Genomic DNA, 57,197 nt, shown 5'->3' with positions numbered 1-57,197 from the left:
CCCGGACATGCAACGCGTCACGATCCGGATCGGCATAGACCGCCACACTGGCGATCCCCGCGTCCCGGCACGCACGAGCGACACGGACAGCGATTTCGCCACGATTGGCGATAAGCACCTTGCGCACAACAACTCCTCGGCGCGGGCGGATCGGCCGGCCCGCTGGCGGCAGCACTGGATTCGGAGGGATGGGGGGATGGGGGATCAGGGGGGCGGGCGGGGGCTAGGTACGGGGGCGCAGCGGCAGGTGCATGTCGACCCTGGTGCCGTCGACGGGCGAGCTCTCGATCGCCAGCTTTCCGCCGATGTCCTCGATTCGCTGGGTCATCGACGCGATGCCCCGGGCCGGGCGGCCCGCGCCGGTGCCGGTGGTCACGCGCTCCGGGTCGAAGCCCCGGCCGTCGTCCTCGACGGCCGCGTGGACCCACCAGCGGGTGGTGCGGACGGAGACGGCGACGCGGCTCGCCCCGGCGTGCTCGAACGTATTGCGCAGGGCCTCGCGGACGGCCAGGAACAGCGCCCGGCGGTGGGCGGTGGCGACGAGGTTCTCATTGCCGGTGATCTTGACGGTGACGTCGAGGCCGGGCGGCGCGGCCTCCGCCGCGAACCCCTCGATGGCCTCGCCGAGCGGCGGCAGCTCGGTCGCCGTGACCAACTCGCCGAGCATGTCCCGCAGGTGGTCCTCCGCCTCGTGGAGGAAGACCTGGGCGGCGGCGAGCCGGCCCGGGTCGTCCACGCCGGGGCCGCACTCGATGAGGAGGCGGCGGGCGGTGGCGAGGGCGCCGCCGATGTGGTCGTGGAGGTCACGGGCGACCCGGCGGCGCTCCTGCCAGCGGCAATCCGTGTGCTCGTCGGGGGCGGCCGTGGGATCGGCGCTGGTGGAGTCCTCGATTCCGGAGGACGGGGGCCGGGACATGGGCTGGGGCGGGGACGCGGGCGTCGGCTGGGGCGTACGGACGCGTGGTGCGCTCCCCTTGCCGCGCGCCGCGCTGCCGCTCGTGGCGCGCGCGGCGCGTTCGGCGGCGGCCGGGGGCGAGGGGCGCCGGTTCCGTGGCGGGGCGGTCGCACGGGCCCGGGCCAGGCCCTCGTTGAGCGCCCGGGTGAAGTCCCGTCCGATGACCGATTCCCAGGCCTCGGGTTCCGTTCCCGTCGTCGCCGGTTCCGTCCCGGTCGTCGCGCCCGCCTCCGCTCCCCCTGTGATGACAGAGGTATCCATCACAACTCCTCGTACCTCGCGGGACGTCCGAGCCCCTCGGGGAACTCCCCCCTCGGGACTCCTCCCAGTTCGAGAAGCTAACCGGAGGGGTCCTACTGAGTGTTCACCGACGGGTAATCACGCGGGTAATCACCAGAGTCGCGGCCCGGGCGGTACGGGTCGGCTGACGGCCGTACGGGCGGTACGGGCGTCAGGCGGTGACCGCCTCGTGGGCGCGGCCGTCCGGCAGCGGCGTGTGGGGCGGTCCCGTGCGGAGCCCGGCGCGCAGGTCGCGTACGACGAGGGCGTCGAGGAGGAGGTCCCACATCCCCGTCAGCCTGGCGGTGAGGCGCTCGGGGTCCATGCCCCGGCAGGCGTCCGCCTCGGCGCCGGACAGCACGGCGGTGACCAGCCCCTCGGCGGAGTCGGCGGAGACGTCGGCGCGGATCACCCGCTGGCCGGCGCGGGCGTCGCGCAGCAGCCGCAGCCCGGTGCGGACGCACACCGCGTGGAAGTCGACGATCGCGGACCCGTCCCGGCCGCGCTCCCGGCCGATCCGCAGGCTGGCCCGGACGATGGGCTCCTCGCAGATCCAGCGGGCCAGGATGTGGGTGACGTCGATCAGGGCCTGCATGGGCGAGCAGTGGGTCAGCAGGTGGTCGACGGTCTCCTCGAGCATCGCGCAGCCGGCCCGCTGGACCGCTTCCGCCAGGTCGGTCTTGGAGGAGAAGTGGAAATAGAGCGCGCCCGTGGTGACCTCGGCGCACCGGCTGATGTCGCTCAGCTTGGCGTCCGCGTATCCGCGTGCGTCGATCTGCTCGGCGGCGGCTTCGAGCAATCTCCTGCGGGTCCGCCCGGATCTCTCCTGCATCGCCGATCAGCTCTCCTCCGGTCGATCCCCGGCCGGTTGCCTTCCATACACGCCGTGGATGCTCTGCGGGCCCACAGAATATGCCCTCATGGCCCTTGCGGAGTGCTTCGATATGCGGCAACCAGGGGTTCTCGTGCGCGTCTCGTGCCAGCCTCGAGCGACTCGACGGAAAATGCCCCGGCACGGTCCGCAACGCACGCGAGGAGAAGACGCAGTGGGCAGTGATTGGTTCCGACGCTACGGCCAGGCTCCGCAGGACGGACCGCGCCTCGTCTGCTTCCCGCACGCCGGAGGGGCGGCCAGCGCCTTCGTGCCGCTGTCGCGCACGCTGGGGGCGGCGGTCGACGTGGTGGCCGTGCAGTACCCGGGGCGGCAGGACCGCCACCAGGAGCCGCCGGTGGACGACATCGCCCGGCTCGCCGACCGGCTGGCGGAGGAGATGAGCGCGCTGGACGACCAGCGTCCGTTCGCCTTCTTCGGGCACAGCATGGGCGCCGTGCTCGCCTACGAGACGGCGCGCCGGCTGGAGCAGCGGTCGGCCCCCGGGCCGGAGCGGCTGTTCCTCTCCGGGCGCGGGGCGCCGGCGGCGGCGCCCAGCCCCCACGACCAGGTGCGTACGGACGCGCACGTCCTCGCCGCGATCCGGCGGCTCGGCGGGACGACGGGCGGGGTCTTCCAGGACCCGGACCTGCTGGCCATGGTGATGCCGGCGCTGCGGGCCGACTACCGGGCCATCGGGACGTACGCGTGGACGCCGGGGGCGCCGCTGAACGTGCCCTTCACCGTGCTGATCGGGGACAACGACCCGGTCGTGACGGTCGAGGAGGCCTCGGACTGGCGCGGCTTCTCGGCGGCGCGGACGGACCTCCGGGTGTTCTCCGGCGGCCACTTCTACCTCGACCACCACACGCGTGAGGTGGCGGATCTCGTGGCCGAGGCGCTGGGGGTCGTCACGGTGGTTCCGTAACCGGGCCGATGACCTGCCGAACTCCCCGGCTATTGCCGGGGAGTTCGAAGTCCGGATAAAGAACGACCGATGACCGCGCCGCCGTATGGTCTGGCGCCATGAACGCTCAATCCCCTGGATCCACTGAATCCCCTGGACTCGAACTCGCCGAGCCTTTTCTCCTTGAGTGGCTCGCCTCCGTCGGACTCGACGTCGAGTACGTCCGTGCCGAGGGAAACACCCTCTACTACCGGGACGCGGACGGCCGGGAAGTCCCCGTGGTCGACTACGCGGGCGGTTATGGCTCCTTGATGCTGGGGCACAACAACCCCGAGATAATCGCCCTCGCCAAATCGCTGCTCGACGGCGGGGTCCCGGTGCACGCGCAGTTCTCGCGGCACCCTTACGCCAATCAGGTGGCCGCCGCGCTCAACACCATTCTCCAGCGGGAACTCGGCACGACCGACGCCTATTCGGCGATCTTCGCCAATACGGGCGCCGAGGCCGTCGAGGCCGCGATCAAGCACGCGGAGCTCGACCGCAGGATGCGGATGGACGAGCTGGCCGCTCCCATCGCCGAGCACCTGGAGGCCGCGCGGGCGGCGCTCCTGGGTGGCGAGGCGTCGCTGTCCGGCGAGGCGCTGGGCGCGCTCGGGTTCAGCGCGACCGAGCGGGTGGACCTGGCGGCGTTCGAGGACCTGGCCGCGGAGATCGTCCGCCGGAACGAGGCGGTCCGGCAGCGGCCGCCGGTCTTCCTGTCGCTGGAGGGCTCCTTCCACGGCAAGCTGATGGGCAGCGTCCAGCTGACCCACAACGAGGGCTACCGCGCGCCCTTCTCCGCGCTGGCCGCCCAGGCGCGCTTCATCCCCCGGGACCGGCCGGAGGCGATCAAGGAGGCCGTCGAGGCGGAGCGCGCCGAGCTCTTCGACGTCGTGGTCGAGGGCGACACCATCGCGGTCGTGCGGCGCGAGGCGCCGGTGATCTGCGCGTTCGTCCTGGAGCCGATCCAGGGCGAGGGCGGCATCAACGTCATCACGCGCGAGTTCGCGGCGGAGGTCCAGCGGGTCACCGCCGAGATCGACTGCCCGGTCGTCATCGACGAGGTGCAGAGCGGAATGGGGCGCAGCGGCGCGTTCCTCGCGAGCACCCTGGTGGGCCTGCGGGGTGACTACTACGCGCTGGCCAAGAGCCTGGGCGGTGGTGTGGCCAAGTCGTCCGTGATGCTGGTGCGCCGGGACCGCTACCGCAAGGAGTTCGAGCTGGTGCACAGCTCGACCTTCGCGAAGGACGCGTTCTCCTGCTTCGTGGCGCTGAAGGTGCTGGAGCTGATGGAGGCGGAGGACGGGCGCGTCTACCGGCTCGCCGCCGAGCGCGGGCAGGCCCTGCGGACCATGTTCGAGTCCGTGCGGGCGGACTTCCCGGAGATCGTCGCGGACATCCGGGGCGAGGGGCTGATGCTCGGGTTCGAGTTCCAGGACCAGTCGGAGGCGGCGTCCGCGGCGATCCGCGACAACGCGGGGTTCTTCGGGTACGTGGCGGCGGGGTATCTGCTGCGGGAGCACCGGATTCGGACGTTCCCCACGGCCAGTGCGGTGCACACGCTGCGGTTCGAGCCGTCTGTGTACCTCAGCGATGCGGAGATCGCGCAGCTGGAGGCCGGGCTGCGGGATGTCTGCGGGATTCTGCGCGCGCAGGACGGCGAGCGGCTCGTGGGAGCCGGCGCGTAGTCGTCGGGCCCCCGGTCCTCAAACGCCGGACGGGCTGACCTTGTCAGCCCGTCCGGTCGTGTCGCCCTACACCGCCGCCGGCAGGCTCCGCGGTGTGGGGGTGCGGCCGTAGAGGTGGCGGAGGGCTCCTGAGGGGGAGCCCGAGGCCAGGAGTTGGCGCATGTAGCGGCGGCGGTCGTCCGGGGCCTCGCCGGCATGGACGGCCTGTTCCGGCGCGATCATGAACTCCAGGAGGCGGTCGATGGCCGCGTCCGAGAGCGGGTCCAGGCCGAGGGTGCTGGTGTGCCGCTTGCCCGCGCCCCAGTCGGGGCGGTGCTGGAGCAGCTCCGGGCGGGCTGCGGCCACCACCAGCAGCGGTACGGCGCCCGCGGTCTCCACCAGGTCCTCGACGCAGTCCAGCAGGGCGTCGTCCGCCCGGTGGAGGTCGTCGATGATCAGGACCAGGGGGCGTTCGGCGGCGAGTGCCACGACGAAGCGCCGCCAGGCGGCCAGGGACTCGGCCGGGGCGGCGGACTCGTGGCCCGGGATGACGAGCGGGGTGAGCGGGGGCAGCAGGCGGTCGGCCTCGCGCGGGTCGGCCATCACGCGGCGGACGGTCGCGGCGAGGTGGGCGCGGGCCTCCCCGGCGGGCTGTCCGGGCAGGATGCCGCAGGCGGCGGCCAGGATCTCGCTCTGCACCGCGAAGGCGTCGTCCCCCGGGAAGGAGGGGGCGCGGCCCACCAGGAAGCGGGCGGGTTCGGGCTGGTCGGCGAAGGCGCGGGCGAACTCCGTCACGAAGCGGGTCTTGCCGATGCCCGGGTCGCCCAGGACGGTGACCAGGTGGGGCTTGGCCCGGTGCCGGGTGCGGCTCAGGAGGCCGCGCAGCAGGTCGAGTTCGCAGTCGCGGTCGACGATGGGGACGGTGTGCTCGCCGGGGTACTCGCGGCGGATGCCGCGTACCTCCCAGCCGGTGGCCGCGTCGCCGGCCGGGGAGAGGTCGACGGCGGCGTCGGCGGCCTCGCGGGTGTTGGCGCAGACCCGGACCTCGCCGGCGGGCACCCGGTCCAGCAGCGACTGGCCGGTGTGCAGCAGGGTGCCGATGAGGGTGGGCGGGGTGCCGGGGTCGTCGGGGCGGTAGCGGACGATCGCCTCGCCGGTGACGACGGCGGCGCGGACGGCCGGGCGTCTGCCGTGCCGGCCGGTGGCGTACGCGCCCGAGCCGAGGGCGGCGCGGACCGCCAGGCTCGCGTGGACGGCGCGTTCGGCGGCGTCCTTGCGGTCGCCGTCGCCGGAGCAGGCCCCGAACAGGGCGAGGGTTACGGGGCCGATGCTGGCCACGACGGTCCCGCCGAAGTGCTCGGCCTTCTCCTGGACGGTGCCGGCCACGGCCTCCAGGGCGGTGTCGGCGCTCTCGCTCCAGGCGCCGCCCGGGGTGTCATCGGCGAGCTCGGTGGCGATCAGCGCGACGCTGACCTGGGTGCGCTCGGTGACGGTGGCCGCGGTCCGGCGATCGGCGGGCGCCGCGACGGCCGTACGGGCGCGGTGCGCCGCGGTGGCGGGGGCCCGGTCCGGCACGGAGGCCAGCGGTACGCCCCCGTGGACGGGGCGGCGCTGGGCCGGGATCTCGGCGGTCTGCTCGCGGACGGGGCGGCGGCCCAGCTGGTAGGGGGAGGCGCCCGGGGGCCGGCTCGGGGGCAGGGAGAGCGAGGTGTCGTGGGTGAGGATGGCGTGCTGGAGGTCGCGCAGCGAACGGCCGGGCTCCAGGCCGAGGTCCTCCACGAGGGTGGTGCGCACCTTGTCGTAGACGGCGAGGGCGTCGGCCTGCCGGCCGCAGCGGTAGAGGGCGAGCATCAGCTGCCCGCAGGAACGTTCCCGCAGGGACTCGGTGGCGACCATGGTCTCGAGTTCGCCGAGGACGGCCTGGTGGCGTCCGCAGGCGAGCTCGGCCTCGAAGAAGTCCTCCATGGCGTCGAGCCGGGCCTTCTCCACGGCGGCCAGCTCGGGCCAGGCGATGCCGGTCTCCACCAGGTCGGCCAGGGCGGGGCCCTGCCAGAGGGTGAGGGCCTCGCGCAGCAGCGTCGCGGCGTCCTCGGGGGCGCCGGCGGAGAACTTGGCGCGGCCCGCCTCGACCTGGCGCTGGAAGCGGTGGAGGTCGACGTCGTCGGGGTCGACGCGCAGCACATAGCCGGGCGCCTGGGTCAGCAGGGCCGGGGCGCCCGCCCCGCCGTTCTCGGCCGTACCGGCCGAGAGCACTCCGCGCAGCCCCCAGACCGCGTTCTGGAGGATCTTCCGGGCCGAGGTGGGTGCCTCGTCCACGGGCCACAGGGCCCGCAGCAACTGGCTGGTGGCCACGACCCTGTTGGCCTGCAACAGCAGAAACCCGAGCGTGGCGCGCTGTTTGATGCCGCCCAGCGCCACGGGGCGGTCGGCGTCAATGACTTCCAGAGGACCTAGCATTCGAAACCGCATCGCTCACCCAAGATCTTTTTGCATCGTTTTGCAAAGGTTGTCGCCGGTCGATTCAGAAGGCGGCTTGCCGTGGGCCATGCGGCGCGACGTGATGTCACGGAGGGTCGGACTCGGTTCTTCGTACAGTTTTCTGTTCCCGCGCTCGTTCACCCACTGAAGTCGACGGGAACGCTAGTGGCGGCCTCTAGAGGTTCTCTCGAGGTCCGTTCGAAGGCGGTTGTACCGGCTTCACCCGGAGGGTGCCAGCATGCGCAGTTCGTGCTGCTCACCCCAGGCGGCGAGGGGCAGCAGGCTCTCATGGAGGGTCAGGCCGAGCTCGGTGAGCGAGTACTGCACGGCCAGGGGCGGGATGGACAGACAGACCTCGCGGTCGACGACGCCGTCCAGCTCCATCTCGCGCAGCTGCTGGCTGAGCACCTTCTCGCTGACGCCGGGCAGGGCGCGTCTGAGCTCGCCGAAGCGGAGCGGCCGCCGGTGCAGCTCGGCGATGATCAGGGGCTTCCATTTGCCCCCGATGACACCGAGGGCAGCCACCAGACCGCCGGAGAACGACTGACCGGACATGCGCAACTCCCCTACCCCGCCGCGGCCGGACACGAGCACCCCCACGCTACCCCCGCATGCTCTTCACTCAGCGAACAGACCATACCGCATAATCGGTATGTTTTACCGGATGGCGACGGCCCCTGCCCCGGAGGGGGAACCGGGGGCAGGGGCCGCGCTGGGGAGCGCCGGTTTCGGGGTGTCCGTCCGGGCGCTTAGGCGACCAGGCCGCTCTTGGCCACGGGGCGGTCGATGGCCATCAGCCAGCGGCCGTCCTCGACCTTGACCAGGACGTCGGTGCAGTTGCCCTCCAGGCGGAAGGGCTTGCCCTCGGCGTCGACGGTGTCGATCGCGTACTCGACGCCGATCAGGGCCACGTCGCCGGCCACGTAGGAGTGGGTGACCTTGGCCTCCAGCTTGGGCTTGTTGGCCAGGAAGTCCTTGAAGAACTTCAGGCGGGCCTCGCCGGTGAGGGACTCGCCGGAGAAGTTGGAGATGGAGTCCTCGCGGTAGAGGCTGTCGAAGTACTCGCCGTTACCGGAGTTGAAGACCTGGAGGAAGATCTCGTTCTGGGTCCAGGTGTCGTCGGTGAGGTCGGGGTTCTCGGGGTCGAAGGGCACGGTGAACGTCGTCATGGCGGGTTACGTCCTCTTTCTCATGTGTTCCGGGCACCCGGGCACGGGTGCCCCCGGGGGAGGGTCCGGCGAAGGCCGCCGGACGAGGGGTGTCACATCTCGCCGTTGGCCAGCTGGGCGGCGCGCATGCCCGACTCGATGGCACCGTCGAGGAAGCCGGTCCAGCCCTCCGCGATGTCGCCGCTCGCGAAGGTGATCCGGCTCGTGAGCTGGTTCAGGACGTCGGGGTAGAGCGAGGTCAGCTGGCCGGGCTTGCGGAAGGCCCAGCCGCCGCGCGAGAACTCCTCGGCGCCCCAGTTCTGCGCCCGCACCCCGATGATGTCCAGGTCCACACCGAGCTTGCGCACGGCGTCCTTGACCTGGGCGACGTTCGTCGCGTCCAGCTTGGGGTCGACGCTGAAGCCGACGTACAGCTGGCCCTCGGCGGTCTTCTTGTAGGGGATGAACATCGGGATGGGCGAACCGCCCTCGGCCGCCTGGCCGTAGACCCGGCCCTGGCCGTTGCGGGCGTGGATCCAGATCTTCACGGAGTTCTTCACCGCGATGCCCTGGGAGGCGGCGGCCGTGTGGGCGGCGGGGAGACCGGGGGTGAACTTGATGGTGTGCCAGACGTTGACCGGCACGGCCACCACGACGCCCTTGGCGGAGTAGGTCTTTCCGGCCCGGGTCGTGACGTGGACCCGGCCGCCCGACTCGGCGACGGAGGCCACCGGGGCGTTGAACACGACGGTCGGCTTCGACTCGTTGATCATCGCCGTGAGCATCCCGACGGTGCCGGTCTTCATCCGGTACCGCTGGGTGTCGCTCCAGCCCTGGTTGGTCCAGCCGGCCAGGGACCACCACTGGGCCAGCATCGTCAGAGCGCCGTCGGTGCTGGCGCCACCCGAGTAGATCGCGGTCTGGCCGTTGATCAGCATCTCGTCGGCGGGCGACAGCTTCAGCTCATTGAGCCGGTCGCGCAGCGACATCCTGTCGAGCTTCTGGAGCAGGTCCGCGCGGTACAGCGGCTGGAAGGGGCGCTCGAAGTACTGCCGGGAGCCCTCGAAGAACTTGTCGAAGAGGGCGCCCATCGCCGCGCCGCCCGCTTCGGGGGTGAACGCCTTGGGGCCGTTCGGGGTGGGCAGGAACATGCGGTCCAGCGGCTCGTCCTCCTCAAGGGCGAGGTTGTACCGCTTGAGCTCCCTGGAGATGTTCGGCTGCGTCGGCTCCACCCAGGTGCCACCGACCTCCACCAGCTGACCGCCGAACGTGTCGGTCCAGGTGCGGCCGCCGACCCGGCTCCGCGCCTCCAGGATCGTCACCTTCTTGCCCCGGGCGCGCAGTTCGCGCGCCGCCGTGACACCGGCGAAGCCCGCGCCGATGACGATGAAGTCCCGCGCGGTGTCCTCGGTCTCCTCCTCCGCGGCGTACGCGGGCGCGGCCAGGGCGCTCGCGGCCGAGGCGGCCAGGGCGGTCGCGCCCGCGGCCTTGAGGACCGTACGTCGCGAGGGACGGCGGCCGGAGCGGAAGGCGGCGTCGCCGGCCGCCGCGCCGGCGAATCTGTCGGTGTTCACGGAAAACGTTCCCCCTAGGGCGCGGAGCGCCGGTGACGCTGACTCGAAGCCGGCTCGAAGCCGGCCCGGACCTGATGCGGAAAGCGCGCTGACGCGCACGACCGCCGGAGCGGATGCCCCCACGACGGGCGGACTCACGGCCGGGACGGCCGCGAGCCGCCGACGGACGGCCTTACTCGGCCTGGCCGTACGGGTCGTCGATGGCGTAGCGCCAGTTGCCGTCCGCGCCCAGGCGCAGCACGTCGACGCCGATGCCCTTGAGCTGCTCGGGCTTGCCGTCCTCGTCGACGGTGTCGATGATCCAGTCGACGATCAGCAGGGCGGTGTCGCCGGTGACGAAGGAGTGCCGGACCTTGGCCGTCATCTTCGGGCCGAGGGCCAGGAACTCCTTGACGCTGTCCTTGCGGGCCTGGCCGGTCAGCGGCTTGCCCGGCTCCCAGACGGCGACGGCCTCGTCCGTGTAGAAGGCGTTGACGGCGTCCGCGTCGCCTCGGTTGAAGGCCTCGACATAGAGGTCGGTGTGCTTTTCGACTTCATTGGTGAGCTGCGTCATGGCGTGACTGCTCCCGCTTTCTATGGGGTATGTACCGGAATCCAAGCGGACCCTAGCCCGGCGTTCCCAACCCCTCGCTCACCGCAGGGTAATGCGCCGCTCACACCTTTCGACGGGGCGTCAATTACCGCTCCGTGACCGGTCGCTGAAGTGCCGTAGGGCGCCAACTGCCTAGGATCGGTGCACGATTCATGTGTTGTACCACGGGGTCCGCCGGCGGAAATTCGAGCAGGTGGCGGGGCCGGGTCACGGCGTTCTCGAAATATTTATGGGCCGTTGAGGAATTCAGCTAGGAAAGGTCTGCCGGTCGCGATGACGAAGAAGCACACCCCCGATGGGGTCACGGCGCTCCGGGACGGATCCGAGGCCATCGCGGTCGTCGGCCTGTCCTGCCGGCTCCCGATGGCGGCGGGCCCGGCGGAGTTCTGGGAGCTGCTGAGCACCGGTACGAGCGCGATCACCGAGGTCCCCGAGGGGCGGTGGGAGTCGGCGCTCTCCGGGACCGGGGACGGGCGCGGCGGGAGCGCGGCCGGCGGGGTCCGCCGGGCCGGGTTCCTGGACCGCGTCGACACCTTCGACGCCGCCTTCTTCGGCATCTCGCCCCGCGAGGCCGCCACCATGGACCCGCAGCAGCGCCTGGTCCTGGAGCTGGCCTGGGAGGCCCTGGAGGACGCCGGGATCGTCCCCGCCGAGCTGGAGGGCAGCCGGACGGCGGTCTTCGTCGGCACGCTGCGCGACGACTACTCCGCCCTGCTCTACCAGCACGGCGAGCAGGCCGTCACCCAGCACACCATGACCGGCGTCAACCGCGGTGTGATCGCCAACCGCGTCTCGTACTACCTGGGTCTGCGCGGCCCCAGCCTGACCGTCGACGCCGCCCAGTCCTCCTCGCTCGTGGCCGTCCACCTGGCCTGCGAGTCGCTGCGCTCCGGCGAGTCCGCGATGGCCATCGCCGCCGGTGTGAACCTCAACGTGCTCGCCGAGAACGCCGTCACCGAGGAGCGCTTCGGCGGCCTCTCCCCCGACGGCGTCACCTACACCTTCGACGCCCGCGCCAACGGCTTCGTGCGCGGCGAGGGCGGCGGTGTCGTCGTCCTCAAGCCGCTCGCCCGGGCGATCGCGGACGGCGACCACGTCTACGGCGTGATCCGCGGCAGCGCCGTCAACAACGACGGCACCACGCCGGGCCTGACCGTCCCCAGCCAGACCGCGCAGGAGCAGGTGCTGCGCGAGGCCTACCAGAAGGCGGGCATCGACCCGCGCGCCGTGCAGTACGTGGAGCTCCACGGCACCGGCACGCCCGTCGGCGACCCCATCGAGGCGGCCGCCCTGGGCGCCGTGCTCGGCACCGCCCGCCAGGGCAAGCCGCTGCTGGTCGGCTCGGCCAAGACCAACGTGGGCCACCTGGAGGGCGCCGCCGGCATCGTCGGCCTGCTCAAGGCCCTGCTCGCGCTCGACCACGAGCGGCTGCCCGCGAGCCTCAACTTCGAGACGCCCAACCCCCGTATCCCCCTCGCCGAGCTGGGCCTGGCCGTCCAGCGCGAGCTGACCGCCTGGCCGCATCCGGACGGCGAACTCGTCGCGGGCGTCTCCTCGTTCGGCATGGGCGGCACCAACGCCCACGTCGTCCTCACCTCCGGCCCGGCCCGCGCCGCCCGCCCCGAGCCGGGCGACGCCCCGGTCGTCACCCCCTGGACGATCTCCGCGCGCGGCCCCGAGGCGCTCTCCGCGCAGGCCGAGCGACTGGCCGCCGCCGTGCGCCGCGACGAGGCCGCGTCCGCCTCCGACATCGGCTGGTCGCTGATCTCCTCCCGGACCGTCTTCGACCACCGCGCCGTCGTCCTCGGCGAGGACCGGGACGCGCTACTCGCGGGCCTGGACGCACTCGCCGCCGGCACCCCCGCGCAGGGCCTGGTCTCCGGCACCGTCCAGCCCGGTCTGCTGGGCGTGGTCTTCACCGGCCAGGGCGCCCAGCGCGCGGGCATGGGCGAGGAGCTGGCCCGGGTCTTCCCGGTCTTCGCCGCCGCCTACGCCGAGGTGTGCGCCGCCCTCGACGAGCGCCTGCCGCGCCCGCTGCGCGAAGTGATCGCGAGCGGCGAGGACCTGGACGAGACCCGCTGGACTCAGCCGGCGCTGTTCGCCGTCGAGGTGGCCCTCTTCCGCCTCGTGGAGTCCTGGGGCGTGCGCCCCGACTACCTGGCGGGCCACTCCATCGGCGAGGTCGCCGCCGCGCACGTCGCGGGCGTGCTCTCGCTGGCCGACGCCGCCGCGCTGATCGCCGCGCGCGGCCGGCTGATGCAGGAACTTCCCTCCGGCGGCGCGATGATCGCCGTCCAGGCCACCGAGGACGAGGTCCTGCCGCTGCTCGCGGGCCGCGAGGACACCGTCGCCGTCGCCGCCGTCAACGGCCCGCGCTCGGTGGTGATCGCCGGTGCCGAGGACGTGGCCGAGGAGATCGCCGCGACCCTGCGCGAGCAGGGCCGCAAGACCAAGCGCCTCACCGTCAGCCACGCCTTCCACTCGCCGCTGATGGCCCCGATGCTGGAGGAGTTCCGCGCGGTCGTCGCGGGCCTGACCTTCCACGAGCCCCGGATCGCCGCCGTCTCCACCGTCACCGGCGAGGTCATCGCCGACGGCCTGTGGACGTCGGCGGACTACTGGGTGGAGCACGTCTCCCGCCCGGTGCGCTTCGCCGACGCCACCCGCGCCCTGGAGGACGCGGGCGTCACCACCTTCCTGGAGCTGGGCCCCGACGGCGTCTGCTCCGCGATGGTCGCCGACTCCCTGCAGGACGCCTCCGTCGCCGCCTCCGTGCCGGCGCTCCGCAAGGGCCGCAGCGAGCCCCAGACCCTGCTGGCCGCCCTCGCCACGCTCTCCGTGCGCGGCACCTCCGTCGACTGGGCCACCGCCTTCGAGGGCTCCGGCGCCATACGGGTGCCCCTGCCCACGTACGCCTTCCAGCGCGAGCGGTACTGGCTCGACGGCGTGGGCCGCTCCGTCGCCGCGCTCGCCACCACCACCGCCGCTCCGGAGCAGACTTCGCGCGCCCCCCGGGGCGAGCTCGGCGCCCGGCTCGCCGGGCTGTCCGAGGCCGAGCGCCGCCGCGCCGTGGCCGAGCTGGTCGGCGCGCACGTCGCCGCCGTCCTGGAGTACGGGCCGGGCCGGCGCGTCGAGTTCCGCTCGCCGTTCAAGGACCTGGGCCTCGACTCCCTGATGTCCGTGGAGCTGCGCACCGCCCTGGCGGAGGCCACCGGGCTGCGGCTGCCCAGCGGTCTGCTCTTCGACCACCCCACCCCCGAGGCCCTGGCCGCCTTCCTGGAGGCCGAGCTCACCGGCGCCGCCGGCGCCGACGACGACCTGGCCGTGGCGGGCGACGACGGCGAGCCCATCGCCATCATCGGCATGGCCTGCCGCTACCCCGGCGGCGTCAGCTCCCCCGAGGACCTGTGGAAGCTCGTCGAGGGCGGCGTGGACGCCGTCTCCGGCTTCCCCGGCGACCGCGGCTGGGACGAGGACCTCTACGACCTCGACCCGGGCGCCAACGGCAAGAGCTCCGTCCGCGAGGGCGGCTTCCTCCACGAGGCCGCCCTCTTCGACGCCGGCTTCTTCGGCATCTCCCCCCGCGAGGCCCTCGCCATGGACCCCCAGCAGCGGCTGCTGCTGGAGACCGCCTGGGAGGCCGTCGAGCGGGCCGGCCTGGACTCCGAGCGCCTCAAGGGCACCCGTACCGGCGTGTTCGTCGGCGCCACCGCACTCGACTACGGCCCGCGCATGCACGACGCGCCCGAGAGCGTCGAGGGCCACCTGCTCACCGGCACCACCTCCAGCGTGATGTCCGGCCGCATCGCCTACCAGCTGGGCCTGGTCGGCCCGGCCGTCACCGTCGACACCGCCTGCTCCTCCTCGCTCGTCGCCCTCCACATGGCCGTGCGCTCGCTGCGCTCGGGCGAGTCGACGCTGGCCATCGCCGGTGGCGCGACCGTGATGTCCTCGCCGGGCATGTTCGTGGAGTTCTCCCGCCAGCGCGGCCTCGCCGCGAACGGCCGCTCCAAGTCCTTCGCCGAGGGCGCCGACGGCACCTCCTGGGCCGAGGGCGTGGGCCTCCTCCTCGTCGAGCGGCTCTCCGACGCCCGCCGGAACGGCCACAAGGTCCTCGCCGTCGTCCGGGGCACCGCCATCAACCAGGACGGCGCCTCCAACGGCCTCACCGCGCCCAACGGGCCGTCCCAGCAGCGCGTCATCCGCCAGGCCCTGGCCGACGCCCGGCTCACCCCCGCCGACGTCGACGCCGTCGAGGCGCACGGCACCGGCACCAAGCTGGGCGACCCCATCGAGGCGGAGGCGCTGCTCGCCACCTACGGGCAGGCCGACCGGTCCGACCGCGAGGCACCGCTGTACCTCGGCTCGCTGAAGTCCAACATCGGCCACGCCCAGGCGGCGGCCGGCGTCGGCGGCCTGATCAAGATGGTGGAGGCCATGCGGCACGGGGTGCTCCCCCGGACCCTCCACGTCGACGAGCCGACCAGCCACGTCGACTGGACCGCCGGGGCCGTGGAGCTGCTGACCGAGCAGCGCGCCTGGCCCGACGCGGGCCGCCCGCGCCGCGCCGCGATCTCCTCCTTCGGCATCAGCGGCACCAACTCCCACGTCATCATCGAGCAGGCCGACGAGGCACCCCAGGCGCTGACCGCCGGCGACCTCGCCGTACGCGCCCCCTGGGTGCTCACCGCCCGCGACGAGGCCGCCCTGCGCGAGCAGGCCGGCCGGCTGCGCGAACTGGTGACCGACACCGGCGCCCACCCCGCCGACGTCGGCTTCTCGCTGGCCACCACCCGTACCGCCTTCGAGCGGCGGGCCGTGGTGACCGGCCGGACGAGCGAGGAGTTCCTCGCCGGGCTCGGCGCGCTCGCCCAGGGCGTGGACGCCGGGAACGTGGTGACCGGCAGCGCCGCCCGCGCGGGCCGCACCGCGTTCCTCTTCACCGGACAGGGCGCCCAGCGCACCGGCATGGGACGCGAACTCCATGCCGGCCAGCCGGTGTTCGCCGCCGCCTTCGACGCGGTCGTCGCCGAGCTGGACAAGCACCTGGAGCGGCCACTGAAGGAGCTCGTCCTCGCGGAAGAGGGCAGCGAGGACGCCGCCCTGCTGCACGAGACCCGCTACACCCAGCCCGCCCTCTTCGCGATCGAGGTCGCGCTGTTCCGGCTGCTGGAGCACCACGGGCTCACCCCCGACCTCCTCGCCGGGCACTCCATCGGCGAACTCGCCGCCGCCCACGCGGCCGGGGTGCTCTCCCTGGAGGACGCCGCCGAACTGGTCGCCGCGCGCGGCCGGCTGATGCAGTCCGCCCGCTCCGGCGGCGCGATGATCGCCATCCAGGCCACCGAGGACGAGGTGCTGCCGCTGCTGGCGGGCCACGAGGACGCCGTGTCCGTCGCCGCCGTCAACGGCCCCGACGCCGTGGTGATCTCCGGTGACGAGACCGTCGCCGAGGCCATCGCCGCGCGGCTGCGCGAGCAGGGCCGCAAGACCCACCGGCTCACCGTCAGCCACGCCTTCCACTCGCCGCACATGGACGACGTGCTGGAGGAGTTCCGGGCCGTGGCCGCCGGGCTCACCTTCCACGAGCCCGTCCTGCCCATCGTCTCCACCGTCACCGGCCGCCCGGCCGAGCCGGGCGAGCTCGCCACGCCCGACTACTGGGTGAACCAGATCCGGCAGGCCGTCCGCTTCGCCGACGCCGTACGGGCGCTGGAGGAGCAGGGCGCCACGGTGTTCGTCGAGCTCGGCCCCGACGCCGTCCTGACGGCGCTGGCACGCAACTCCCTCTCCGGGGAGAGCGCGACGGCCGTCGCGCTGCTGCGCAAGGGCCGCCCCGAGGCGGAGACTCTCATCGCCGGGCTCGCCCAGGCGCACGCAGTCGGTGCGCCGCTGGACGCCGCGTCGTTCTTCCCCGGCGGCACGGCCACCGACCTGCCCACGTACGCCTTCCAGCGCGCCCACTACTGGCTCGCCGCCCGGCCCGCCGCCGACGCGCGCGGCCTCGGCCTGGACATGGCCGGGCACCCGCTGCTGGCCACCGCCGTCGAACTCGCCGACCGCGAGGACCTGCTGCTCGCCGGCCGCCTCTCGCTGGCCACCCACCCGTGGCTGGCCGACCACGCCATCAGCGGCACCGTGCTCGTCCCCGCCACGGCCTTCATCGAGCTGGCCGTCGCCGCGGGCGACCGGGCCGGCACGGGCCAGGTGGAGGAACTCACCCTGCGGGCGCCCCTCGTCCTGCCCGAGCGGGGTGCTGTGCGCGTCCAGGTCGCCGTCGCGGCGGCCGAGGCGTCGGGCAGCCGCCCGTTCACCATCCACGCCCGCCCCGAGGTCTCCGAGGGCGACGAGCCGCAGCCGTGGACCCTCCACGCCGCCGGCACCCTCGCCCCGGCCCCGCTGCCGGCCGCGCCCGCCGACGCTTCGCTCGCCACGTGGCCGCCTGCCGGCGCGGTGGCGGAGCCGCTGCCGGACGTCTACGAGCGGCTGGCCGCCCTCGGCTACGGCTACGGGCCCGCCTTCCAGGGCCTCAAGGCCGTCTGGCGCGCGGGCGACGACGTCTACGCGGAGGTCCGGCTGCCCTCGGAACAGGCCGAGGCGGCCGGGAGCTTCGGGCTGCACCCCGCGCTCTTCGACGCGGTCCTCCACCCGCTGGTGCTGGACGCCGCCGACCCGTCGGCGGCGGAGATGATCCGGCTGCCGTTCGCGTGGAGCGACATCGCGCTGTACGCGGCGGGGGCGACGGAGCTGCGGGTCCGGATCTCGCCGGTGGGGACGGATACGGTCGCCATCGAGCTGGCGGACGGGGCGGGAGAGGCTGTCGCCTCTGTCGGTGCCCTGACGCTGCGGCCGGTGGAAAAGGCGAAGGTCGCGCCGCGGGCGGCCGGGCCGGACGCGCTGTTCACTGTGGAGTGGCCGGCGGTTGCCGTGCCGGATGGCTCCGCGGTCGTGTGGGCCGAGGCGGATGGGGACGATCTCCCCGCCTTCGACGAGGCGCCCGAGGTGATCGTCGCGTCCCCGGCGACCGGGGATGCCCGGTCCGAGGCGCGGCGCGCGCTGCGGCTCGTACAGGCGTTCCTGGCGGACGAGCGGCTGGAGGGCACGCGGCTGGTGTTCGTCACGCACGGGGCGATAGCCACCGGTACGGAGGACGTCACCGGTCTGGCCTCCGCCCCGGTGTGGGGCCTGGTGCGGGCGGCGCAGTCGGAGCACCCGGGTCGTTTCACCGTGATCGACACGGACGCGTCGGGTGCGGACCGGGCGCTGCTGGCTTCCGCCATCGCGACGGGCGAGCCCCAGCTGGCGCTGCGGGGCGGCGAACTGCGAGTGCCGCGGCTGGCACGAGCGGAGGCTGCCCCGGTCCCGCCCCTTCCCGTTTCCCGGGGCTCCGCCCCGGACCCCGGGACGGACACCCCGGTTGTGGGCAATCGTCCCGCTGGGCGGGACGGGTGGGCACAACCCGACCACCGGCCCGCAGGCGCAAACGCGCCCCTGGACCCGCACGGCACCGTGCTCATCACCGGCGGCACGGGTGGCCTCGGCGCCCTCTTCGCCAAGCACCTCGTCACGACGCACGGCGTCCGACACCTCCTGCTCAGCAGCCGCCGCGGCGCCGCCACCCCCGGCGCCAAGGACCTCGTCGCCGAGCTCAACGCCCTCGGCGCGACCGTCACCGTCGCCGCCGCCGACGCCGCCGACCGCGACGCGGTCGCGACGCTCCTCGCGCAGGTCGACAAGACGCACCCCCTGACCGCCGTCGTCCACACCGCCGGTGTCCTCGACGACGCGACCGTCGCCGCCCTCACCGAGGAGCAGCTCGACGCCGTCCTCCGCCCCAAGGTGGACGCCGCCCGGCACCTCCACGAGCTGACGAAGGACCTCCCGACCCTCGCCGCCTTCGTCCTCTTCTCCTCCGTCTCCGGCATCACCGGCACCGCCGGCCAGGCCAACTACGCGGCCGCCAACACCTACCTGGACGCCCTCGCCGCGCACCGCAAGGCGCAGGGCCTGCCCGCGACCTCCCTCGCGTGGGGTCTGTGGGACGCCACCCACGGCATGGGCGGCACGCTCGGCGAGGCCGACCTGGCCCGCTGGACGCGCGCCGGTGTCTCTCCGCTCACCCCGGAGCAGGGCCTCGCCCTGTTCGACGCGGCCCTCGCGGGCGGCGAGCCCCTGTACGTACCGGCCGCGCTGAACCTCGCGACGTTCGCGGCGGCGGACCAGCCCCCGGCCCTGCTGCGCGGCCTGGTCCGTACCCGGGCCCCGCGCCGGACCGCCCGTGCGGCGGCCGGCGCCGGGCAGGGCGGGGACTGGGCGCAGTCGATCGCGGCGCTGCCCGAGGGCGAGCGCGCGGGCGCGGTGACCGAGCTCGTCCGGGGCGTCGTCGCCTCCGTGCTCGGCCACGCGAACGCCACCACCATCGACCCCGAACGGGCCTTCAAGGAGCTCGGCTTCGACTCCCTGTCCGGCGTGGAGCTGCGCAACCGGCTCAACGCCGTCACCGCCCTGCGGCTGCCGACCACCGCCGTCTTCGACCACCCCTCGCCGGCCGCGCTCGCCGCGTTCCTGCTCTCCAAGGTGGCCGACAGCGGCACCAAGGCCGTGGCAAAGGCCGTCCGCACGGGCACCGCCGACGAGCCCATCGCGATCGTCGGCATGGCCTGCCGCTACCCCGGCGGGGTCACCTCGCCCGAGGGCCTGTGGCGGCTGGTGGCCGACGGCGTGGACGCCATCAGCGAGTTCCCCGTCAACCGCGGCTGGGACCTCGACACGCTCTACGACCCCGACCCGGAGAAGACCGGCAGCTCCTACGTCCGCCACGGCGGCTTCCTCCACGAGGCCGACCTGTTCGACCGGGAGTTCTTCGGCATCTCGCCGCGCGAGGCCACCGCGACCGACCCGCAGCACCGACTGCTGCTGGAGACCGCGTGGGAGACCTTCGAGAGCGCCGGCATCGACCCGGCCGCCGTGCGCGGTTCCAACACCGGTGTCTTCACCGGCGCCATGTACGACGACTACGCGTCCCGGCTGGCCGGCACCCCCGAGGAGTTCGAGGGCTTCCTGCTCGCGGGCAACCTCTCCAGCGTCGTCTCGGGCCGGCTGTCCTACACGTACGGGCTCGAGGGCCCGGCCGTGACCGTGGACACCGCCTGCTCGTCCTCGCTGGTCGCCCTCCACCTGGCGGCGAACGCGCTGCGCTCGGGCGAGTGCGACCTGGCGCTCGCGGGCGGTGTGACCGTGATGGCCGGACCGCACGTCTTCATCGAGTTCAGCCGGCAGCGCGGGCTCTCGCCCGACGGCCGCTCCAAGTCCTTCTCCGCCGACGCCGACGGCACCGGCTGGGCCGAGGGCGTGGGCCTCCTCCTCGTCGAGCGGCTCTCCGACGCCGAGCGCAACGGGCACCAGGTGCTCGCGGTGCTGCGCGGCTCGGCCGTCAACCAGGACGGCGCGTCCAACGGCCTGACCGCCCCCAACGGCCCGGCCCAGGAGCGCGTCATCCGCCAGGCCCTGGCCAACGCCGGTCTCCAGCCGTCGGACGTCGACGCCGTCGAGGCCCACGGCACCGGTACGACGCTCGGCGACCCCATCGAGGCACAGGCCCTGCTCGCCACCTACGGCCAGGACCGGCCCGAGGACCGCCCGCTCTACCTCGGCTCCCTGAAGTCCAACATCGGCCACTCGCAGGCCGCGGCGGGCGTCGGCGGCGTCATCAAGATGATCCAGGCGATGGAGCACGGCACGCTGCCGCGCACCCTCCACGCCGACGAGCGCTCCCCGCACGTCGACTGGGAGGCCGGCGCCGTCGAGCTCCTCACCGAGGAGCGGGCATGGCCCGAGGCGGGCCGGGCGCGCCGCGCCGCGGTCTCGTCCTTCGGCATCAGCGGCACCAACGCCCACGTCATCATCGAGCGGCCCGTCGTCCCGGCCGAGGAGAAGACGGTGGAGCGTCCGGCCGACGGCGACGGCGTCCTGCCGTGGCTGGTCTCCGGCCGCAGCGAGGAGGCCGTACAGGCCCAGGCCGAGCGGCTGCTCGCCCACCTCGGCGACCACCCCGAGCTGGAGCCCGCCGACATCGGCTTCTCGCTGGCCACCACCCGTGCCCTGCACGAGCACCGGGCCGCCGTCGTCGGCGCCGGCCGGGACGAACTCCTCGCCGGCCTTACGGCCCTGGCCAACGGCGAGTCCTCCCCCGCCGTCGTCCGGGCCACCGGCGGCCGGCGCGGGAAGACCGCGTTCCTCTTCACCGGGCAGGGCTCCCAGCGCCTGGGCATGGGCCGTGAGCTGTACGCGTCCTCGCCGGTCTTCGCGGCCGCCCTGGACGAGGTCTGCGCCCACCTCGACGCCGAGCTGCCGCGTCCGCTGAAGGACGTGCTGTTCGCCGCCGAGGGCTCCCCGGACGCGGCCCTGCTGGACATGACGGTCTTCACGCAGGCGGCGCTGTTCGCCGTGGAGACCGCCCTGTTCCGGCTCGCCGCGCACCACGGGCTGACCCCCGACTACCTCCTCGGCCACTCCATCGGCGAGGTCACCGCGGCCCACCTGGCCGGGGTGCTCGACCTCGCGGACGCCTGCCACCTCGTCGCCGAGCGCGGCCGGCTGATGCAGGCCGCCCGCGACGGCGGCGCGATGGCCGCGATCCAGGCCACGGAGGACGACGTCCTCGCGACCCTCGACGCCTACGGCGACGACGGGCGCGTGGCGGTCGCCGGCGTCAACGGCCCCCGCTCCACCGTGATCTCCGGGGACGAGGACGCCGTCGAGGAGCTGGTGGCCCTCTGGCGCGAGCGCGGCGCCAAGACCAAGCGGCTGTCCGTCAGCCACGCCTTCCACTCGCCGCACATGGCGGACGTGCTGGAGGAGTTCCGGGCCGTCGCGGCCGGGCTCACCTTCCACGCCCCGCGCATCCCGGTCGTCTCCAACGTCACCGGCACCCTCGCCACCACCGAGGAACTGACCTCGCCCGACTACTGGGCCCGGCACATCCGCCAGGCCGTCCGCTTCCTGGACGGCGTGCGGTACCTGGAGGAGCAGGGCGTCACCGACTGGCTGGAGCTCGGCCCGGACGGTGTGCTCACCGCCCTCGTCCAGGAGAGCCTGGCCGACGAGGCCGCCTCGCTCACCCCGGCGCTGCGCCGGGGCCGTCCCGAGGACCGTACGGCCGCCGCGGCCTTCGCCCAGCTCATCGCGCGGGGCGTACGCACCGACTGGCCGGCCGTCTTCCCCGGCGCCCGGCGGGTCGCGCTGCCCACCTACGCCTTCCGCCACCGGCGGTACTGGCTCAACGCCCCGGCTTCGGCCGGCGGCGGCGCGGCCGGGCTGGGCCTGGGCGCGGCGGACCACCCGCTGCTGGGCGCCGCCGTCCAGCTCGCCGAGCGCGACGAGTACGTCTTCACCGGCCGGGTCTCCCGCACCACCCACCCCTGGCTGGCCGACCACGCCGTCCTGGGTTCGGTGCTGCTGCCCGGCACGGGCCTGCTGGAGCTGGCGCTGCGCGCCGGCGAGCAGGCGGGCTGCGACTCGCTGGAGGAGCTGACCCTGGCCGCGCCGCTGGTGCTGCCCGAGCGCGGCGCCGTCCAGCTCCAGCTGGCCGTCGGCGCGGCCGACGGGCAGGGCGTCCGGACCGTCGAGATCCACTCGCGGCCCGACGACGGCGACGCCGACCGGTCGTGGACCCTCCACGCCTCCGGCACCCTCGTCACCGGCCGGGCCGCCCCGGCCGACCTGGTGGTCTGGCCGCCGGCCGGGGCCACCGAGGTGCCGCTGGACGGCGTCTACGACAGGCTCGCCGACCAGGGCTACGGCTACGGCCCGGCCTTCCAGGGCCTGCGCCGCCTCTGGCAGGGCGAGAACGAGCTGTTCGCCGAGGTGGCCCTGGCGGAGGAACTGCGCGCCGACGCCGCCGCGTTCGCCCTCCACCCGGCGCTGCTGGACGCCGCGCTGCACCCGCTGCTGCCCGGCGTGGCCTCGGCGGACGGCCCCTCGTGGCTGCCGTTCTCCTGGTCCGGCGCGTCCGTCCACGCCACGGGCGCCACGGTGCTGCGCGTTCGCCTCTCGCTGGAGTCCCCGGAGCCGACGACGCTCCTGGCGTCCCTGACGGTGGCCGACGGCGCGGGCCAGCCGGTCGCCACGGTGGAGTCGCTGACCCTGCGCCCCCTGTCCAAGGAAGCCCTGCTGGCCGCCGGGAACGCGGCGAGGGACGGCCTCCTCAAGGTCACCTGGCAGCCCGTTGTGGGCAATCGTCCCGCAGGGCGGGACGGGTGGGCACAACTCCACGACGGCGCCGCACCGCTCCCCACCGGCACCACGACGTACGCGGACCTCGCCACACTGCGGGCGGCGCTGGACGAGGGCACGGCGGCCCCCACCGTCGTCATCGCCCCAATCGCGAACAGCGGCGAGAGCGACACCGCCGAGGCGGCCCACGCGGCCCTGCGGTCCACGCTGGACACCGTCCGAGCCTGGCTCGCCGACGAGCGCCTCTCCGAGTCGCGCCTCGTCGTCGTCACGAACAACGCCATCGCCGTCGGCAAGGAGGACGTCACCAACCTCCCCCACGCCGGCGTCTGGGGCCTCCTCCGCTCCGCGCAGACGGAGAACCCGGGCCGGATCGGCATCGTCGACGTCGACGGCACCGCGACCGAGGAGCAGCTGACGGCCGCCGTCGCCACCGGCGAGCCCCAGCTCGCCGTCCGGGGCGAAGCCGTCCTCGTCCCCCGCCTGGCCCGCGCCGAGCGGACAGAGGAAAACGCCCCCGCATGGGACCGCGGCACCACCCTCATCACCGGCGCCACCGGCGCCCTCGGCGGCATCCTCGCCCGGCACCTGGTCACCCAGCACGGCGCACGCCACCTGCTGCTGCTCAGCCGGCGCGGCGCCGACGCCCCCGGGGCGGCGGAGCTGCGGGACGAGCTGACCGAGCTGGGCGCCACCGTGACGCTCGCCGCCGTCGACGTCGTCGACCGGCCCGCGCTCGGAGACGTGATCGCGGACATCCCGGCCGAGCACCCGCTCACGGCCGTCGTCCACACCGCCGGCGTCCTCGACGACGGCGTCATCGCCCAGATGACGCCCGAGCAGCTCACCACGGTCCTCCGCCCCAAGATCGACGCGGCGTGGAACCTCCACGAGCTCACCAAGGACCTGCCGGACCTCTCCTCCTTCGTCCTCTACTCCTCCGTCGCCGGTCTCCTCGGCACGGCCGGCCAGTCCAACTACGCGGCGGGCAACACCTTCCTGGACGCCCTCGCCGAGCACCGCAGGGCCAACGGGCTGCCGGGCGTATCCCTCGCCTGGGGCCTGTGGGCGGACACCGGCTCCATCGCCGGGCATCTGGCGGAGGCGGACCTGCGCCGGCTGGCCCGCTCCGGGCTGCTGCCGCTGAACGCCAAGGAGGCCATGGAGCTGTTCGACGCGGCGCCCGCCACCGGCGAGGCCGTCCTGGGCGTCACCCGGCTGGACACGGCCGCGCTGCGGCGCGGCGAGCCGCCGGTCCTGCTGCGCGGCATGGTGCGGACGCCCGCCAAGCGCGCGGCGGCCGCCGCGGGCGGCGGCACGGACGCCGGGCCGTCGCTCGCCGAGCAGCTGGCGGCCCTGTCCCCGCTGGAGCGGGGCCGGGCCCTGACCGACCTCGTCCGGGCGCAGGTGGCCCAGGTGCTGGGCCACTCCGACGCGGGCGGCGTCACCGCCGACCGGGCCTTCTCGGACCTGGGCTTCGACTCGCTGACCGCCGTGGAGCTGCGCAACCTCCTCAACAAGGCCACCGGTCTGCGGCTGCCGACGACGCTGGTCTTCGACCACCCGAGCCCGGCCGCGCTCGCCGCCCACCTCCAGGACCAGCTGGTCATCGAGGAGGTCTCGCCGGCCGAGCCCGTGCTGGCGGGGCTGGACGGCCTGCGGGCGGCGATCGAGTCGGCGGCGGCCACGGGCGAGGACGACCGCGCCCGGATCACCGCCCGGCTGCGGGAGCTGCTGGAGGCCGCGGAAGCGGCCGGCGAAGCGCCCGCCGCGGCGGAGGACGCCGACGACAACGCCGACCTCGACGCGGCCAGCGACGAGGAGCTCTTCGCACTCTTCGACGGTCTCGAATGACCGGCCCGCACACCGCCCGGACCTCACCCGTAGTTGCCGAACGCACTCACCAGGAGCTGAACACACGTGGCTGACGAGGTAAAACTCCGCGAATACCTCAAGCGGGCCATCGCCGACGCCCGGGACGCCCGCAAGCGCCTGCGCGAAGTGGAGAGCAAGGACCAGGAGCCCATCGCCATCGTGGGCATGGCCTGCCGCTACCCGGGCGGGGTGACCTCGCCCGAGGACCTGTGGAAGCTAGTCGAGGACGGCGTCGACGCCGTCTCCGAGTTCCCCGCCAACCGCGGCTGGGACGTGGACGGCCTCTACGACCCGGACCCGGAGCAGGTCGGCAAGTCGTACTCCCGCGAGGGCGGCTTCCTCCACGACGCCGACCTCTTCGACCCGGCGTTCTTCGGGATGTCGCCGCGCGAGGCGCTCGCCGCCGACCCGCAGCAGCGGCTGCTGCTGGAGACCGCGTGGGAGGCCTTCGAGCGGGCCGGCATCGACCCGGCCACCCTCAAGGGCAGCCGCACCGGTGTCTTCACCGGCGTGATGTACAACGACTACGGCTCCCGGCCGAACCTGCCCCCGGAGGGCTTCGAGGGCTATCTGTTCAGCGGCAGCGCGGGCTCCATCGCCTCCGGGCGGCTCGCCTACAGCTACGGGCTGGAAGGCCCGGCCGTGACCGTGGACACCGCCTGCTCGTCCTCGCTGGTCACCCTGCACCTGGCGGCGGGCGCGCTGCGGCGCGGCGAATGCGACCTGGCGCTCGCCGGCGGCGCGACCGTGATGTCCACGCCGGTGGCGTTCATCGAGTTCTCCCGGCTGCGCGGCCTGGCCGCCGACGGCCGCTGCAAGTCCTTCGCGGCGTCCGCCGACGGCACCGGCTGGGCCGAGGGCGTGGGCCTCCTCCTCGTCGAGCGGCTCTCCGACGCCCGGAAGAACGGCCACCACGTGCTGGCCGTGCTGCGCGGCTCGGCCGTCAACCAGGACGGTGCCTCCAACGGCCTGACCGCGCCCAACGGCCCGGCCCAGGAGCGCGTCATCCGCCAGGCGCTGGCCAGCGCGGGCCTGAAGCCGTCGGACGTCGACGCCGTCGAGGCCCACGGCACCGGTACGACGCTGGGCGACCCGATCGAGGCGCAGGCGCTGCTGGCCACCTACGGCCAGGACCGCCCCGAGGACCGCCCGCTCTACCTGGGTTCGCTGAAGTCCAACATCGGCCACGCCCAGGCGGCGGCCGGTGTGGGCGGTGTCATCAAGATGGTCCAGGCCATCGACCACGGGATGCTGCCCCGCACCCTCCACCTCGGCGAGCGGTCCTCGCACGTCGACTGGGAGGCGGGCGCGATCGAGCTCCTCACCGAGGAGCGCAAGTGGCCGGAGACGGACCGGCCGCGCCGTGCCGCCGTCTCCTCGTTCGGCTTCGGCGGCACCAACGCGCACGTCATCATCGAGCAGGCGACCCCCGAGGCGCCCGCCGAGGACGGCGAGCAGGGCGAGGACACGGCCCCGGCCGCCGCGCTCCCCGAGGCGCCCGTCGTGACGACCGAACTGCCCGCCGTGCCCTGGCCGGTGTCCGGTCACACGGCCGACGCGCTGCGCGCGCAGGCCCGCCGGCTCCTGGACCGCGTCGAGGCGAACCCCGACGCGTCCGCCACGGACATCGGCTTCTCGCTGGCCACGGGCCGTTCGGCGCTGGAGCACCGCGCGGTGGTCACCGGCACCGGCCGCGCGGAGCTCGTCGCGGGCCTGCGTTCCCTGGCCGAGGGCGAGCCCGGCGCGGGCGTCGTCGCCGATGTGCGCGGCGGCGGCCGGACGGGCTTCCTCTTCACCGGCCAGGGCGCCCAGCGCGCCGGCATGGGCCAGGAGCTGTACGCGGCGTTCCCGGTCTTCGCCGAGGCCTTCGACGCGGTGGCCGCCGAGCTGGACCCGCTGCTGGGGCGCCCGGTCCGTGAGGTGATCGCCTCCGGTGCCGGTCTGGACGACACCGGCTGGACCCAGCCCGCGCTGTTCGCCGTCGAGGTCGCCCTCTACCGCCTCGTCGAGTCCTGGGGCGTACGGCCCGACTTCCTCGCCGGGCACTCCATCGGCGAGCTGACGGCCGCCCACGTGGCCGGCGTCCTCTCGCTGGCGGACGCGGCGAAGCTCGTCGCGGCGCGGGCGAAGCTGATGCAGGCGCTGCCCGGCGGCGGCGCGATGATCGCCGTGCAGGCCGCCGAGGACGAGGTGCTGCCGCTGCTGACGGGCCTGGAGGACCGGCTCGCGATCGCGGCGGTCAACGGCCCGGACGCCGTGGTGGTCTCCGGTGACGCGGACGCGGCCGAGGCGGTCGCGGCGCGGCTGAAGGAGCAGGGCCGCAAGACCAAGCGGCTCACCGTCAGCCACGCCTTCCACTCCCCGCACATGGACGGGATGCTGGAGGAGTTCCGGGCGGTCGCGGCGGGCCTGACCTACCGCGCGCCGGAGATCCTCGTCGTCTCCACCCTCACCGGGCAGATCGCCACCGGCGACGACCTGCGCACCCCGGACTACTGGGTGCGGCAGGTGCGCGGCGCCGTCCGGTTCGTGGACGCCGTCCGCGTGCTGGAGGCCGAGGGCGTCACCACGCTGCTGGAGCTGGGCCCCGACCCGGTGCTGACAGCCATGGCCGCCACGGCCCTCACGGACGCCGTCGCCGCCGTGCCCGCGCTGCGCGCCGGCCGCCCGGAGGCGGTCACCACGCTGGCCGCGCTCGGCCGGCTGCACACCCGGGGCACGGCCGTGAACTGGGCCTCCGTGTTCGCCGGCACCGGCGCGCACCGGGTGGACCTGCCCACGTACGCCTTCCAGCACCAGCGCTTCTGGCTGGAGCAGTTGCGGACCGCCACCGACCCGTTCGGCGTGGCCGCGGGCACCGACGGCAAGCAGCACCCGGTGCTCGGCTCGCCGATCACCGTGGCCGGCGCCAACCAACTGCTGTTCGCCAGCCGTCTGTCGCTGAAGACCCACCCCTGGCTCGCCGACCACATCGTGCTCGGCTCGCCGGTGCTACCGGCCTCCGCTCTCGTCGAACTGGCCATCCACGCCGGTGACATGATCGGCTACCCGGTCATCGACGAGCTCAACCTCATGGTGCCGCTGGTGCTGCCCGAGGACGGCACCCTCCAGCTCCAGGTGCGCGCGGGCACCCACGACGACTCCGAGCGCCGCTGCCTGTGCCTGTACTCGCGGCCGGACTCCTCCGACGGGCCCTGGACCATGCACGTCGAGGGCTACTACCTGCCGGAGACCGCCGAGCCCGCCGCGCGCCCGGAGGGCGAGGGCAAGACGATCGAGTTCCAGCTCCCGGAGGAGCTCCACGAGGAGGCGGGCCGCTACGGTCTCCACCCCGTGCTGCTGAACGCGGCCGTCCCCGTCCGCCCCGCCGACCCGGCCAACGGCACCATCCCGGTGCCCGCCGACTGGTACGGCGTCCGGCTGCACGCCACGGGCGCCACGGCCGTCAAGGCGAAGGTGACCGAGCTCGACGCGAACAGCGTCGCGATGGAGCTGACCGACACGGCGGGCGAGCTGGTCGCCACCGTCGAGTCGATCGTCTTCCGCGACGTGCCCAACGGCCAGTTCACCCCGCACGTCGACAGCACCGGCCGCGACTCCCTGCTGCGCGTCGACTGGGTCCCGGCCCAGCTCGCCCCGGCGGACGAGACCCCCCTGTGGGGCGCGCTCGGCGACACGGCGGAGGACCTGGACGCCCAGCGCTTCCTGGACCCGTCCCAGGTGGCCACGGCGGTGCAGTCGGGCACTCCGGTGGACGCGGTCCTGGCGCCGGTCACGACGGCGCAGCCCGGCGGTGCCGAACTGCCCGCAGCGGTCCACACCGAGACGGCCCGCACCCTGGAACTGCTCCAGCAGTGGCTCGCGGAGGACCACCTGGCGGGCACCCCGCTGGTCGTCCTCACCCAGCGCGGCGTCGCCGCCACCTCCGGCGAGGACGTCGCCGACCTCACCGCGGCCGCCCTGTGGGGCCTCATCCGCACCGCCCAGTCCGAGGCCCCCGACCGCCTCGTGGTCGTCGACACCGACGGCAGCCACACCCCCGAGCTGCTGGCGGCGCTCGTCGCCTCCGGCGAGCCGCAGGCCGCCGTGCGCGGCGGCAAGGCGCTCCTGCCGAGGCTCCAGCGCCTCCTCGCGCCGGAGTTCAAGCCGAAGCGCCCGGAGTGGAAGCCCGACGGCACCGTACTGATCACCGGCACCGGCGCCCTGGGCGCGGTGTTCGCCCGCCACCTGGTGGCCGAGCACGGCATCTCGCGGGTGCTGCTCGCCAGCCGCGGCGGGGCGGCGACCGAGGGGCTGACCGAGGTCGTCACCGACCTCCAGTCGCTGGGCGCCGAGGTCACCGTCGCCGCCTGCGACGTCGCCGACCGCGAGGCCCTCGCGGAGCTCCTGGCGGCCATCCCCGCCGAGCACCCGCTGACCGGTGTCGTGCACACCGCCGGCGTCCTCGACAACGGCCTGCTGCCCACCCTCACCTCCGAGCGGCTCTCGGCCGTCCTCCGCCCCAAGGTGGACGCGGCCTGGCACCTCCACGAGCTGACGAAGGAGATGGACCTCACCGCGTTCGTGCTGTTCTCGTCGGCCGTCGGCGTCCTCGGCGGCCCGGGCCAGGCCAACTACGCCTCCGCCAACGCCTTCCTGGACGCGCTCGCCGAGCACCGCAGGGCCAACGGCCTGCCCGGCACCTCGCTCGCCTGGGGCCTGTGGTCGGTGCCCGGCGGCATCAACAAGGACCTGGACGAGGCCGACCTCAACCGGTTCGCCCGCGACGGCTTCCGGCCCATCGCCCGCCCCGAGGGCCACTCGCTGTTCGACCGGGCCCTCGCCCACGACAGCGCGGCCCTGGTCGGCACCCCCGTAGGCGCGGCGGCCGTACGCGCCCAGGAGCGCATCCCCGCGCTGCTGCGCGCCCTGGTGAGCCCGGCGACGCCCCGGCGCACCGCGCAGTCGCAGTCCGAGCAGACCGAGTCGCTGGCCGACCGGCTGGTGGAGCTCGCCGTCCCGGAGCGGGAGGCGGCCGTACTGGACCTGGTGCGCACCGCCGTCGCGGCCGTGCTGGGCCACGCGGACCCGGCGGGCATCGAGCCCGAACGGGCCTTCTCGGACCTGGGCTTCGACTCGCTGACGGCCGTGGAGCTGCGCAACCGGCTCACCGTGGCCGCCGGCACCCGGCTGCCCGCGACGCTGGTCTTCGACCACCCCACCTCCGCCGCGCTCGCCGCGTTCCTCCTCCGGCAGCTGGTCCCGGACGGCGCCGAGGCGCCGCACCCGGTGCTGGCGGGCCTGGACAAGCTGGAGGCGCTGCTGCCCGGCCTGGCCTCCGACGACCCGGCCCGCGCCTCCGTCTCCGTACGCCTCCAGACGCTGCTCGCCAAGCTCAACGAGTCCACGGCGGCGGTCGCGGAGGAGGACGTCACCGACCAGCTGGAGTCGGCCTCGGCCGAGGACATCTTCAGCTTCATCGACAACGAGCTCGGCCGCTCCTCCGGCTGAGGGCACTCACCGACTTCCGTATCTCCAGGAGAGATTCAGCATGACCAATCAACCCTCCAATGAAGAGAAGCTGGTCGAGTACCTCAAATGGGTGACGGCCGATCTGAAGAAGGCGCGGGCGCGCCTGGCCGAGCTGGAGGCGGGCACCCAGGAGCCCGTCGCCATCGTCGGCATGGCCTGCCGGTTCCCCGGCGGGGTGCGTTCGCCGGAGGACCTGTGGCGGATGGTCGAGGGCGGCGTGGACGGCATCTCGCCGTTCCCCGCCGACCGCGGCTGGGACCTGGAGCGGCTCTACGACCCGGACCCGGCCACCCCCGGCACCTCCTACACCCGTGAGGGCGGCTTCCTCGACGACGCCGCCCAGTTCGACGCGGGCTTCTTCGGGATCTCCCCGCGCGAGGCGCAGGCGATGGACCCCCAGCAGCGGGTGCTGCTGGAGACCGCGTGGGAGACCTTCGAGCAGGCCGGCATCGACCCGGCCGGGCTGCGCGGCAGCCAGGTCGGCGTCTTCGCGGGCGTCATCGAGCAGAGCTACCTCGGGCTCGACGGGCCCGAGGAGTTCGAGGGCTACTTGCTGACCAGCAAGCTCAACTCCGTGGCCTCCGGCCGGATCGCCTACACCTTCGGCTTCGAGGGCCCGGCGCTGTCCGTGGACACGGCCTGCTCGTCCTCGCTGGTCGCCCTCCACCTGGCCGTGCAGTCGGTGCGGCAGGGCGAGTCGACGCTGGCGCTGGCCGGCGGCTCGACGATCACGGCCACCCCGGGCGGCTTCGTCGACTTCTCCCGGCAGAGCGGCCTCGCCCCCGACGGCCGCATCAAGTCCTTCGCGTCGGCCGCCGACGGCACGTCCTGGTCCGAGGGCGTCGGCCTCGTCCTCGTCGAGAAGCTGTCGGACGCGCGGAAGAACGGCCACAAGGTCCTCGCGGTGATCCGCGGTTCCGCCGTCAACCAGGACGGCGCGTCCAACGGCCTGACCGCGCCCAACGGCCCCTCCCAGGAGCGGGTGATCCGGCAGGCGCTCGCCAACGCCCGGCTGTCCACGGCCGACGTCGACGTCGTCGAGGCGCACGGCACCGGCACCCGCCTCGGCGACCCCATCGAGGCGCAGGCGCTGCTCGCCACCTACGGCCAGGACCGCCCCGAGGACCGCCCGCTCTACCTCGGCTCCCTGAAGTCCAACATCGGCCACACCGTGGCCGCGGCGGGCGTCGGCGGCGTCATCAAGATGATCCAGGCGATGGAGCACGGGCTGCTGCCCCGGACGCTCCATGTCGATGAGCCCACGCCCATGGTCGACTGGGAGTCCGGGGCCGTCGAGCTGCTCACCGAGGCGCGGCCGTGGCCCGAGGCCGACCGGCCGCGCCGGGCCGCCGTCTCCGCCTTCGGCGTCAGCGGCACCAACGCCCACCTGATCCTGGAGCAGGCCCCCGCCGAGGAGCCCGTCGCGCCGGCCGCCGAGCCGGCCGTCCGGCCCGTCCTGCCGTGGCTGCTGTCCGCGAAGAGCGCCGAGGCGCTGCGCGAGCAGGCCCGCCGACTGCTGGACGCCGCCGCCTCGAAGTCGCCGCTCGACGTGGCGTATTCGCTGGCCACGACCCGTTCCGCCCTGGAACAGCGGGCCGTCGTCACCGGCGCCGACGCGGACGAACTCCGGGCGGGCCTCACCGCCCTCGCCGAGGGCGGGCAGAGCCCGTACGTCGTCCAGGGCGCGCGCGGCAAGGGCAAGACCGGTGTGCTCTTCACCGGCCAGGGCGCCCAGCACCCCGGCATGGGCCAGGAGCTGTACACGGCGTACCCCGTCTTCGCCGAGGCCTTCGACGCGGTGGCCGCCGTCCTGGACCCGCTGCTGGAGCGGCCGATCCGTGAGGTGATCGCCTCCGGTACCGGCCTGGACGACACCGGTTACACCCAGCCCGCGCTGTTCGCCGTCGAGGTCGCCCTCTACCGCCTCGTCGAGTCCTGGGGTCTGCGCCCCGACTACCTGGCGGGCCACTCCATCGGTGAGATCGCCGCCGCCCATGTGGCCGGGGTGCTCTCCCTGGAGGACGCCGCCAAGCTCGTCGCCGCACGCGGCCGGTTGATGCAGGAACTGCCCTCCGGTGGCGCGATGATCGCCGTCCAGGCCACCGAGGACGAGGTCCTTCCGCTCCTCGCGGGCCGCGAGGACGAGGTGACCGTCGCCGCCGTCAACGGCCCCTCCGCCGTCGTCATCGCCGGTGACGCGGACGCGGCCGAGGAGATCGCGGCACGGCTGAAGGAGCAGGGCCGCAAGACCAAGCGGCTCACCGTCAGCCACGCCTTCCACTCCCCGCACATGCAGCCCATGCTGCCGCTCTTCCGCAAGGTCGCCGAGAGCCTCACCTACCACCCGCCCACGATCCCGGTCGTCTCCGGCCTCACGGGCACCCTCGCCACCGCCGAGGAACTGACCTCGCCCGACTACTGGGTGCGCCACGTCCGCGAGGCCGTGCGGTTCGCGGACGCCGTCCGCGCCCTCGCCGCGCACGGCGTGACCACGTTCGTGGAGGCCGGCCCCGGCGGAGTGCTGACCGCGCTCGTCCAGGACACGGTCGAGCCCGGCGCGGCGGTGGCGCTGCTGCGCCGCGGCCGCCCCGAGCCCGCCGCCCTCGTGGAGGGCCTCGGCCGGCTGCACAACCACGGGACGTCGCTGGACTGGCGGGCGTTCTTCGAGGGCACCGGCGCACGCCGGGTGGACCTGCCCACGTACGCCTTCCAGCACCGGCGCTTCTGGGTGGAGTCGGCGGCACGGGCCGCCGACGCCGCCGGGCTCGGCCTGGCCGTCGCCGGGCACCCGCTGCTGGGCGCGGCACTGCCCGTCGCGGGCGCCGACGAGGCCCTGTTCGCCGGCCGGATCTCGCTGCGCACCCACTGCTGGCTCGGCGAGCACCGCGTCCTGGGCACGGCCGTCGTGCCGCCCGCCGCCCTGGCCGAACTGGCGATCCGCGCCGGTGACGAGCTGGGCGCGAGCGTCCTGGCGGACCTCGCGCTGGACGCCCCGCTGGCCGTGCCCGACAAGGGCGAGGTCCAGCTCCAGGCCCACGTCGGCGCCGCCGACGCCGAGGGCCGCCGGACGGTCACCGTCCACGCCCGGCCCGACGGCCTGGACGTGCCGTGGACCCGCCACGCCCACGGCACGCTGACCGCCACCGGCTCCGGCTTCGCGGACGAGCCCTTCGAGCTCACCGCCTGGCCGCCCCACGGCGCCGAGGAACTCTCTTCCGAGGAGGCGTACGAGCGGCTGGCCGCCGCCGGGCTGACGTACGGCCCGGCGTTCCGGGGCCTGACCGCCGCCTGGCGCCACGGCGAGGAGACCTTCGCCGAGGTCCGGCTGCCCGAGGGCACCGACCTCGACGGTTTCGCCCTCCACCCGGCGCTCCTGGACGCGGCCCTCCACGCGGCCGCCCCCGCCGGCGCCCTCGCGGACCGCTGGCAGGGCGTACGGCTCCACGCCACGGGCGCCACCGCCCTGCGCGTGCGGATCGCGCCGGCCGCCGACGGCGCGCTGTCGCTCCGGCTGGCGGATCTCTCCGGCCGGCCCGTCGCCTCCGTCGAGGCCCTGCGCACCCGCCCGGTCACGGCCGCCGCCATCACCGGCGCCCTGGCCCGCCCGCACGACGCGCTGTTCCGCATGGACTGGACGCCGGTCGCGCCCCCCGCGCGGGACGCCGCCCCTTCGTACGCGGTCCTGGACCCCGACGGGTTCGCCGACGTGGCCGCCGTCGCGACGGCGGTGGCGGCCGGCGAGCGCTACGACACCGTGCTGCTGCCCCTGACCGCCGAGCCCACGGACGACGTCCCGGCGAGCGTCCACGCCACGGCGCTGCGCGCGCTGGGCCTGGTCCAGGAATGGCTGGCCGAGGAGCGGCTGACGGACATCCCGCTGACGGTCGTCACGTCCGGCGCGATGGCGACGACCACCGGCGAGGACGTCACCGACCTGGCGGCCGCGACCGTCTGGGGCCTCCTGCGCTCGGCCCAGTCGGAACACGCGGGCCGCTTCGTGCTTCTGGACGCGGACACGGCCACCCCGGACCACGCCGTACTGGCAACGGCCGCACTCTCGGGCGAGCCCCAACTGGCCCTGCGGGGCAACGAACTGCGAGTGCCGCGCCTGGCGAGAACGGTGGTTGTGGGCAATCGTCCCGCAGGGCGGGACGGGTGGGCACAACCCGACCACCGGCCCGCAGCTGCAAACGCACCCCTGGACCCGCACGGCACCGTGCTCATAACGGGCGGCACCGGCTCCCTCGGCGCCCTCTTCGCCCGCCACCTGGTGGTGAACCACGGCGTCCGCCACCTCCTCCTCACCAGCCGCCGCGGCCCCGCCGCCCCCGGCACGGAGGAGCTGACCGCCGAGCTGAAGGCACTCGGCGCCGACGCCGTGACCGTCGCCGCCTGCGACGTAACCGACCGCGAGGCACTCGCGGACCTAATCGCCGGCATCCCGGCCAAGCACCCCCTCACCGCCGTCATCCACACCGCCGGCGTCCTCGACGACGGCCTGATCACCTCCCTCACCCCCGAACGCCTCGCCGCCGTCCTCCGCCCCAAGGTCGACGCGGCCTGGCACCTCCACGAGCTGACGAAGGACCTCCCGGGCGACGGCCTCTCCGCCTTCGTCCTCTTCTCCTCCATCGCCGGCATAGTCGGCGGCCCCGGCCAGTCCAACTACGCGGCGGCCAACGTCTTCCTGGACGCCCTCGCCGAGCACCGCAGGGCCAACGGCCTGCCCGCCACCTCCCTCGCCTGGGGCCTGTGGGAGCAGGAGGCCGGTATGAGCGGCCACCTGGACGACACCGACCTCAAGCGGATCGCCCGCAGCGGCTTCCGCCCGGTCACCGCCGTCCAGGGCACCGCGCTGCTGGACCTGGCCCTGGAGCTCGGGGACGCGGCCCTGGTCGCCACCCCGCTCGACCTCACCCCGCTGCGGGCCCAGCCGGCCCAGGCGCCCACCGTGCTCGGCGCCCTGGTGCGCACCCCGGCGCGGCGCGCCGCCCGCAACTCCGACGTGGTGGACGGCTCGCTGGCCGAGCGGCTCGCCGGGCTGGACGCGGACGGGCAGCGGCAGGCCGTGCTGGAGCTGGTCACCGCCGAGATCGCCGGGGTGCTCGGGCACTCCGGGGGCACCGGCATCGACATCTCGCAGCCCTTCCCCTCCCTCGGCTTCGACTCGCTCACCTCGGTCGAGCTGCGCAACCGGCTGGGCGCCGCCACCGGCGTCAAGCTGCCGGCGACGGTGGTCTTCGACCACCCCACGCCGGAGGGCCTGGCCGCGTTCCTGCTGACCGAAGCACTGGCCGCAGGCGACACCTCGGCGGCCGGGAGCGTGGACTTCGCCGCGGAGCTCGTCCTCGCCGAGGACATCCGCCCGGCGGACGAGGTCGTACGCGTCGTGGCCGACCCGAAGGAGATCCTGCTCACCGGCGCCACCGGCTTCCTCGGCGCGTTCCTGCTGCGCGATCTGATGCGGACCACCACGGGCCGGATCCACTGCCTGGTGCGCGGCACGGACGAGGCCGCCGCCCTGGAGCGGCTGCGCGCCAACATGGAGTACTACCGGGTCTGGGACGAGGTCGACCCCGCGCGGCTGGCGATCGTCCTCGGCGACCTCGCCGAGCCGGGCCTGGGCCTCGCCCCGGAGGACTTCGACGCCCTCGCCCGCGAGGTCGACGTGGTCTACCACAACGGCGCCCGCGTCCACTGGCTCCACCCGTACGCCTCGCTCAAGGCGTCCAACGTCCTGGGCACGGAGGAGGTCCTGCGGCTGGCCGCCCGGCACCGCACGGTGCCCGTCCACTACGTCTCGACCGTCGGCGTCTTCGACGGCGTGCGCGAGGAGGGCGTCCCGCTGAAGGTCACCGACCCGACCGGCCCCGCCGAGGCGCTGCCGAGCGGCTACCTCCAGAGCAAGTGGGTGGCGGAGCAGCTCATCGGCGTGGCCCGCGACCGCGGTCTGCCGGTCTCGGTCTACCGCGTCGACGTGATCTCCGGCGACCAGGAGAACGGCGCCTGCCAGACGGCGGACTTCGTCTGGCTCAGCCTCAAGGGCCTGCTCCAGGCCGGTTCGGTGCCCACGACCAGCGGGGGCCGCTTCCACCTGCTGCCGGTGGACTATGTGAGCGCCGCGATCGTGGGCATCTCCCGGCAGGAGAAGAGCGCCGGCGGCACATTCCACCTCTTCAACCAGAGCTCGCTCTCCCTGGGCACCTGCGTCGCCTACCTGCGCGACCTGGGCTACCCGCTGGGCGAGCGCGCCTGGGACGAGTGGAGCGAGTCCGTCCGGGCGGACCGGGACAACGCCCTGTACCCGCTGCTCCACGCCTTCGAGATGATGACGTCGGACACCGACGCCTTCTACCCGCCGATCGGCGTGGAGGAGACGGAGGCCGCGCTGGAGGGCAGCGGCATCAGCTGCCCGGAGCTGACGCGCGAGCTCTTCGAGAAGTACGTCGGCTTCTTCGTGGAGGAGGGCCACTTCCCGCCGGTTCCGGTGGGCTGAGTCCGTAAGAGGCGCCGGCGGGGCTGATCGTTCAGCCCCTCCGGCGTTTGCGAACGCGGGGTTCCTGGGGGGTGCCGCCCCCAGGACTCGGGGAAAGAACCCAAGGGCTGGCAAACTCCCCACCATGACCAGCCAGAACTCCCTCCTCCCCCACAAGGTGACCCTCGTCACCGGCGCCAGCAGCGGCATCGGCGCCGCCGCCGCCCGCGTCTTCGCCCGAGAGGGCGCCCGCGTCGTCCTCGCGGCCCGCCGTGAGGACCGCCTCGCCGCCCTCGCCGCCGAGCTCCGCGAGCAGGGCCACGAGGCCTCGTACGTCGTCACGGACGTCACCCGCCCCGAGGACGCCCGTCGCGCGGTCGAGTTCGCCGTCGAGCGGTACGGCCGCCTGGACGCCGCCTTCAACAACGCCGGCATCGGCGGCGACCGCACCCCGATGCATCTGATGGGCGACGACGCCTACGACACGATCATGGACATCAACGTCCGGGGCGTCTGGAACTGCCTGCGCCATGAGATATCCGCCATGCTGGCGACCGGCGACGGCGGTGCGATCGTCAACAACAGCAGCGTCGCGGGGCTCGTCGCCATCCCGGCCGCCGCGCCCTACGTGGCCGCCAAGCACGCGGTCGTCGGGCTGACTCGGGCCGCGGCCGACGAGTACGCGAAGCAGGGGATCCGGGTCAACGCCGTCGCCCCGGGCACCACGCGCAGCGAGATCACGGCCGACTGGTTCGACCGCAACCCGGGCCTGGAGGAGGCGGTGAACGGCATGACCCCGCAGGGCCGCACCGCGGCCCCGGAGGAGATCGCCGAGGCGGCCGCCTGGCTGCTCAGCGACCGCTCGCCGTTCCTCACCGGCGTGGTGATGCCGGTGGACGGCGGCTTCGTCAATCAGTGAGGGAGCCGGCTCCGCGCCGCAGCCCTATCCGGAAGGCGACCTCGCCCTCCTGCACCCCGGTGACCTCGACGCTCTCCGCGGCGAATGCCGTCTCCGCCGTCCCTGCCGTCTCCGTCGTCTCCAGGAAACAGGGCGCGTCGAACTCGACGTACCGGCTGTAGGCCATCGTCACATCGACCGTGCCCGCCGGGAGGTCCCCGGCCGAGGCCGCCGTCCGGGCGGCCCGGGCCGCCTGGCACGCGGCGGTGAAGAGGCCCAGTCCGGGCACATGGTCGACGGGGTGGTCGAACATCTCCTTGTTGTCCGGGTCATTGCGCAGCAGCCAGCGATCCGGGGCGCCGGTGGCGGCCAGAACGACCTCGCCGGCCCGGGAGCGCCCGACGGCCGAAGGGGCCACCGGCGCGGGTATCTCCCAGTCGCCCCAGCGCGGCGAGAGGTGGGCGCCGCGCAGCCGGCGGTAGACGCCCGGGGAAATCCAGGTGGCGAGCGACCGGGCCCGGATGATGGTCCGCGCACCGGCTCGGACCGTGAAATCCATGGCCTCGCAACCATGCCCTCGGGCATCGCGGGCATTCTCCGGTGAACACCGCAGATCGACGCTGAGAAGGAGTGGATCATTTCCTTCCGGCCGGGCCGTCGGCGCAATGCTGAAGTCCAGCTTCCGCAAGAGCGACTGATGGTCGAGCGGAACACCGAACTCGGCGTGCGAAATAGCCAGTCCGCACTGCCGGAGGGTATGCGCGGCAAGTTCCGGATCGGGCCGGGCGCCGGCCGCCGAGGCGGGCCACTCCACCGTGAGCGTGAATTCCGCCGGGCCCCGGCGCACCCAGTCCACCACGAGGACGGAGGCCTCGTCGTGGAGGTGGACCAGTTCCTTGGCGATTCTCTTGCGGCCAGGCGGGACGACCGGCCCGGCGGCAGGTCCGCCGCGCGGTTCCACGCCCTGTTCGGCGGGAGACCGGGGGGACGGTACGGTTGCCGCCTCCGAAGCCCCGGCCGATTTCGGAATTCCGGGCTCCAGCGTGCAGGATTGCTGCACCGTTACGGACATGATCCCCCCTGGGTCGCCGATGCGTGGGATTGAGCCTGGGCGGGCACTCGCGCCGAGGATACCTACCCATTGGTACAAATCAACCCTGGGGTAGCCGAACAGAAGGAGGGGGTTTCCGTGGCACAGCAGGAGCGCGCCAAGCGGACCCGTCAAGTGATTCTGGAAGCCGCCGGAATCGTCTTCGACGAGTGCGGCTATGAAGCGGCCACCATTTCCCAGATCCTGGCCCGGGCCGAGGTGACCAGGGGCGCCCTCTACTTCCATTTCAGCTCCAAGGAAGACCTGGCACGCGGCGTCCTGGACATGGCGGTGACCACGGACGGCGTGCTGCCACAGCAGTTCAAGCTCCAGGAGCTGGCCGACACCTCCCTGCTGCTCGCCCACCGCATGCCCAGGGAGCCCCTGCTGCGGGCCGCCCTGCGGCTGTCGGTCGACCAGCGGGCGCGGAAGCTGTTCGGCACCAAGTGGCCGGAGTGGATCACGGTCGGCGCCGAGCTGCTGACCGAGGCCAAGGCCCGGGGCGAACTGCTGTCCCACGTCGACCCGTACGAGACCTCGCGCTTCCTCGTGGGCGCCTGGACGGGCGTCCAGCTGATCGCCGAGGAGGTCCCCCACACCCGGGGCGACGCCCTGGTGCACGAGATCTCCCTGATGTACCAGATGCTGCTGCCGAACATCGCCGTTCCGGCCGTCCTGGCGCGGCTCGACGTCGCGCCGGACCGCCCGTTGCGGCTGTTCGAGGCGGTCCGCCCCGACGAGGGCGGCGAGGGCGACCCGGCCGGGGCCTGAGCCCGGCGGCCGACGGACGGGGTCCCACCAGCTCACCAGGGGGGTGAGCCGAACGGACCCTGACCATTGGCCAAACCTTCACCCGGTGAAACCGTTCGTATGGTTTATTTACAGTAGTCAGCCCGAGGAGTGACAAGTCCCGGGCTGGGGGGATATCCGCCTGCTCGTACCAGGCCCGTTACGCATAACCAACACGCACAGCGGATCAACATGCTTCGGAGGTCGGCCGTCCGGCCATCGCAGTGGGGGGAATGATGGGAACGGACTCGAGCCGTCCAGTCCTGGGCGACCGGGCGCCGGAACAGGTGCTGGCGGAGCTGCGCACCACGCTCTTCGCGTCGCTCCAGCGGAGCGACCAGCGCCTCCGGGCCGAACAGTACGTACGCGGCCTGCTGGCCGCCGAGGGGCGCAAGACGCTGCGGAACATCGCGGCGCAGATCGGCGGGGCCACCGCCCGGCAGAGCGTCCACCACTTCATCAGCGACTCGTCCTGGGAGTGGCGGCCGGTGCGCCAGGCCCTGGCGCGCCACGCCGAGCGGCTCCTGGAGCCACAGGCCTGGGTCGTACGCCCCACGGTGATCCCCAAGGCGGGGGTGCACTCGGTGGGGGTCGAGCCGCGCTTCCTGCCCGACCTGGGCCAGACGGTCAACAGTCAGCAGGCATACGGGGCCTGGCTGGTCTCCGGCGCGCACGCCGTGCCCGTCGACTGGCGGCTGCTGCTGACCGAGAGCTGGCTGGCCGACGCCGAGCGGCGCCGGGGCGCCGGCATCCCCGCCACCGTGCGCACCGCCACCCCAGAGGACTGCGTCAGCCAGCTGGTGCCACGGGCCGGCGGCGAGTCACCGGGCCGGGTGCCCGTCGTGGTGAACGTCGACGGGCTGGACGCCGCCGAGTGCGCCCGCCGGCTGGAGTCGCTGGGCGCCCCGCTGCTGATGCGCGTCGACGCGGCCACCCGGCTGCGGGCCGACGGCTCCGCCCTCCAGGGCTACAGCGAGCGGACGACGACCGCGGGGCAGCTGCTGGAGGCCGTGAAGCGGCTGCGCCGCCCGACCGAGTGGACCCTCACCCGCGACGACCGCCGCGACACCGTGGCCACCACCGTTCCCGTGCTGCTCCCCCGCCCCCGGCGCGACCGCGCCGGGCTCCCGGACGGCACCCCCTGGCGGCCCATGCGGCTGATCGGCGAATGGGCCGGCGGCGAGCGCCGGCAGGCCCGGCTGTGGCTCACCGACGCGACCGACCTGCCGATCGGGGCGTTATTGAGGCTGACCCGGCTGACCGCCGTCGCCGACCGCGACGCCCGGCGCATCGCCGACCAGGTGGGCATGCGGGACTTCGTGGGCCGCTCGTTCCAGGGCTGGCACCGGCATGTGACGCTCGCGTCGGCCGCCCATCTCGCCGTGGTCATGGCAGGCACCGAGGCCTTCCCGGCCACGCGCACGCCGGAGGCCGTCCCGTCCGATTCGACCGGGACGGCCGCCTGAACGAGCCTCAGGCCAGCGACGCCCCCGCCGGGATCAGCTCGTGGAAGCCGCGCTGGTAGTAGACGAGCGGCTCGCCGTCGCCCTGGTCGGCGTGGTGGACCTCGCCGATGAGGATCAGGTGGTCGCCACCGGGAATCCGCCGCTCGGTGCGGCACTCCAGCCGGGCCAGCGCGCCGGGCAGCAGCGGCAGCCCGCGCTCGGAGAGCCGCACGTCCGTCCCCGCGAACTTGTCGGCGCCCTTGCTGGCGAACTTGCCGGCCAGGCCCTCCTGGCCCTGGGCCAGCAGGTGGATGACAAAGCCCTCCGACTGGTCGAAGGCGTCGAAGCAGTTCGCCCGGTTGTCCAGGCACACCAGGACGAGTGCGGGGTCCAGGGAGACCGAGGAGAACGCACTGGCGGTGAACCCATGGCTCCGGCCGTCGGCATCGGTGGTGGTCACCACGGTGACGCCGCTGGCCCAGCGGGAGAGCGCGGCGCGGAACAGGTCGGGGGAAATCGTCTCTGTGAGCACGTCCCAAGACTGTGCGGAACCCCTAGAGCGAGGGTCGAGGAGCACCCTGTCGCCGGGGCTCGCGGGGCTCGAGACCGGATCGAGGCCCGGTGGAGACCCGGTGCCACGCCTCCGGGTCCAGGCCCGTTCGAGCTGACCTCAAGCGCCGGGCGCCACGCTGGGACCGCCGGGCGCCCTTGGCCGCAGCCAGGGCGCGCCCGCGTGTTCCCGACCGGAGAGAGGCACCCGTGAGCATCGTCGAGGATAAGCCGCTGAACGTCAGCGACCGGCCGTCCCCGGAGGCGGCCGCCGCGCCCCCCGCCGCCCCCGCGGACATGACCGGACGCGTCGCGGAGCTGGCGGACCTCCGGACTCGGGTCCTCGAAGGACCGAGCGCCAAGGCCACCGAGGCCCAGAAGGCCAAGGGCAAGCTCACCGCCCGCGAGCGCCTTGAACTCCTCTTCGACAAGGGCAGCTTCACCGAGACCGAGCCCTTCCGCCGCCACCGCGCCACCGGCTTCGGCCTGGAGGGCAAGAAGCCCTACACCGACGGCGTCATCACCGGCTGGGGCAAGGTCGAGGGCCGTACGGTCTTCGCCTACGCCCATGACTTCCGCATCTTCGGCGGCGCCCTCGGCGAGGCCCACGCCCAGAAGATCCACAAGCTGATGGACCTGGCCGAGACGGCGGGCGCGCCCATCGTGGGCCTGTGCGACGGCGCCGGCGCCCGCATCCAGGAGGGCGTCACCGCCCTCGCCGGCTACGGCGGCATCTTCCAGCGCAACGTCCGCAACTCCGGTGTGCTGCCGCAGATCAGCGTCATCATGGGCCCCTGCGCGGGCGGCGCGGCCTACTCCCCCGCGCTCACCGACTTCGTCTTCATGGTGCGCGGCACCTCGCAGATGTTCATCACCGGCCCGGACGTCGTCCAGGCGGTCACCGGCGAGAAGATCACCCAGGACGGGCTGGGCGGCGCGGACGTCCACGCCGAGACCTCCGGAGTGGCGCACAACGCCTACGACGACGAGGAGTCCGCCCTGGAGGACGTGCGCCACCTGCTGACGCTGCTCCCCTCCAACAACCGCGAACTGCCGCCCGCCGAGCCGGTGTACGACCCGGTCGACCGGCGCAACGACGCCCTGCTCGACCTCGTCCCGGCCGACCCCAACCAGGCGTACGACATGCGGGCGGTCATCGAGGAGATCGTCGACGACGGCGAGTACTTCGAGGTCCACGAGCGCTGGGCGCCCAACATCATCTGCGCCCTGACCCGGATGGGCGGCCAGGTCACCGGCATCGTCGCCAACCAGCCGCAGCGGCTGGCGGGCGTGCTGGACATCGAGTCCTCCGAAAAGGCCGCGCGCTTCGTCCAGCTGTGCGACGCCTTCAACATCCCGCTGGTGTCCCTCGTCGACGTGCCCGGCTTCCTGCCCGGCGTCGACCAGGAGCACGGCGGCGTCATCCGCCACGGCGCCAAGCTGCTCTACGCGTACTGCAACGCGACCGTGCCCCGCATCTCGCTGGTGCTGCGCAAGGCCTACGGCGGCGCCTACATCGTGATGGACTCCCGCTCCATCGGCACCGATCTCGCCCTGGCCTGGCCGATCAACGAGATCGCCGTCATGGGCGCGGAGGGCGCCGCCAACGTCGTCTTCCGCCGCGAGATCGCCGCCTCCGACGACCCCGAGGCCACCCGGCAGGCCCGGATCGCCGAGTACCGCGACGAGCTGATGCACCCTTACTACGCGGCCGAGCGCGGCCTCGTCGACGACGTCATCGACCCGGCGCTCACCCGCGCCACGCTCATCGAGGCCCTCACCATGCTGCGCAACAAGCACGCCGCCCTGCCCGCCCGCAAGCACGGCAACCAGCCTCAGTAGTGGGGCACCCGGGGCACCCCACCGGCCGCCCGGCCGGTGGGCACAACGGACGGAGCGTCATTAAAGTAGCCCCTTATTAAAATACCTACCGTTAGGTAACATGACACTCTTGGGTCCCTTCGGTAGGAATCCGTACCTGCCATGCCTACTGTCAGAATCACCCTTTCAGGTGATCGGCGCAGGGTTCATCGGTCGCGCCGGGAACAGGAGTGTGCGCAGTGAGGTTCAACCTCATCGGGCCGTTCGAGATCGTCGCGGACGACGGCCGGACCTACGTACCGAGCACCCCGAAGGTCTGTCAGGCACTGGCACTTCTCCTGACCCGGCCCAACGAGATCGTCACGGCGGACTCGCTGATCCAGGAACTCTGGGGCCAGAAGCCACCACGCAGTGCCCTCACGACGCTTCAGACGTACATCTACCACGCCCGGCGCATGTTCGTCGGTGAGGACCTGGCCGCCGCCGGCCGGACCCTCCTCGCGACACGCGCGCCGGGCTATGTCATCCAGGTCGACGACACCGAGGTCGACATCAAGATCTTCGAGCAGCTGATAGCCCGGGGACACTCCGAACTCCAGGACGGCGACCCCGAGTCGGCCGTCCACCACCTCAACCAGGCCCTGGGACTCTGGCGCGGCCCGGTGCTCTCCAGCATCCCCTCCGGCGACCTGCTCGCGGGCTCCATCGCCCACCTCGACGAGCTGCGCATCCGGGCGCTGGAGCTGCGCATAGAGGGCCAGACCCAGCTCGGCCGGCAGCGCGAGTCGATCCCCGAACTGCGCCTGCTGGTCCACGCCTACCCCCTCAACGAGTGGTTCCACGGCCAGCTGATCTCCGCCCTCCACGGCTCGGGCCGCCGCGCGGAAGCGCTCCAGGCTTACCAGAACCTCTACCGCATCCTCAACGACGAGCTGGGCCTGGAGCCCTCGCCCGAGCTCCAGCGGCTCCAGCGCGAGGTCCTCAACCCGGAGCCGTCCCAGGTCACCTCGCTCAGCCGGGTCACCGCACCGCGCGACGCACGGGCCGTGACACCGCTGTGGATGACCTCCATGACGGGCTGACATCCACGGCGAGACAAACGGGTCGGTCGGTTTAATGTTTCCTTAACACTCCGACCGCCCCGACTCCGGCCCAATGGGCGCTTTCCCGTCCGCCGCCGCCGAGCGAACCGCTGCCGAAGGGCATCAACTTGTTTCGTCGAGAAGGCGTTGGAATGCCTCCTGCACCCGGAGAGCCTTCCGCAGGTCCTTCACCGTGGCCTCCGGGATGGCGCGCAGGTAGGAGCAGGCCGCGACTTGGTGGGCGACGATGTAATCCTTGATGTTGGGGTCGCTGAGAAGTCGTCGATGTAGGCGTCCCAGTCACCGTCGAAGTTCGTGGCGAACATGAGCCGGGTGTCGTCGTCGAACAGCACCCACCTCGCGTCGTGCAGCGTACCGATGCGGGTGTTCATCTCCTCGCGCCGCTTCTCGAACCCGGGCTGCTGGAAAACCTCGCGGATCTGCTGTCCCTGGCCGGGCTTGACGTTGAAGAAGAGGGTGAACTCGTGCGTCCTCCCCTGCTTCAGCCCCGGGCGGCTCGGTGCGTTCTGGGCCATGGCGGTGTTCCTTTTTATTTGACGGCGTGTTGGGTACGGCTGGTGTCAGGTCGGTCTTCGAGGTCGCCGAGCCAGTTCAGGGCGCGGATTCCGGGCATGAAGAGGTATTCGCCTCCCTTGGTGACGGCGAAGCGGGGAAGCTGGTGGAGTCGGCGGCGCACGGGGCGTTTGGGAATGGTGAACGTGCCGGTGCCGTCGTTGTTTCCGACCAGTGGGTCCTTCTCGGTGCCCAGGCCGGCGAAGTCGCCGTCGTCGGCCCACTGGGACTTGATGAACTCGAACTGCCTGACCAGGTCGGTGCCCATGAAGATGAAGACGATGCCGCGATCGACGCCGTCGTCTTCCAGCTGTCCTTCAGGGAGCATGGGGCCGTAAGGGGCGCCCCGGCGCAGGGCCCGGTGGATTCTCACGTCCACGATGCCGTCTTCCAGGGCGTCGCGCGGGTTCATCCTGCGGATGTGGGAGCCGAGCGGGCAGCGCAGGCCGGTGGGATCTTCCTGGCGGTAGTTGAAGTCGTTGGCGCGTTGCGGGTCCGTGGCGATCGCGGCGTCGTCGTGCTCGGGGGCGAGTACCAGGGGTGCGCCGCTGGGCCAGCGGCCGACCATCTTGGCCGCGAGCAGTTCCTCTTCTTCGGCTGAGGAGGCGTTGTCCTTCAGATAGCGGCGGAACGCGCCGACGCGCAGGTGCAGCTTGCGGAAGGCCACATAGGTGCCGTTCCGGGCCAGGACACCGGGTTGGGGCATGGGCTCGGTGAGCTGCCCCAACTGGTTGGTGCAACCGAGGAGGAACTCGCCGGCCTTGATGGTCGGGCCGAAGGGCGGCAGGTAGCCGTACTCGCCGGTGCGCGTCCGCTGAAGAATGCCGGCCACGCCGGCGCCCTCGATGTCGGGTTCGCCGATGCCGTCCACGAACCCAAGGTGGGTGCGTTTGGTGGGCAGCTGGCAGGCGTCGAGCCGGTAGATCACCGATACCCCGTCCAGGGCGTCCAGGGCTTGGCGGGCGGGGGCGAGCACGGAATCGAGAGCGGCTCGGTCCGGGGCGAACACCGACAGCGCGACGTGGACATCGCTACTGCCCAGCGGGGCGTCCCAGTGCTCGGGGGCGCTTTCACCGGTGTCTCCGAGCCGTGTCGCACGGGCGGCCATCCCCTCGCGGAAGGCGGGAAGGCGAGGGGAAAGCTGTCCAGCGATGCCTGCGGTACGCCCAGGGCCCGCAGCCCGGCGCAGCTCAGTGCCACGCTCAGCCATGCTCTCTCGGGGGGATCCTGCCACCGGGCGGCCGAGGCCACATGTGGCGCCAGCAGGCGCAGCATTCGGCGACCGTCCGCCGCGTCATCGATGCGCAGAAGAATGTAGGCGCCCACGAAGGGGGAGGGACGCTGCCGCAGCACGGTGCCCTGGATGTCGTCCAGCTCCAGCACCCGGTCCGGCGGGTAAGGAACGAACCGCGATGGCATGGCTGGACCGTCTCCCGCTGCACGGATTGCCACTCTCACCAGCCACGCTAGGCACGTGTTGCGGCGGCCGCGCGTCGGCGACAGCCGTTCGGTGATCGGCGCTGTTTGTACCGACGGCGATTTGTACCGGCGGCGACTCAGTGTTCGAGTACCGCCTTGGCCAGCACGATGACCACTCCGAGCAGGAGATTGGCAGCACCGTTGAGCAGCACCATGCGTACCGTGGCACCGCCCCGTACGACCGGGACGGTTGCCCAGCAGACCTGCTCGGCCAAAGCGACGATCAGTGCAAGCCACGTGGTGCCCGTCATCCCCAGGCCGAACAGCGGGCCGATCGCCACCACGGCGGCGGGCGGAACGGCCACTTTGACGATCGGCCATTCGCGTGCGGCGACCCGACGGGCCTCCTCCCAGGTCATGGGTTGACCCGACAGCCGCTCTCCTACGAGGCGCGCGTAGACGTGCGCTGCCCAGAAGACCAGACCGGTGATGAGCAGGAGCAGCACCAACTTGATGTGAGGGAACGGGCCGAGCGTCCCGGCGGTGGTCACCACTGACGCCGCGAGGATCGAGCCGTAGACAGCCCCGGCGTAATCCGACCGTGCCCCGGCAGACGTCTTCGGCACATCCTCATGCGCGGTAGCTCGCCGTCCCACATACCCAGGATCCGCCCGCATCCACCGATGCGCCCGGCCAACGACCCACCCGGCTCACGCGGCCTTCGGCACCCGCGGACCCCGAAACGAGAACCAGAAAACGCGGCTGCTCACGACCAGCACCCAAGCCGGAAAGATCAGCTCGGACCACGGGACGCTGGTGACGACAAAGAGCAGCACCAGCGCCACGAGGAACCCGAGCCAGCCGAGCCAGCGCGGAAAGAGACCCAGGCCGCGCCCGATCGACGTAGTGGACAAGGTGAACACCGCCGCCATACGCATCCCGTAACCCAGCAGCATCGTGTAAGTGAAATGCCGTCCCAGCTCCCAGCCCTGTGGCGCTGCCGCCGGCTGCGAGGCGCCGGCCGGCCCCACCAAGCCCTCGGCCCAAGCCGAGAGCACAAACAGCATCGCGACGAACAGCAGCCCACTGCCCAGGAAAAGCGTGGCGAAGAACCGGTCCTCCCGCGCACCGATGTAATCGCGTACCGCACCCATGAACCACAGGAAGAACACCCCGCCGAACGGCACCAGAGCAAGCGCCGTCTGCAAAGCGTCACGGCGCGATGGATCGGCCACCGCGGCGGCTGCACCGTTCGCCTGGCCAGGGAGCGCGAGACGAACCAGCACGATGACCGCGGCCAACAGCAGCGCGAACAGAACCCCTGCCACACCCGCCGCCCGTGGCGCCCGCAACACCCGCGCCGGATCTCCACCCTCCACCTGCATGAGCCGCCTCCCTGCACGCGACCGCTCCGGGGCCGTCGGGCCCACCATCGTGCCGCGCAAGGGCGTTGATCGAGTGCTCAGGCGCACCCCCAGTGCGAACGATCACTCCCACGGCCCAAGTGGATCAACCGGACCGCGAAGGACCCGGTGGAGCACTGCTCGACAAGATGCCCGGCGGCGGCAGACCGGCCGCGTGAAGCGTCACGCTCCGGGCAACACAAAAGGCCAGGTCACGGACTATGTGACCTGGCCTTTGCCGGAGCCGCCTTCGGGATTCGAACCCGAGACCTACGCATTACGAGTGCGTTGCTCTGGCCAACTGAGCTAAGGCGGCAAGCTGCGTAGCCAAGATTGGCGTGTGCAGCGCGCCTAAGTCTACACAGTTTCCAGGGGTGCTCCGTACACGGTCGTCCGCGGGGGAATCCCGCAGGTCAGGAGCACTTGCGGGAGGCGGGCGGCGGGGTGCCCGTGAGGAGGTAGTCGTTGATCGCGCCGTCCACGCAGCGGCTGCCCCGGGTGTAGGCGGTGTGGCCGTCGCCGTCGTAGGTGAGCAAACGGCCGGAGGAGAGCTGGGAGGCGAGGGCACGGGCCCAGGGGTAGGGCGTCGCCGGGTCGCGGGTGGTGCCGACGACGAGGATGGGGGCGGCGCCCCGGGCCGGGATGCGGTGGGGGCCGCCCGTGGCCCGGACGGGCCAATAAGCGCAGCTCAGGGCGGACCAGGCGAAGCTGGCGCCGAGGGCCGGGGAGGCCTTCTCGAAGTCCGGGACGGCACGGCGGACGGCGGCCGGGCCGCGGAAGGCGGGCGGGAGGTCGAGGCAGTTCACCGCCGAGTTGGCGGGCATCAGATTGGTGTAGTGACCGCGCTGGTCGCGCTCGTAGTAGAGGTCCGAGAGGCGCAGCAGCAGGGCGCCGTCGCCGGTCTGGGCGTTGTGGAGGGCCTTGCGGAGGATGGGCCAGGTGGTCTCGTCGTACATGGCGGAGATCACACCCGTGGTGGCCAGGCTCTCGGTGAGCCGGCGGGAGGTGCCGGTGTCCAGCGGGTGCTGGTCGAGCCGGTCGAAGAACTGCTTGAGGCGGACGCCCGCGACATCGGGGCGGCCGCCCTCCAGCGGGCAGTCCTCGTGCTGGGCGCAGTCCGCCGCGAAGGAGGCCAGGGCCGTCTGGAAGCCCGCCGTCTGGTCGCGGTTGATCCGGCGGGCGTCGAGGCCGGGGTCCATGGCGCCGTCCAGGACGAGCCGGCCGACGCGGGAGGGGAAGAGTCCCGCGTAGGTGGCGCCGAGGAAGGTGCCGTACGAGGCGCCGACGTAGTGGAGCTTGTCGTCGCCGAGGACCGCGCGGAGGACGTCCATGTCGCGGGCCGCCTCGACGGTCGAGACATGGCCCAGCAGCTTGCCCGAGCGGGCGGCGCAGCCCTGGGCGAACTTCTTGAACGACGCCACCAGTTCGCGGACCTCGGCGGGGTCGTCCGGGGTGGTGTCGACCTGGGCGTAGGCGTCCATCTCCTTGTCGGAGAGGCAGGTGACGGGCTGGCTGGCGGCGACGCCGCGCGGGTCCATCGCGACCATGTCGTACCGGTCGCGGACGGCTGCCGGGTAGCCGGAGGCCGCGTACTCCTGGAGGAAGCCGATCGCCGAGCCGCCCGGGCCGCCGGGGTTGACCATCAGGGCGCCGAGGCGCTTGCCGGGGCCCGTGGCCTTCTTCCGGGAGACGGCGAGCTTCACGTCCTCGTAGGAGCGGGGGGCTTCGTAGTCGAGCGGGGCGCGCAGGGTGGCGCACTCGAAGTCCGCGCGCTTGCCGCCGCAGGAGTGCCAGGCGAGCCTCTGGTCGTAGTACGGCCGGAGGGCGCGCGGCAGGGCGGCGGGCAGCGGGGCCAGCTCGGGGGGCGCCGCCTGTTCGTCGGCCGCCTCGGGTGGGAGGAGGGAGGCGAAGGAGCCTGGGTCGCCCATGTGCCGCGGTCTGGCCGCCGCCGCGCCCGTCGCCACGGTCCCCGAGACGGCGGCGGAGATCAGCAGTGCCGCGGTCGCGGCGAGCGTGCCGGAGGTGCGGAACAGGCGACTGGTGTCCATCGGCTGGCCCCTCGATGTGGGAGACAGGTGGGCGTATGGCGTTCGGACATCCGTAGGACATACGGACATGCGACATGCACAGGACCACGCGGGCATACGGAGCGTATCCGGACGGATACCCGGCTTGGCCAGCCTTACGGCCCACTAGTCCTCATACGAGTGAGGAATCACCCAACCTGCGGTGTGCCCGCCATTCCTCGTACTACTCACCCTCCCCGGCCCAGCTCACCCGTTCCCCCCATCACCCGGACGAGGCACCTGTCACGGTCCCTGTCACCCGGACGGACCGCGCCCGGACGACACCTGGCGCGGCACCCGGTATGACACCCCGTACGACAGCGGGCGGTTCAGCCGGCGCGCAGCGCGACCGCCATGGCCTCGACGGCGAGCAGCGGCGCCACATTCCGGTCGAGCGCCTGCCGGCAGGCGCTGATCGCCTCGATGCGGCGCAGCGTCGCCTCGGGCCGGGAGCCGCGCGCGATGCGCTCCAGGGCGTCCCGCGCGTCGTCGTTGGCGAGCTCGACGCGCGAGCCGAGCTGTATCGCGAGCACGTCGCGGTAGAAGCCGGTCAGGTCGGTGAGGGCCAGGTCGAGGCTGTCGCGCTGGGTGCGGGTCGCGCGGCGCTTCTGGCGGTCCTGGAGCTCCTTCATGGCACCGGCGGTGCCGCGCGGCAGCCGCCCGCCCGTGCCCGCCGCCGCGCCGAGCGCGGCCCTCAGCTCCTCGGTCTCCTTGGTGTCGACCTCCTCGGCGACCTGCTTGGCGTCCTCGGCGGCGGCGTCGATCAGCTCCTGGGCCGCCTTGAGGCAGCCGCCCATGTCGGCCACGCGCAGCGGCATCTTCAGCACGGCCGCGCGGCGGGCCCGGGCGCGCTCGTCCATGGCCAGGCGGCGGGCCCGGCCGATGTGCCCCTGGGTGGCGCGGGCCGACCGGACCGCGAGCTCCGGCTCGATCCCGTCCCGGCGGACGAGGATGTCGGCCACCGCCGCCGTAGGCGGCGTACGCAGCGTCAGGGACCGGCAGCGGGAGCGGATCGTCGGCAGCACGTCCTCCAGGGAGGGTGCGCACAGCAGCCAGACCGTGCGGGGGGCGGGCTCCTCCACGGCCTTGAGCAGCACATTGCCCGCGCCTTCGGTGAGCCGGTCCGCGTCCTCCAGGACGATCACCTGCCAGCGGCCGCCGGCGGGCGACAGCTGGGCCCGGCGGACCAGTTCACGGGTCTCCTTGACGCCGATGGACAGCAGGTCCGTACGGACGATCTCCACATCCGCGTGCGTCCCGACGAGGGTGGTGTGGCAGCCCTCGCAGAAGCCGCAGCCGGGGGCGCCGCCCGTCGCGCGGTCGGGGCTGACGCACTGGAGCGCGGCGGCGAAGGCACGGGCGGCGGTGGCCCGGCCGGAGCCGGGCGGGCCCGTGAACAGCCACGCGTGCGTCATCCGGGAGGCGGCCGTCGCCTCCGCTACCGCCGAGGGATCCGTCCCGGCGACCGTGACCAGCGCGTCCGCGTCCCGCGCGGCAGCGGAGAGCTGCTCGATCACCCGGTCCTGGCCGACCAGGTCGTCCCACACCGCCATGGTTGTCCTCCGCGCGCCGTCCGGTCCTGCGGCTTCCCATTGTGGGCCACGGCACTGACAGGTCGGGCCCCGCAAGGGGCGCGGGGCAGTGTCGATATGCGGCTACCGCCGCGTGGCGCGCCCAGCCCGCAGCGCCTCGTAAGGGGCGCGGGGAACTGCGCGAGCAGCCCCCACCGGCCCGCAAGTGGCCCGCTCCGCCGCCGGCGGAGCCCCTAGCGCCGCTTACCCTCGCCGCCGTCGGCGTCCCGCTTACCGAGCAGGTCGTCCGCCAGCGTCGGAGCATCGTCCGCCCACTCGGGGCGGTGGCGCCGCGCCTTCCGCAAGGGGCGGCCGGGCCCATCGGCGCCCTCATCCTCCTCGTCGACCTGCGGCAGCTCACGCGTGCGCTCGACCTCCGGGGCGACGTCGTCGTCCTTGCGGAAGAGCCAGTCGGGCACCCGGTCCACCGGGTTCTCCGACCGCTCCGCCCGCGCGGGCCGCGCGGGCCCCGCAGGCGGCTTCGGCAGGACGGCCGTCTCCTCCGACTCCGAACCCTGGCCACGGGGGGCGTCCTGCGGCTCGACGCCCCAGGTGACGCGCGGGGTCGGCGGCATCGGCGTAACGACGGGCGGCAGCACGGCCGTCTGATCGTCGGAGCCGGCCGGGGGCCGGGGCGTCTCGACGGTCGGCGCGTCGCCGGTGTCCTTGGCGCCCTTGGCGCCCTTGCGGAAGGCAGCGGTCCCCACGACGGGCGGACGTACGGAATCGCGATCGCCGCTGTCACCCGCCGACGCCCCGGCACCGGCCTCCGCCGCACCGGCTTCCGCCACACCAGCCGCCCCGGCGGCCTCCGCCGCCCCCGCCGTCGCGGCCTCCGCCGCCACCCGGGCCTGTTCGGCCTTCAGCAGGGCCTCCTCCGCCCTGCGCTGCTTCTCCAGGCGCCGTTCCTCGGCCTCGGCGCGCAGCCGGGCCTCCTCGGCGGCCTGCTCTCGCAGGCGTTCCTGCTCGGCGGCGCGGGCGCGCTCCTCCGCCTCACGGCGGGCGCGCTCTTCCTCCGCGCGCTGACGCGCTTCCTCGGCCTCGCGGGCGCGGCGCTCCTCCTCACGGCGCGCGGCCTCCTCGGCCTCGCGCCGGGCGCGCTCCTCCTCGGCGCGCAACCGCTCCTGACGCTCGCGCTCCAGCCGCGCCTCCTCCGCCTTGCGGCGCTCTTCCTCGACCCGCCGGCGCTCCTCCTCCGCCTTGCGGGCGGCGGCCTCCGCCTCACGCGCGGCGGCCTCCGCCGCCTCCCGCTCCGCCTTGCGGCGGGCCTCCTCCTCGGCCGCCTGGCGCGCCGCCTCCAGGGCGGCCGCGCGCGCGGCCTCGCGGGCCTCGATCTCGGCGGCGGACAGCGGCAGCATCTGGTCGAGCCGGTGGCGGACGACCTCGGTGACGGCCGTGGGCTCCTGCCCGGCGTCCACCACGAGGTACCGCGCCGGGTCGGCGGCGGCCAGGGTCAGGAACCCGGTCCGGACGCGCTGGTGGAACTCCGCCGGCTCGGACTCCAGCCGGTCCGGCGCCTCCGTGAAGCGCTCGCGCGCGGTCTCGGGCGAGACGTCGAGCAGCACCGTCATGTTCGGGACGAGCCCGTCCGTGGCCCAGCGCGAGATCCGGGCGATCTCGGTGGGCGAGAGGTCGCGCCCGGCGCCCTGGTAGGCGACGGACGAGTCGATGTAGCGGTCGCTGATGACGACCGCGCCGCGCTCCAGGGCGGGCCGTACGACGGAGGCGACGTGCTCGGCGCGGTCGGCCGCGTAGAGCAGCGCCTCGGCGCGGTCGGAGAGGCCGGCCGACGCGACGTCCAGCAGGATCGCGCGCAGCCGCTTGCCGATGGGCGTGGCGCCCGGCTCGCGGGTGACGACGACCTCGTGGCCCTTGGCGCGGATCCACTCGGCGATCGCCCGCACCTGGGTGGACTTCCCGGCGCCGTCGCCGCCCTCGAAGGCGATGAAGAAGCCGGCGGGGGCCGTGCCCTCGGCGGGGTCGCCGCCGCGCACCACGTCCAGCAGGTCGCGGTGGAAGGGCACCCCGTGCCGGTCGTCGGTGCGGCCCAGCACGAGCGCGCCCACGGGCAGCAGCAGCGCGCCGACGAGCATCAGCGTGAACGCCGCCCCGCCGTGCGCGAAGACGAAGGAGCCGGACACGAGCCGGTGCGGCCCGATGACGGCGGCGAGGACGGGCGCCACGACCGCGCCCAGGGCGACGGTGAGGCGGACGACCGCGTGGAGGTGCTCGGTGTTGCGGGCCCGGCGGGCCTCCTCGGTCTCCTGATCGAGGAGGGAGTGTCCGGTGTTGGCGACGACGCCGGCGGAGCAGCCCGCCAGCAGGACGAGCAGCAGCACGGTCGTCGTGTCGGGCACCAGCCCGGCGGCGAGCAGCGCGGCGCCCGTCAGGGCGAGCGCCAGCGCGAGCAGCCGGCGGCGGGAGAAGCCGGGCAGCACCTTCCGGGCGCCGCGGATGCCCAGGACCGGACCGCCGGTGAGCGCGAGGACCAGCAGGGCGAAGCCGACGGGGCCGCCGCCCAGGTCGGCCGCCTGGAGCGCGGCGACGCCGACGGCCGCGGCGACCGCGCCCGCGATGGCCGCGCAGGACAGGACGAGCACCGGGATCGCACCCGTGCGCCCCTTGTCGGCGGCGCCGTGGGCGGCCTTGGGGCGGCGCAGGCCCTCCAGCGGAGAGCGCGCGCGAGGGGGCTTCACGCCCTCGGGCAGCGCGGGCAGCGTCAGCTGGTGGAGCACCGCACCGGACGTCGCGAAGAGCCCGGCCGCGAGGAACGAGCCGAGGGCCGCCTGGTGGAGGTGGAACCAGTCGATGCCCGAGCCGAGCAGATTGCCGATCAGGGTGATGACGAGGAGCGCGGCCGCCGCGACGGGCAGCGCGAGGTAGGTGGTGCGCAGCGACAGCCGTCGCAGCGCGTCCTGGTGGTCCGGCAGCGGGCGCACCGCGCCGCCCTCGGGCGGCGGGGCGGGCAGCAGGGCGGGGACGGCGCCGTCCTTGGCGATCGTCCAGACGCGTTCGGCGCCGCCGACGACGAAGGCTGTGACCAGCAGCCAGAGGACGGCCTGGCTCCCGGTCCAGTCGGCCCACAGGGGCGCGACGGCGAGGAGCGCGAACCGCAGCCCGTCCGCGCCGATCATCGTCCAGCGGCGATCGAGCTTGCCGGCCGGAGCGAAGAGCGAGGACAGCGGGTCCAGCAGGACCGCGCCGAGGAGGAGGGTGCCCAGCAGCCGCGCGCCGATCACGGCGGCGATCGCGAAGGCGGCGCCGCGGTAGCCGCCGCCGAAGGATCCCGCCTCGACCGTGGCCTGGAGGGCCAGCAGCAGGAGGACGAAAACGGCGAGGCCGTCGCCGACGGCCCCGGCGGACTGGGCGCTCCACAGCCGCCGCAGCGGACGGAAGCGCAGCAGGGCCCGTACGGCACGCTCGCGGGAGTCCGCGGCCAGTGCTCCGGATACGGGGCTCTCCAAAGGTGGCTGCTCGGCTCGCGTCATCCTGCCAGCCTATCCGGAGTTGTCCGGATGCCGACTGTCAATACGAACGTATATACGAACTTACGTCCGGGTCCCGGCGCCACCCACCGAGGCCAGGTACGGACCAGCCCCCGCCCGGTATGGACCGGACCAGCCCCGACCGGAACGGACCAGGCCGCCCCGAGAAAGGGCGGCCCGTCCGGCCTACTCGGCGTCGGCCGCCGCGGCCGACGCCGCGGCGGTCTTCTTGGCCGTCGTCTTCTTCGCCGCGGCGGTCTTCTTCGTCGCCGTGGTCTTCTTGGCGGCCGCCGTCTTCTTGGCCGCGGTCTTCTTCGCCGGGGCCTTCTTGGCCGTGGCGGCGGTCTTCTTCGCGGGCGCCTTCTTCGCCGTCTTCTTGACCGGCCCCTTGGCGCGCTTCTCCGCGAGCAGCTCGTAGCCGCGCTCCGGGGTGATCGTCTCGACGTCGTCGTCACGGCGCAGCGTCGCGTTGGTCTCGCCGTCGGTGACGTACGGGCCGAAGCGGCCGTCCTTGACCACGACCGGACGCTCGCTGACCGGGTCGGTGCCCAGCTCCTTCAGCGGCGGCTTGGCCGCGGCGCGTCCGCGCTGCTTGGGCTGCGCGTAGATCGCCAGGGCCTCGTCCAGCGTGATGTCGAAGAGCTGGTCCTCGGTCTCCAGGGAGCGCGAGTCCGTGCCCTTCTTCAGGTACGGGCCGTAGCGGCCGTTCTGCGCGGTGATCTCCACGCCCTCGGCGTCCTTGCCGACCACCCGGGGGAGGGACATCAGCTTGAGCGCGTCGTCCAGCGTCACCGTGTCGAGGGACATCGACTTGAAGAGCGACGCGGTACGCGGCTTGACGGCGTTCTTCCCGGTCTTCGGGGTGCCCTCGGGGAGCACCTCGGTGACGTACGGGCCGTAGCGGCCGTCACGGGCGACGATCTGGTGGCCGGTGCCCGGGTCGGCGCCCAGCTCGAAGTCGCCGCTCGGTTTGGCGAGCAGCTCCTCCGCGTACTCGACGGTCAGCTCGTCCGGGGCCAGGTCGGCCGCGACGTCGGCGCGCTGGTGGCCCTCGGAGTCCTTCTCGCCGCGCTCCACGTACGGGCCGTAGCGGCCGACGCGCAGCACGATGTCGTTGCCGACGGGGAAGGAGGACACCTCGCGGGCGTCGATCGCGCCCAGGTCGGTGACGAGCTCCTTCAGACCGCCGAGGTGGTCGCCGTCGCCGTTGCCGGCGTCGGCGGCGCCGCCCTCCGGGCCCTCGCCGAAGTAGAACCGGCGCAGCCACGGCACGGCCTGGGCCTCGCCGCGGGCGATGCGGTCGAGGTCCTCCTCCATGGAGGCGGTGAAGTCGTAGTCCACGAGCCGGCCGAAGTGCTTCTCCAGCAGGTTGACCACGGCGAAGCTCAGGAAGGACGGCACGAGCGCCGTGCCCTTCTTGAAGACGTAGCCGCGGTCGAGGATCGTGCCGATGATCGACGCGTAGGTCGACGGGCGGCCGATCTCCCGCTCTTCGAGCTCCTTGACCAGCGAGGCCTCGGTGTAGCGGGCCGGGGGCTTGGTGGCGTGGCCGTCGGCGGTGATCTCCTCGGCCGACAGCGCGTCGCCCTCGGAGACCTGCGGCAGCCGACGCTCGCGGTCGTCGAGCTCGGCGTTCGGGTCGTCGGCGCCCTCGACGTAGGCCTTCATGAAGCCATGGAAGGTGATGGTCTTGCCGGACGCGCTGAACTCGGCGTCCCGGCCGTCGCTCGCCCGGCCGCCGATCTTCACGGTGACGGAGTTGCCGGTCGCGTCCTTCATCTGGGAGGCGACGGTCCGCTTCCAGATCAGCTCGTAGAGCCGGAACTGGTCGCCGCTCAGACCGGTCTCGGCGGGGGTGCGGAAACGATCACCCGAAGGACGGATCGCCTCGTGCGCCTCCTGGGCGTTCTTGACCTTCCCGGCGTACGTGCGCGGCTTCTCCGGCAGGTAGTCGGCGCCGTAGAGCTGGGTCACCTGCGCCCGGGCGGCGTTGATCGCCGTGTCCGAGAGCGTGGTGGAGTCCGTACGCATATAGGTGATGAAGCCGTTCTCGTACAGCTTCTGGGCCACCTGCATGGTCGCCTTGGCACCGAAGCCCAGCTTGCGCGAGGCCTCCTGCTGGAGCGTGGTGGTACGGAACGGCGCGTACGGGGAGCGGCGGTACGGCTTGGACTCGACCGAGCGCACCGCGAAGGCCGCGTCGGCGAGGGCGGCGGCCAGCCCGCGGGCGGTCGCCTCGTCCAGGTGGAGGACCTGGGAGCGGTCCTTGAGCTGCCCGGTCGACCCGAAGTCACGGCCCTGGGCGACGCGACGGCCGTCGACCGAGGACAGCCGGGCGATCACGGTCGAGGGGTCGCTGTTGTCGCCGGGACGACCGGTGCCGAAGGTGCCGGTGAGGTCC

General features: G+C 73.4%; 26 protein-coding genes, 1 tRNA gene and 2 pseudogenes (1 of these 29 only partly in view). 10 read left to right on the top strand and 19 right to left on the bottom strand.

Features of this window, described 5'->3' with window-relative positions:
* The 3 genes from RM609_RS27625 to RM609_RS27615 form a co-directional block, all read right to left on the bottom strand.
* Positions 1–127 (bottom strand): biotin carboxylase N-terminal domain-containing protein (locus RM609_RS27625; protein WP_136209427.1); only part of this gene is annotated, 127 nt, incomplete at its 3' end.
* 96 nt (positions 128–223) lie between these two features.
* Complete coding sequence (locus tag RM609_RS27620) at positions 224–1,216, bottom strand: sensor histidine kinase (protein ID WP_311614293.1); 993 nt, start codon at positions 1,214–1,216, stop codon at positions 224–226.
* A gap of 190 nt (positions 1,217–1,406) precedes the next feature.
* On the bottom strand, positions 1,407–2,066 hold the full coding sequence (locus tag RM609_RS27615) for a ScbR family autoregulator-binding transcription factor (RefSeq protein ID WP_311614292.1): 660 nt from the start codon (positions 2,064–2,066) through the stop codon (positions 1,407–1,409).
* Positions 2,067–2,280: 214 nt separating this feature from the next.
* Here RM609_RS27615 and RM609_RS27610 point away from each other — a divergent pair, with 214 nt between their 5' ends.
* Positions 2,281–3,033 carry a thioesterase II family protein gene (locus RM609_RS27610; protein WP_311614291.1) on the top strand — a complete coding sequence of 251 codons (753 nt, stop codon included), beginning with the start codon at positions 2,281–2,283 and terminating at the stop codon, positions 3,031–3,033.
* Positions 3,034–3,131: 98 nt separating this feature from the next.
* Positions 3,132–4,739: an aspartate aminotransferase family protein gene (locus RM609_RS27605; protein WP_311614290.1), complete on the top strand. Its 1,608-nt coding sequence runs from the start codon at positions 3,132–3,134 to the stop codon at positions 4,737–4,739.
* A 66-nt stretch (positions 4,740–4,805) separates the two neighbouring features.
* Here the strand turns inward: RM609_RS27605 and RM609_RS27600 are convergent, their stop codons facing one another.
* From RM609_RS27600 to RM609_RS27580, 5 genes are all read right to left on the bottom strand, one after another.
* Positions 4,806–7,175 carry an ATP-binding protein gene (locus RM609_RS27600; RefSeq protein WP_311614289.1) on the bottom strand — a complete coding sequence of 790 codons (2,370 nt, stop codon included), beginning with the start codon at positions 7,173–7,175 and terminating at the stop codon, positions 4,806–4,808.
* A 240-nt stretch (positions 7,176–7,415) separates the two neighbouring features.
* Positions 7,416–7,751 (bottom strand): winged helix-turn-helix transcriptional regulator, encoded by a 336-nt coding sequence (locus RM609_RS27595; RefSeq protein ID WP_311614288.1) that lies wholly within the window; start codon positions 7,749–7,751, stop codon positions 7,416–7,418.
* A gap of 194 nt (positions 7,752–7,945) precedes the next feature.
* A complete protein-coding gene (locus RM609_RS27590) occupies positions 7,946–8,365 on the bottom strand; it encodes a YybH family protein (RefSeq protein WP_311614287.1) in 420 nt (139 codons plus the stop codon).
* A 92-nt stretch (positions 8,366–8,457) separates the two neighbouring features.
* Complete coding sequence (locus RM609_RS27585) at positions 8,458–9,918, bottom strand: flavin monoamine oxidase family protein (RefSeq protein ID WP_311614286.1); 1,461 nt, start codon at positions 9,916–9,918, stop codon at positions 8,458–8,460.
* A 172-nt stretch (positions 9,919–10,090) separates the two neighbouring features.
* A complete protein-coding gene (locus RM609_RS27580; RefSeq protein ID WP_311614285.1) occupies positions 10,091–10,471 on the bottom strand; it encodes a YybH family protein in 381 nt (126 codons plus the stop codon).
* Between the two features lie 312 nt (positions 10,472–10,783).
* Between RM609_RS27580 and RM609_RS27575 the strand changes: the two genes are divergently transcribed.
* From RM609_RS27575 to RM609_RS27560, 4 genes and pseudogenes are all read left to right on the top strand, one after another.
* Positions 10,784–24,598, top strand: coding sequence for a type I polyketide synthase (locus RM609_RS27575; protein WP_311614284.1), 13,815 nt, complete (start codon positions 10,784–10,786; stop codon positions 24,596–24,598).
* 72 nt (positions 24,599–24,670) lie between these two features.
* A pseudogene (locus tag RM609_RS27570) lies at positions 24,671–30,109 on the top strand (type I polyketide synthase); the annotation flags it as partial.
* 55 nt (positions 30,110–30,164) lie between these two features.
* A pseudogene (locus tag RM609_RS27565) lies at positions 30,165–36,626 on the top strand (type I polyketide synthase); the annotation flags it as partial.
* A gap of 124 nt (positions 36,627–36,750) precedes the next feature.
* A complete protein-coding gene (locus tag RM609_RS27560; protein WP_311614281.1) occupies positions 36,751–37,524 on the top strand; it encodes a glucose 1-dehydrogenase in 774 nt (257 codons plus the stop codon).
* On the opposite strand, the gene RM609_RS27555 is transcribed toward RM609_RS27560, so the two are convergent.
* Positions 37,514–38,575: a ScbA/BarX family gamma-butyrolactone biosynthesis protein gene (locus RM609_RS27555; RefSeq protein WP_311614280.1), complete on the bottom strand. Its 1,062-nt coding sequence runs from the start codon at positions 38,573–38,575 to the stop codon at positions 37,514–37,516. The two genes, RM609_RS27560 and RM609_RS27555, sit on opposite strands and share 11 nt — an antisense overlap.
* Positions 38,576–38,692: 117 nt before the next feature.
* Between RM609_RS27555 and RM609_RS27550 the strand changes: the two genes are divergently transcribed.
* A complete protein-coding gene (locus RM609_RS27550) occupies positions 38,693–39,364 on the top strand; it encodes a ScbR family autoregulator-binding transcription factor (protein ID WP_311614279.1) in 672 nt (223 codons plus the stop codon).
* Positions 39,365–39,618: 254 nt separating this feature from the next.
* Positions 39,619–40,848: an IS701 family transposase gene (locus RM609_RS27545; RefSeq protein ID WP_311614278.1), complete on the top strand. Its 1,230-nt coding sequence runs from the start codon at positions 39,619–39,621 to the stop codon at positions 40,846–40,848.
* 7 nt (positions 40,849–40,855) lie between these two features.
* Here the strand turns inward: RM609_RS27545 and RM609_RS27540 are convergent, their stop codons facing one another.
* Positions 40,856–41,359: a flavin reductase family protein gene (locus tag RM609_RS27540; RefSeq protein ID WP_311614277.1), complete on the bottom strand. Its 504-nt coding sequence runs from the start codon at positions 41,357–41,359 to the stop codon at positions 40,856–40,858.
* A 314-nt stretch (positions 41,360–41,673) separates the two neighbouring features.
* On the opposite strand from RM609_RS27540, the gene RM609_RS27535 reads away from it, so the two are divergent.
* Both RM609_RS27535 and RM609_RS27530 read left to right on the top strand, forming a co-directional pair.
* Positions 41,674–43,218, top strand: coding sequence for an acyl-CoA carboxylase subunit beta (locus RM609_RS27535; protein ID WP_311614299.1), 1,545 nt, complete (start codon positions 41,674–41,676; stop codon positions 43,216–43,218).
* A gap of 218 nt (positions 43,219–43,436) precedes the next feature.
* Complete coding sequence (locus RM609_RS27530) at positions 43,437–44,279, top strand: AfsR/SARP family transcriptional regulator (protein WP_311614276.1); 843 nt, start codon at positions 43,437–43,439, stop codon at positions 44,277–44,279.
* A 188-nt stretch (positions 44,280–44,467) separates the two neighbouring features.
* Here the strand turns inward: RM609_RS27530 and RM609_RS27525 are convergent, their stop codons facing one another.
* From RM609_RS27525 to topA, 9 genes are all read right to left on the bottom strand, one after another.
* Positions 44,468–44,815 carry a hypothetical protein gene (locus RM609_RS27525; protein WP_311614275.1) on the bottom strand — a complete coding sequence of 116 codons (348 nt, stop codon included), beginning with the start codon at positions 44,813–44,815 and terminating at the stop codon, positions 44,468–44,470.
* Positions 44,816–44,829: 14 nt separating this feature from the next.
* The gene (locus RM609_RS27520) at positions 44,830–45,960 is read right to left on the bottom strand and encodes a Dyp-type peroxidase (protein WP_311614274.1); all 1,131 of its coding nucleotides are present in this window, start codon (positions 45,958–45,960) and stop codon (positions 44,830–44,832) included.
* A 448-nt stretch (positions 45,961–46,408) separates the two neighbouring features.
* Entirely contained in the window at positions 46,409–46,825 is a 417-nt protein-coding gene (locus RM609_RS27515; RefSeq protein ID WP_311614273.1) for a hypothetical protein, read from the bottom strand.
* A 156-nt stretch (positions 46,826–46,981) separates the two neighbouring features.
* The gene (locus tag RM609_RS27510) at positions 46,982–47,656 is read right to left on the bottom strand and encodes a hypothetical protein (RefSeq protein ID WP_311614272.1); all 675 of its coding nucleotides are present in this window, start codon (positions 47,654–47,656) and stop codon (positions 46,982–46,984) included.
* 260 nt (positions 47,657–47,916) lie between these two features.
* A tRNA-Thr gene (locus RM609_RS27505) sits at positions 47,917–47,990 on the bottom strand.
* A gap of 97 nt (positions 47,991–48,087) precedes the next feature.
* The gene (locus tag RM609_RS27500) at positions 48,088–49,722 is read right to left on the bottom strand and encodes an alpha/beta hydrolase (RefSeq protein WP_311614271.1); all 1,635 of its coding nucleotides are present in this window, start codon (positions 49,720–49,722) and stop codon (positions 48,088–48,090) included.
* Between the two features lie 347 nt (positions 49,723–50,069).
* Positions 50,070–51,293, bottom strand: coding sequence for a DNA polymerase III subunit delta' (locus RM609_RS27495; protein WP_311614270.1), 1,224 nt, complete (start codon positions 51,291–51,293; stop codon positions 50,070–50,072).
* 212 nt (positions 51,294–51,505) lie between these two features.
* Entirely contained in the window at positions 51,506–54,799 is a 3,294-nt protein-coding gene (gene tmk / locus RM609_RS27490; RefSeq protein ID WP_311614269.1) for a dTMP kinase, read from the bottom strand.
* Between the two features lie 183 nt (positions 54,800–54,982).
* Positions 54,983–57,197 carry the 3' portion of a type I DNA topoisomerase gene (gene topA, locus RM609_RS27485; protein ID WP_311614268.1) on the bottom strand. It continues 638 nt past the right edge of the window, so 2,215 of the gene's 2,853 nt are visible here — the last part of the coding sequence; its start codon lies beyond the right edge, outside the window — the gene reads right to left on this strand; it ends in the stop codon at positions 54,983–54,985.

This window comes from Streptomyces hesseae, from assembly GCF_031845785.1.
In the GTDB taxonomy this organism is placed as follows: domain Bacteria; phylum Actinomycetota; class Actinomycetes; order Streptomycetales; family Streptomycetaceae; genus Streptomyces; species Streptomyces hesseae.
This window is presented reverse-complemented; position numbering and strand designations above follow the sequence as displayed.

Coding starts and splice junctions, on each gene's coding strand:
- RM609_RS27620 (WP_311614293.1), bottom strand. CDS start 1,216: ATGGATACCTCTGTCATCACAGGGGGAGCGGAGGCGGGCGCGACGACC.
- RM609_RS27615 (WP_311614292.1), bottom strand. CDS start 2,066: ATGCAGGAGAGATCCGGGCGGACCCGCAGGAGATTGCTCGAAGCCGCC.
- RM609_RS27605 (WP_311614290.1), top strand. CDS start 3,132: ATGAACGCTCAATCCCCTGGATCCACTGAATCCCCTGGACTCGAACTC.
- RM609_RS27600 (WP_311614289.1), bottom strand. CDS start 7,175: ATGCTAGGTCCTCTGGAAGTCATTGACGCCGACCGCCCCGTGGCGCTG.
- RM609_RS27595 (WP_311614288.1), bottom strand. CDS start 7,751: ATGTCCGGTCAGTCGTTCTCCGGCGGTCTGGTGGCTGCCCTCGGTGTC.
- RM609_RS27590 (WP_311614287.1), bottom strand. CDS start 8,365: ATGACGACGTTCACCGTGCCCTTCGACCCCGAGAACCCCGACCTCACC.
- RM609_RS27580 (WP_311614285.1), bottom strand. CDS start 10,471: ATGACGCAGCTCACCAATGAAGTCGAAAAGCACACCGACCTCTATGTC.
- RM609_RS27575 (WP_311614284.1), top strand. CDS start 10,784: ATGACGAAGAAGCACACCCCCGATGGGGTCACGGCGCTCCGGGACGGA.
- RM609_RS27560 (WP_311614281.1), top strand. CDS start 36,751: ATGACCAGCCAGAACTCCCTCCTCCCCCACAAGGTGACCCTCGTCACC.
- RM609_RS27555 (WP_311614280.1), bottom strand. CDS start 38,575: ATGTCCGTAACGGTGCAGCAATCCTGCACGCTGGAGCCCGGAATTCCG.
- RM609_RS27545 (WP_311614278.1), top strand. CDS start 39,619: ATGGGAACGGACTCGAGCCGTCCAGTCCTGGGCGACCGGGCGCCGGAA.
- RM609_RS27535 (WP_311614299.1), top strand. CDS start 41,674: ATGACCGGACGCGTCGCGGAGCTGGCGGACCTCCGGACTCGGGTCCTC.
- RM609_RS27525 (WP_311614275.1), bottom strand. CDS start 44,815: ATGGCCCAGAACGCACCGAGCCGCCCGGGGCTGAAGCAGGGGAGGACG.
- RM609_RS27520 (WP_311614274.1), bottom strand. CDS start 45,960: ATGGCCGCCCGTGCGACACGGCTCGGAGACACCGGTGAAAGCGCCCCC.
- RM609_RS27510 (WP_311614272.1), bottom strand. CDS start 47,656: ATGCAGGTGGAGGGTGGAGATCCGGCGCGGGTGTTGCGGGCGCCACGG.
- RM609_RS27500 (WP_311614271.1), bottom strand. CDS start 49,722: ATGGACACCAGTCGCCTGTTCCGCACCTCCGGCACGCTCGCCGCGACC.
- RM609_RS27495 (WP_311614270.1), bottom strand. CDS start 51,293: ATGGCGGTGTGGGACGACCTGGTCGGCCAGGACCGGGTGATCGAGCAG.
- tmk (WP_311614269.1), bottom strand. CDS start 54,799: ATGACGCGAGCCGAGCAGCCACCTTTGGAGAGCCCCGTATCCGGAGCA.